Origin of the sequence: Mesorhizobium sp. M0768 (assembly GCF_040320195.1) — a bacterium.
Lineage (GTDB): Bacteria > Pseudomonadota > Alphaproteobacteria > Rhizobiales > Rhizobiaceae > Mesorhizobium.
This window is the reverse complement of the sequence record NZ_JAMYPD010000010.1, coordinates 113,820-168,814: the sequence shown is the minus strand read 5'-3', so window position 1 is coordinate 168,814 and position 54,995 is coordinate 113,820. Positions and strand designations below refer to the sequence as shown.

Here is a 54,995-nt window from a genome sequence, read left to right as displayed (position 1 = left end):
TGGCGAGCAGGAGATCGGCGCGCGCGTGTCGGTGCGGCCGGACGGGCGGTTCGAGGTGGCGCTGGATGCGCCCTATGACAGCGTCAATTCGCGGGATCTCCGCGCGGCGCCTCGCCTCGCCCGCTGGCCGGGCCACGTCACGGTCTTCGATGGCGCCATCGGCTACGGTTTTGCCGTGCCGGATCCGCTGGCCCGAGCCGACGAAGCCGCCGCCGCTTCCGTCAGCCTGCGCGCTCCAATGCCCGGCCTGGTCAAATTGGTGCGTGCAGGCAAAGGCGAGTCCGTGATCAAGGGCCAGCCGCTGCTGATCCTGGAGGCGATGAAGATGGAGCACACCATTGCCGCGCCCCATGACGGGGTTATCGCCGAGATTGCTGCCGAAGGCGCGCAGGTAACCGACGGCACCGTGCTGGTTCGCTTTGTCGAGGAACCTCAGTTGACTGCTGTTTCCCTATCCACGAAGTGATCTCGAACGCGTGACAAAGGCGCCGCCAAAAAAAATGTGGCCGGGTTTGACCCCCGGCCATGTTCGATTACAGCAGCGCGTCTTGCGGCGCCGCGGCCATCACGGTTGGATCGGCGCGTATTTGCCGTCATGCCACTGGTTGATGTCGTAGCTCGCGTTCTTGAGGTCGCCCTTCTCGTCGAAGGTGACCGAGCCGACAACCGTGCTGATCGGCTGGCCGTTCTTTAACGCTTCGGCGACTTTTGCCGGATCGTCGCTGCCGGCGCGTTTGATGCCTTCGGCGAAGGCCTGGATCACCGCATAGGAAAACAGCGTGAAGCCCTCAGGCACGAAGCCGCCGGCCTTGATCTTGGCGATGGCCTCCTTGGCTTCGGGCTTCGCCTGCGGATTCGATGGGAAGACGAACATGGTGCCTTCGCCGGCCGGACCGGCAACCTGCCAGAATTCCGGAGAAGCGATCGAGTCCGGCATGATCAACTGGAACTTGAGGTTCTGCTCCGCCGACTGGCGCAGGATCAGGCCGGCTTCGGGGTGATAGCCGCCGAAATAGACGACGTCGGCTTTCAGCTCCTTGAGCTTGGTAACAAGAGCGGAATAGTCCTTCTCGCCAGCGTTGATGCCCTCGTAGAGGATTTCATTGAGACCGTTCTGGTTCATCGTTGCCTTCACGGCATCGGCCACGCCCTGCCCATAGGCGCTCTTGTCGTGCAGGATGACGACTTTCTTGCCGGCATATTTCTTGGCGATCCAGGGACCGATGAAAGCGCCCTGCGCATCGTCGCGCGTGTAGAGGCGCATGATCGTCGGCCAGCCGGCTTTCGCCGCTGCATCGGTCAACACCGGGTTCGAGGAAGCCGGACTCATCATCAGCGCACCGGCTTCGGCGTAGACAGCGGAGGCCGGGATGCTGGAGCCCGAGCAGGCGTGGCCATCGATGAACTTGACACCGTTGGCGATGATGCGGTTGGCGACCGAAACCGCCTGCTTCGGATCGCACTGGTCATCCTCGATGTCGAGCTTGATCTGGCGGCCGTCGACGCCGCCCGCCGCGTTGATCGCGTCGGCGGCGGCTTGCGCGCCTTGCTTAAACTGATCGCCGATGTTGGCAAGCTGACCGGTCATCGGTCCGACCACCGAAAAGGTGATGTCATCGGCGAAGGCGACCGGCGCGGTCATCATCAGGCCAAATATGGCTGCGCTGAAAATACTGAATTTCTTCATGGTGACACAACTCCTCCACTCTCGCGCGACCATCCCGGCCGCGCCTCTTCCAGAATGGCGGGAGAATTTCATCCTTCACCGGAGCTGTCTAGACGCATCGTCGGCGCTCGATTGGGCCTGTAATGCGCTGTTCCAAAGACAAAGCCGCGCCAGCCTTGTTCCGGCCGGTCGCAGCTTTTCTCATCGAGTTCCCGAGGTATCCCCACCAGGATCCGCTCGCCTTCCCTGTTTGTACGGTTTATGGCGCGGCTCGTCCGCCGTGTTCTTGATCTTGTTGGCCCGGCTGTCTTGCGCGGCCTTGATTTTTCGGGCCCGGCCCTCTGCGCGGCCTTGACCCGAAGCGTCCCTGTCGTGAGGTCAGTACCCCTTGTGAGGTCGATGCCGGCGAATTCAGTGCATCGTCATCCATTCGCGAGCTTCGCGCAGCGCCTTGGCGATCTCGACCTTCGACATGGCGGCAGACAATTCGGAGCGCAGTTCCGCGGCGCGGGCCGAACCCTTGATCGCGGCGATGTTGAACCATTTGTGGGCGGCGACGACGTCGGTCTCGCAATCGCGGCCAGTCGCATACATCATGCCCAACTCGAAAAGAATATCGGCCTGGGCGGTTGCCCCCATGGCGCCGAAGCCGGCTTCAAGCATTTCAAAACGTGCCATTTCAAATCCCCTGTTCTGGCTCCCGAGAGCTGTCTCCGTATGTCCCTCGGTGTCCTTGATTACCGTCGGGGGCGGCCGCTCTTTCGATGCTTTCGAGAATGCCCCGGAGGCTTGAATCCGTCGTTAAATGGCGTGCTTAATTTGAGGAAAACAAAGCTAAAACAAGAGGTAAACACGAAAATTCGTTAAGGATACAAAGCCAGCAATCGCGCCGGTTTGCACAAGATTTGAAGAAAACTTGCGAGGCGCGGATCAAGACTCCGCTAACCACAGAAGACAAAGACGTGTGCGGCCCGTTTCATTTTTCGCCGGCGCGGCCGTTCGGGAGCGGGCAAAAACCCGCAACCCTTCCGTGGCGGCACCGCTTTTGTTTTTCCGGGAGCTGGACTAGCTTACGTTTGCGTAAGGGGCAGACACCCGGGACGGAGCCCGATTGGACTTACCTGAGGGAGGAAAGACATGTTTCGACAAGTGAGCCTGGCCCTCGCGGCCGCAATAATGATGACCGGCGCGGCATGGGCCGATCCGATCGAAGGCAATTGGAAAACGCAAGCCGGATCGACTGCCGCCATTTCGGGTGGCGGCGGGGCATTTTCGATTACGCTCAAATCCGGCAAATTTGCCGGCAAGAACATCGGTTCACTGAAGGTTGCCGGCGACAACAAATATGCCGGCACGATAACCGACCCGGAAACCGACAAGACCTATTCGGGCAAGGCTTCGCTTTCCGGCAGTTCTCTCAAGATGAGCGGCTGCGTGCTCGGCGGGCTGATCTGCAAGAGCCAGACCTGGCACAAGCTCTGATCGTGCCCTTCCTGCCGGGGTGAGCGGGGCCAGTCGGCCCGTTTTCATGTTATCGGTCTCGCAGCCATGGTGTCGCCATGGGTCGCTGCACTCACAGCGGACCCTCTCAGAGATCATCAACCATTTTTGAACCGCAGATGAACGCCGGGATCAGAGCCGGTTCAGCCGGGGCAAGGCATTGTCATGCGTGTTGAAGGAGACACCGCGCAGCTTGCCCGCCGCTTCACCATCGTCTGCCTGCTGATGAGTCTGTTCGGCATGTTGTTCGCCGTCCTTGTCGCCGAAGCCGGCCGGCCGTCCCGCTCCTGGGACGTCGCCAGTTCCTGCCGACTCGGTTGCTTGAACCATCTTCACCACTGAAACGACAAAGAGCTGAACCTTTAGAGAAAAGCAAAACGCCAATGAACCGCCTCGCCGCCAACACCCTCAAGACGCTTCGGCTGCTGCCGCGCGCGGCGCTCATCCTGACTGTTCTTTCGGTACCGGTACTGGCCGTGCCGACGATGCGCACCAATGCCGGCTCGACGATCGAGGCGCCTGCGTTGAGGAAGTCAGGCCTCGGCTTTGTGCTGCTGGTTAGCCTGCAGCGCGGCTAGCAGACCGAAAAACGCCGACAGCGCGTATTGAGGCCGCCTTACCCCCTCCCAACCGCGCGTCCAACTCTCTATATTGGGTCATGGAAAAGCGAATCTATCCCCAAGCCATTGAATCGGTGGTCACGCCGGAGCCGTTTGGCCGGCAGAGCTTCAACGACGCCAAGAAGGCGGTCGCCGCCCTACAGGTGCTTTACGACCGCAACACCAAGTTCCTGCGCGACTCATTTACCGCGCTCGCCGCGGGCGGCGACAACAACAAACGCTACCGGGCTTTCTATCCGGAGATCGGCGTCACCACGAGTTCCTTCACGCAAATCGACTCGCGGCAGGCCTATGGCCACATGCCGACGCCGGGGCATTTCTCAACCACCGTCACCCAGCCTGCTCTTTTCGAAAGCTACCTCACCGAACAGCTTCGGCTGATCATGCGCAACCACGGCGTTCCCGTCACGGTTTCGGAATCGACCACTCCCATCCCGCTGCATTTCGCCTTCCTCGAAGGCACGCATGTCGACGGGACTGCTGCCGAGCGCATCAAACGGCCGATCCGTGACCTGTTCGACGTGCCGGATCTCGACGGCACCGACGACCAGATCGCCAACGGCACGTTCGAAGTGGCATTGGGCGAGGCACGGCCGCTGGCGCCGTTCACCGCGCAACGCATCGACTATTCGCTGCACCGGATGTCGCATTATACGGCGACCAGTCCCCAGCATTTCCAGAACTTCGTGCTGTTCACCAACTACCAATTCTACATCGACGAATTCGTCGCCCGTGCACGCGAATTGATGGCCAATGGCGGTGATGGATATGTCGAGTTCGTCGAGCCGGGCAACATCGTGACCAAAGCAGGGGACGGCGCGCCCGGTGAGGGTGCTGCGCCGCCTCGCCTGCCGCAGATGCCGGCCTATCATCTGAAGAAGCCGAATCATGGCGGCATCACCATGGTCAATATCGGCGTTGGGCCTTCCAACGCCAAGACGATCACCGACCATATTGCGGTGCTCCGGCCGCATGCCTGGGTGATGCTCGGCCATTGCGCCGGCCTGCGCAACACGCAGGCGCTCGGGGATTATGTGCTGGCCCATGCCTATGTACGAGAAGACCATGTCCTCGACGACGATCTTCCGGTCTGGGTGCCGATCCCGCCGCTAGCCGAAATCCAGGTGGCTCTGCAGGAAGCGGTCGCCGAGGTCACCGGGCTTTCCGGATATGATCTCAAGCGCATCATGCGCACTGGCACCGTCGCCACTATCGACAACCGCAATTGGGAGCTGCGCGACCAGCGCGGGCCGGTCCAGCGGCTGTCGCAGTCGCGGGCGATCGCGCTCGACATGGAATCGGCGACGATCGCCGCCAACGGCTTCCGCTTCCGGGTGCCCTATGGCACGCTGCTTTGCGTATCCGACAAGCCGCTGCATGGCGAATTGAAGTTGCCGGGCATGGCGACCGAGTTCTACAAGCGGCAAGTAGCGCAGCACCTGACCATCGGCATCAGGGCGATGGAGAAGCTGGCTGAAATGCCGATGGACCGACTGCATTCGCGCAAACTCAGGAGCTTTTCGGAAACTGCCTTCCAGTAAATGCCGAATCGCATGTGTCGGTCCAGATCAGGACATTTCGTCATCTTGATTGAGCCGCACTTCTGCCGATAGACAAGGCGATGGCACGTGTTCGGGACATGACGGTTGCGCTGGCATTCGTCGCAATGCTTGCACTCTCGGCCGCGCTGGTGGCCGGGTTCTTCGGATCGCTGCATCCGGCCCTCGATTCCTTTGCTCATTTCCGCGTCCATTTTTCGGTGCTGATGGCGCTTTGCGCGCTGCCGCTGCTCGCCACCTCGTTTCGCCTGCAGGCCGCGGTCGCATTGCTGTTTGCGATAGCCTCCTTTGCCACCACGCAGAATGCCTTGCCGCTTTCGCGGCTATGGCAGGTGCAGGCCGCCTACGAAGCCAAACTCGGTGACGAGCCAGTCTACCGCCTGCTGCAGATGAACCTCAGGTTCAACAATCCAACGCCTGAGAAGGTGCTGTCGCTGATCGGCCGGACCCAGCCTGATGTTATCACCCTCGACGAGGTGTCCGAAACGTGGAAGGCAAAGCTTGGGCTGCTATCCGGCGGCTATCCCTACCGGATCCTCTGCCCATATCCCAATGGCGTGTTCGGCGTTGCGCTGCTGTCCAGACGACCGTTTGGCATAGGCACGGAGCCGCACTGCGACAGCCGCGGCGCGATGGCGATCGCCACCGTCGATTTCGGCGGAACCGACGTCGATGTCGCCGCCATCCACCTCACCTGGCCATGGCCGCACAACCAATCACGGCAGATTGGAGGGTTGTCTGACGAAATCGCCTCGCTTGGCCAGACGTCGATCCTGGCAGGCGACTGCAACGCAGCGCCATGGAGCGCCGCCGTCCGGCGCGTCGCATCGCTTGGCAAGCTGACTGTAATGCCGTCGGTCGGGCCGACCTGGCTCTACAGAAGGCTGCCGGATTTCCTGCGCTTCGCCGGACTGCCGATCGACCAGGTCTTCAGCAAGGGCGCCATTGTTATCCATTCGGCGTCGACCCTTGAGGACACCGGCTCAGACCATCTGCCGGTGCTGGTGGAGTTTTCGCTTCGGTCGGATGAACAAAAGCCGCTCGACGAGCACCAGACGGCGACCGCGCTTGCGGCGCTGCCTGGCGGGACGCGAAGCTGAAAATCCGCAGTCCAATCTCGACCTGGCTTATTACTGGCCCACAAAAGCGCGGATGAGGTGCTCGACAGGGCCGCCGTCGCGATGCTCGTGCGCATCGAAGGCGATCTGCTTTGCCTCGTATTCGGCATAGATGGCATTGATCCGGCGCTTTGCCTCGCGACGTGCCTCGAAACAGTGCGGGTCATCACCGACTGTCAGCCCTCGAACCGACTTTTCGGTGGCCCGCATCATCTGTCTGGCGATGCGGCCATGGGTCTCTTCATGGGCGCGAACGCCAGCGAAGAACCGCTTCCAGCGCTTCTGCAGCGCAGGCGACGTGGCTGAGACTAGTTTGGGATAGGTATAGAAGAGATTGAGCGTCCCGTTGGCCTGGCGCAGGCGGCAGACGCCGTTTTCCCGTTGGGCGTCGAAGGTCCAATCATCGACGCTGTAGCCGGTCTGCGCGATGGCGTGGGTCATGAAGCCGTGCTTCGGCCCACTGCGATCCATGGCCTCGATCAGGGCCGCGCCGGTGGTTCCGGCAATGTTGTAAGTTCGTGTCTTGACCAGCACCTTAGTGCCGGCCAAGGCTGCAGGGGCGCACAATGCCCCGATCGCCACAACGCTCGTCAGAACTTCCAGGCGCATTTTTCCTTCCTCCCTGTCGCCGCAGAAAGGAAACACAGGCAGGCGGTTTATTCAACAATCCTACGGTTGCGCTGCTCCTCATCTTGTTTAGTCCGGAGCAAACCTTGTGACTTACATGTTCTGGTAGACCGGGCCCTCGCCGCCCTGTGGCGGCACCCAATTTATGTTCTGGTTCGGGTCCTTGATATCGCAAGTCTTGCAGTGCACGCAGTTCTGCGCGTTGATGACGAAGCGCACATCCTTGGCCGCAGGATCGGCGGCGGCATTGCCATCCTTGTCGACCCATTCGTAGACGCTGGCCGGGCAGTAACGCGTCGAGGGTCCCGCATAGACGTCATGCTCAGAGCGCTTCTGCAGGTCCATGTCGGCGACGAGCAGATGCACCGGCTCGTTCTCCTCGTGGTTGGTGTTGGACAGGAACACCGACGACAGCCGGTCGAAGGTCAGCACCCCGTCCGGCTTCGGGTAGGCGATCTTCTGGTGCGCGGCGGCCGGTTCCAGCGTCGCATAGTCGGCCCTGCCGTGCTTCATCGTGCCGAAGGGCGAGAAGCCGAACAGCGTGTTCAGCCACATGTCGAGGCCGCCAAGGCCGACGCCGACAATGGTGCCGAAGCGCGACCATAGCGGCTTGACGTTGCGCACTTTCTTCAGGTCCTTGCCGATATCGGTGGCGCGCCAGGCGGCCTCGTAGGAGGCCAGCTCGTCATTGGTGCGGCCGGCGGCTATCGCATCACAGACATGCTCGGCCGCCAGCATTCCGGAGAGCACGGCATTGTGCGAGCCCTTGATGCGCGGCACGTTGACGAAGCCGGCTGCGCAGCCGATCAGCGCACCGCCAGGGAAGGACAGTTTCGGCACCGATTGCCAGCCGCCTTCGGTGATGGCGCGGGCACCATAGCCCAGCCGCTTGGCACCCTCGAAGGTGCCGCGGATCGCCGGATGGGTCTTGAAGCGCTGAAACTCGCCAAAGGGCGACAGATAGGGATTCTTGTAGTTCAGGTGAACGACGAAGCCGACTGCCACCTGGTTGTCCTCGAGATGGTAGAGGAAGGAGCCGCCGCCGGTCTTCAAATCGAGCGGCCAGCCGAAGGAATGCTGGACAAGGCCCGGCCGGTGGTTTTCCGGTTTGATCTGCCAGAGTTCCTTGAGGCCGATGCCGTATTTTCCGGGCTCACGACCGTCGGAAAGGTGGTATTTGGCGATCAGTTGCTTGGCCAGCGAGCCGCGCGCGCCCTCGCCGATCAAGACATATTTGCCCATCAGCGCCATGCCCGGCGCAAAGCCCGGACCGTGCGTGCCGTCCTTCTCGACGCCCATGTCGCCGGTGACGACGCCAGTGACCGCACCGGCCTCGTTGTAGAGCAGGCCGACCGCGGCAAAGCCCGGATAGATCTCGACGCCCAGCGCCTCGGCCTTGGTCGCCAGCCAGCGGCAGACATTGCCGAGCGAGACGATATAGTTGCCGTGATTGTTCATCAGCGGCGGCATCAGGATATTGGGCAGACGGAACGAACCGGCGGGGCCGAGAACCAGGAAATGGTCGTCGGTGACCGGTGTCCTGAAGGGATGACCCTCCTCTTCGCGCCAGCCGGGCAGCAGCCGGTCGATGCCGATCGGATCGACGACGGCGCCGGACAGGATGTGCGCGCCGACTTCGCCGCCCTTTTCCAGCACGACGACGGAAAGCTCGGGATTGACCTGCTTGAGACGGATCGCGGCGGCGAGGCCGGCCGGGCCGGCGCCGACGATGACCACGTCGAATTCCATGCTTTCGCGTTCGATATCGCTCATCGATCCCTCACTGGCTCGCTATTCCCGGCATCTTGCTGGCTCACGCGCTGCATAGCGCATCAAATAGCGACGGGAAACCGGCGCGGACGTGACAATACCGATTTCGTCAAAAAGTCGCGTCCTGCCGCACAGATTCGCGGTGACGAGCATCAATCTTCAATCCTATTCCGTTTGCACAGATATGTCGCACTGATGTTTTTAATTGTTCGACGGCTTGCTTATCGGCCATACTTCCCGCCATGCGCATATTCGGGCCGGCTGGCTTTTCATCGACGCGCTTTTTTTTCACGCCCGGCCGGTTTTGCCGTGCGGCGCTCTTGGCGCTTCTGCCACTGACGGCCCTCGATGCCCGTGCCGAGCAGCAACTGGTCTGGGCGACCGGCGCCTATTCCTTTTCCGACGAGCGCGGCGGTTTCCGCATCACCGGGGCTTCCGGCATCGGCACGAAAGAGGATCCGCTGGTCATCACCGAAGAGCTGAATTCAGCGACGCCGGTAACGCTGGCCATTCGCACGACAAGGCCGATCCAGCCGTTCGGCAAGGCGGGAGACTTCGCCAATGGTCTGATGTATATGCGCATCGACGTGCTCAACAATAGCGGCCAAGCCTGGGTCGAGTTCCAGTTCGAACTCCAGGAGATCCTCGACCAGCCGAGCGTGTTCGGCGACGGCCTGTCGTTCGACCAGCGCAACAAAACGCCCGAAAATATCTGGTCGAGCAGCTACGCCGATTTCGACCGCAATTTCGAACCGTATGACCGCCTGCTGTTCAAGAACGGCAAGATCGACCCGCTGAAGACCGCCAGCTTCTATTTCCTGATCACCGACTACACGCCGCGCTGGACGTTCTATCTGGTGCAGGATCCGCGCATACCGTCGAGCTGAACTTGCAAATTCAAGCTCCGCGGCCGAATGTGAAACCATGACTGCCGCCCCCCACACTAGCCGAGCCGATCTCGCCGAGCTGCTGGCCTTCTACGCCTGCGCCGGCGTCGACGAGGCACTTGAAGAACAGCCGGTAAACAGGTTTGCAGAAGCCAGGCCGCCGGAGCGGGTGCCTGCGGCGGCCGCTCTGCCGGCCGGTGAAAATGCATCGCCTCATCGCTCGACGAGCGTGTCGCGCGGCGAAATGGGCGAGAGACCGAATACGGCACCGGCAGTGCGAACGTCCCTGGCCATGTCAACGGTGCCCGACGAGGCGCAGGCGGCATTGGCGCGGCAACTGGCGAGATCGGCGGCAAACCTCGACGAGCTTCGCCAGCACATGGCGGCATTCAACGGCTGCAATCTTAAATTCACCGCCAAGAACCTGGTGTTCGCCGACGGCAATCCGACTGCCGCGGTGATGCTGGTCGGCGAAGCACCGGGCCGCGACGAGGACATAGAGGGCTTGCCGTTCGTCGGCCGCTCGGGCCGGCTGCTCGACCGCATGCTGGCCGCGATCGGCCTTGACCGGACATCTGCCTACATCGCCAACGTGATTCCCTGGCGGCCGCCGGGCAACCGCACGCCGACACCGCACGAGACCGAGATCTGCCGGCCGTTCATCGAGCGGCAGATCGAACTGGTCAATCCGAAGGTGCTGGTCAATCTCGGCGGCCCGTCGGCAAAGACCCTGCTCAACACCTCCGAAGGCATATTGCGGCTGCGCGGCAACTGGCGCGTCCACACGACCCCGTCTGGCGTCGCCATTCCCGCCATGCCGACCCTGCATCCGGCCTACTTGTTGAGAACGCCGGCGCACAAGAAGCTGGCGTGGCGGGATTTCCTCGAAGTGAAGGCGAAGTTGCGGGCACTTGGGTAACGGTGCAGAACGCGTCTTCCGTCCTCCCCTCGCGAGGAAGGAAGGGCGGCATCATGATCTCGCAGGTAATTGAAATGCGCCCACTGCCGGCCTAGTCATCTCGTTATGACAGCAGCCCAGATTTCCGCCGGCAGTCTCATTCGCGAATGGCGTACACGCCGGCGCATGAGCCAGCTCGACCTCGCCATGGAGGCCGAGATCTCGCAGCGGCATCTGAGTTTCGTTGAAAGCGGCCGCGCCGCACCCTCGCGTGACATGGTGCTGCATCTGGCGGAGCAGCTTTCGATCCCGCTCAGGCAGCGCAACCAGCTGCTGCTGGCCGCCGGCTTTGCCCCGAGCTTCAGCGAACGACCACTTGACGATGCCTCGATGGCACCGGCGATGGCGGCGGTCGAGACCGTGCTCAAGGCGCACGAGCCGTTCCCGGCGCTTGCCGTCGACCGGCATTGGAACCTGGTGTCGGCGAACGCCGCCATCGGCCCGTTCCTCGCCAATGTCGCCGACGCCTCCCTGCTGAAGCCGCCGGTCAACGTTTTGCGCCTCAGCCTGCATCCCGGCGGCATCGCGCCGCGCATCGTCAACCTTGCGGAATGGCGGACGCATCTTCTGGAGCGGCTGAAGCGGCAGAACGACGCTGCCGCCGATCCGGTTCTGGTCGAGCTCGAGCGCGAGCTTCGGGCCTATCTGTCCGGCCTTAAAAGCAGCCGGCCGGCGCCGGTCGAACCGAACGCGATTGTCTATCCGCTCAAGCTTGCCCATGGCGACGCGGTGCTGTCGTTCATCAGCACCATCACCGTGTTCGGCACGCCGCTCGACGTGACGCTGGCGGAGCTGGCGATCGAATCTTTTTTCCCCGCCGACGAGCAGACGCGGGCGGTGCTGATGCGGCTGGCGAAAGAGCGGACCGACGCAGCGGGCTGATCACCCTTCCGGCGCGACGGCCTTGCGGGTGCGGGTGCGTTCGAGACCCAGCTGGCGCTCGCGCCAGATGATGAAAATCCCCGCCGCAACCACGATCATGCCGCCGACCAGCATGTTGATCGTGGCGATATCGCCAAAGACCAGATAGCCGACGACGACGCCGAGGATCATCGAAGTGTATTCGAAAGGTGCTACGACGGAAGCCTCGGCATGGCGATAGGCCGAGGTCATCAGAATCTGGCCAAGCCCGCCGCAAAAACCCGCGGCAATCAGAAGCCCCGCCTGTGCTGGCGTCAGCGCCTGCCAGCCGAATGGCAGCGAAAGCAGCGCCATGACGCTCGCGGTTACCGAAAACCACAGCACGATGGTCGCCGTCCGCTCACTCTGGACGAGGTTGCGAACCAGGAGCATGGCGATGGCCGAGATCGCCGCGGCTATCAGGGCGGCGATGACGCCAAGCACCTCCTGATCGCCAAGGGCAGCGCCCGAACTGAGCAGCGTCAGTTCCGGCCACGAGATGATCAGCACCCCGACCAGGCCGACGGCAACCGCACTCCAGCGATAGATGCGGATGGCTTCGCCGAGGAAGATCGAACTGAACACCACGACCAGCAGCGGCTGCGCGTAGTTCAGTGTGATCGCCTCCGGCAGCGGCAGCCGCGTCAGCGCGAAGAAGCCGAGCCCCATGGCACAGACACCGACGACGCCGCGCGCAATGTGGTTGAGCGGGCGCTTTGTCGAAAAGGCGGTTCCGAGTTTTCCCTGGAAGGCGAGGAAGGCGATGATCGGAAAAATGGCAAAGAAGGAGCGGAAGAAGACGATCTGGCCCGCCGGGACGGTGCCTGCCGCCTTGATGCAGGACGACATGCCGACGAAGACCGCCACCGATACGATCTTGAGCAAGATCCCGGTCAGCGTGCTGTGCTCGCCGGCAAGGTCGCCAACTGCAAGCACTGGCAAATCCGGTCTGGCTGTCACGCCCCTCTTGCTTCCTCGATCGCCGCCCAGATGCACGCCGGCGTTGCCGGCATGTCGATATGCCTGATGCCGTAGGTGCGGTAGTGCGCGTCGGTCACCGCATTGAGCGCGGCAGGCGTCGACCCGATCGTACCCGCCTCCCGCGCGCCCTTGATGAAGGCCACATCCTCGCGACGCAACACAGAGGCGCTCGTTCCGAATTTCGGCGTGACGACGGTCATGGAAGCCTCGCGATGATGCTTGGGAAATGATCGCCTGAAATAGACGTCGCTGCAGTTTTGTCGAGGGAGCGTTTCGTGTAAAGAGCGCAGACTTCAAATTATTTGGACCAGCGGACCCGCCCGCCGCACCCGGATCGACAGGAAAAATCAAGGAATGCGCACAGATACCGGCCAGGTCTTCAAGCTCGAAGACTATCGCCCCAGTGATTATCTCATTCCGGAAACCAGCCTGACTTTCCGCCTTTCGCCTGAAGCAACGCATGTGACCGCCGTGCTGACGGTCGAACGCCGCGACGGGATTGCGGCGTCGGTGCCACTGGTGCTGGATGGCGACGGGCTGACGCTCCGCGGCATTGCCATCGACGGCCAGGAGCCGAGCCCTGCGGATTTTCTCGTCACGGCCGATCAACTGACAATCATCAGCCCTCCTGCGACAAGGCGCTTCCAGCTAAGAATTGAAACCGTGTTGGCGCCGGCGCAGAACGAAGCGCTGATGGGCCTCTATCGCTCGAGCGACGTCTATTGCACGCAATGCGAGGCCGAAGGCTTTCGCCGCATCACTTATTTCCTCGACCGTCCCGACATCCTGTCGGTCTATACGGTGCGTATCGAAGCTGAGCGCAATGAGGCGCCGCTGCTTTTGTCCAACGGCAACCCGGCCGATCGCGGCGAGCTTGCCGGCGGCTGGCACTATGCGGTCTGGCACGACCCCTTCCCCAAGCCGTCCTATTTGTTTGCGCTGGTGGCGGGCGACCTCGGCAAGATCTCGGACAGTTTTGTCACCCTGTCTGGCCGCAGGGTCGAGCTCGGAATCTATGTCGAACCGGGCAAGGAGAGGCTCGCCGGCTACGCCATGGACGCTTTGAAACGGTCGATGAAATGGGACGAGGAGGCATTCGGCCGCGAATACGACCTCGATGTCTTCAACATCGTCGCTGTATCCGACTTCAATATGGGAGCAATGGAGAACAAGGGTCTCAACATCTTCAACGACAAATATGTGCTGGCCGACCAGGAAACCGCGACCGACGCCGATTTCGCCAATATCGAGGCCATCATTGCCCATGAGTATTTCCACAATTGGACAGGTAACAGAATCACTTGCCGCGACTGGTTCCAGCTTTGCCTGAAGGAAGGCCTGACCGTTTTCCGCGACCACGAATTCTCCGCCGATCAGCGCTCGCGCGCCGTCAAGCGCATCGCCGAGGTTCGTACGCTGCGCGCCCATCAGTTTCCCGAGGACCAAGGGCCGCTGGCGCATCCGGTCCGGCCTCGCCGCTACCGCGAGATCAACAATTTCTATACGGCGACGGTCTACGAAAAAGGCTCGGAAGTCGTGCGCATGATCCATACCATCCTCGGCGCCGAGACGTTCCGCGCCGGCATGGACCTCTACTTCGAACGTCACGACGGCCAGGCGGCGACGATCGAAGACTTCATCAAAGTGTTCGAAGACGTCTCGGGTCGCGACCTGTCGCAGTTTTCGCTGTGGTATCATCAGGCCGGTACGCCGAACCTGACCGTCAGTTCGGCGTATAATCCGGCAGCGCGGGAATTCACGCTCGAAATCGAGCAGTCGGTGCCGCCAACGCCGTCGGAAAGCCGCAAGCGGCTGATGCACATTCCGCTTGCCTTCGGCCTGGTTGGCGCCGGTGGCGAGGCGATAGCCCACAGCGGCGCCGAAGGGGCGAACGTCGAGGACTGTGTCATCCATATCCGCAAACGCCGCCATGTCGTCAGGTTTTCCGGGATTGGCGAGCGTCCAGCCATGTCGCTCAACCGCGGCTTTTCGGCGCCGGTGACACTTTCGGTCGAGCAGCGGCCCGACGACCAGTTTTTTCTGGCTGGGCACGACAGCGACGCCTTCTCGCGCTGGCAGTCGTTCAACACGCTTTTGACCGATGCGCTGATTGCAGCCTTCCGCCAGATCCTGGACCACAGGCAACCCGAGTTCAGCGCCCGGCTGACCGGGCTTGCCGGCAAGACAGCCGGCGACGAAGCGCTCGAACCCGCCTATCGGGCACTGGCGCTGGCGCTGCCCGGCGAGGCCGATATCGCCCGCGACATCGGCAAGAACATCGACCCCGACGCCATTTTCGCGGCGCGCGAGGCGCTGGCGGTTGCGATCGCCGAGGCCAACCGCGAGATATTCTCCAAACTTTACGATCGGCTCGCCGACACTGGTCCGTTCAGCCCGGACGCGGCCAGTGCCGGGCGGCGGGCGCTGCGCAATGTCCTGCTGGACTATCTGTGCTTGCTGCCGGGAGGTGCGGAACTCGCCGCCGGGCACTTCCAATCGGCGACCAACATGACCGACCGGGCCGCGGCGTTGACCGTGCTTGCGCACCGTCACCATGGCTCACCGGAGGCGACCAAGGCGCTGGCCGATTTCGAGGCGAAATATGCAACCGATCCGCTGGTCATGGACAAATGGTTCCAGATCCAGGCCAGCGTGCCCGGCCCGCAAACCGTCGACGCGGTGCGCGCCTTGACAGGCCATCCTGCGTTCTCGATGGCCAACCCGAACCGGGTACGGGCACTCATCGGCACGTTTTCCAGCGCCAACCAGACCGGCTTCCATCGCGCCGACGGCCAAGGCTACCGGCTTTTCGTCGAAACGGTGCTGCAGGTCGAAAAACGCAACCCGCAGGTGGCCGCCAGGCTGGCGACGGCGCTCAGGTCGTGGCGCTCGCTCGAACCGGTGCGGCAGGCCAAGGCAAGGGAGGCGTTGCTTTCGATCGCCAATACCGAGAAGCTGTCGGCCGATTTGCGAGACATCGTCGAGCGCACCCTGGCGTAAGCGACCTCCCGTTCTCCCCTTGTGGGAAAAAGGGAAGACCACTCGAAAACCCCATTATTTTAGTCGATTTTTAATCTTTTTTCGCCGCGCCTCTGGACAAGGCGAATCACCTTTGATTCTTTAGTGACGATTCGGAAGTGCGGCGTTGCCGGATCGTCAAGCGGGACAGAAAATCGGGGAGTGCCATTTATGGCGAAGGCGGACGCGTGGGGCGCGCCCGGTGGGACGGCTTTTGGGCGGCGCGAGGCGCGAAGCGACGGTCTCGCGGGCAATACGCGGCTCATCGCCGAACCTGCCTACCGACGGCTGCTGGCAGCCGAGCCGCTGTTGCGGCGATCGATACCGGCCCTCATCATCATGTTTCTGTTGATCATCGCAGTACTGCGCTTTCTGTCACTGATGAACGAGCGCGACGAGATCGAGCGCGACGCCAAGGCGATCCTTGCGCTGGCCGCCGGCCAACTGGCCAGTTCGATCGCTGCCGATGCGACCATGGGTTCCACGCCAGGTGCGATCCAGGACCTGCTGGAGAGCACCGGTCGTCAGGGCGCGATGGGCCGAAGCCACGTACTGGCGATCACCGATAGCGCCTTCAAGATCATTGCCGTATCGCCGCAGTCGATGCACTGGGAGGGCCGGTCGCTCGATGGCGTCGTACAGGGCGGGCAGCCGCTGTTCATGTTCGGCGACCGCGCCGGGGTGATGGAGGTCAGCATCGGCGGACAGGACTGGTACGCGGCAGTGAGCCTGGCGAACGGCCGAAAGGGTGCCGCGGCAGCGTTCGTGCCGCGGGAGGCAGTTTTTGACGCCTGGCGCAAGACGGTGTCACTCAATGTCACGCTGTTCGTGCTGACGGCCGGTGTGCTGATCATCATCCTCTACGCCTATTTCGGCCAGGCGGCGCGCGCCCAGGCCGCCGATCGCATCTATCTCGAAGCCCACCAGCGCATCGACATGGCGCTGGTACGCGGCCGCTGCGGCCTGTGGGATTGGGACATGGTGCGCGGCAAGATGTACTGGTCGCGCTCGATGTACGACATGCTGGGCTACGAGCCTTGTGACACGATGCTGTCGTTCGGCGAAGTCGATGAAATCATTCATCCCGAGGACGGCGATTTGTTCGAACTCGCCAACAGGATCGTCGCACGCGAGATCGACCATATCGACCAGGTGTTCCGGATGCGCCATGCCGACGGGCAATGGGTTTGGATGCGCGCAAGAGCACACGTTATCGACCCGGAAGCGCCGGAGATCCAGCTGATCGGCATCGCCGTCGACGTCACCGAGCAGCGGCATCTGGCGCTGCGCTCCGAAGCGGCGGACCTGCGCCTGAGGACGGCCATCGAAAACATCAACGAATCTTTCGTGCTGTGGGATTCGTCCGAGTGCCTGATCATGTGCAATTCCAAATACCAGCAGGACAACGGCCTGTTGGATCGCGACGTGATGCCGGGCGCTCCGCGCGCCGTTCTGGAAGAACGCATGCTGGCCTTCGCCTCGGAGCGGCGGCTTGCCAACACCAACGGACCGCAGGGAGGCGTGACCTTCGAGCGCCAGCTTGCCGACGGCCGCTGGCTGCAGGTGAACGAGTTGCGGACAAGGGATGGCGGTACCGTCTCTGTCGGCTCCGACATCACCCAGATCAAGCTGCACCAGGAGAAGCTGGTCGACAGCGAGCGCCGGCTGATGGCGACAATCCATGACCTCAGCCTTGCCCGCCGCGCGGAAGAAGAACGGGCGCGTGAGCTCGTCGAACTCAATCGCAAATACATGAAGGAAACCGAGCGCGCCGAAGCGGCAAACCGGGCCAAATCCGAATTCCTGGCCAACATGTCGCATGAGTTGCGCACCCCGCTCAACGCGATCATCGGCTTCTCGGAACTGATGGAACGGCGGTTGTTCGGGCCGCTGGGTTCGCCGCGCTACGAAGAGTATGCCACCGACATCAACGGCAGCGGCAAATATCTTCTCGGTGTGATCAATGACATCCTCGACATGTCGAAGATCGAGGCCGGCCAGTTCGCCTTGGATCAGGAAGAAATCGATCTCTGCCCGCTCATCAGGGAGACGGTTCGCGTCGTTTCTCTGCAGGCGGCGGAAAAGTCGATCACCGTCGAAACCCGCATCGCCGATTCGCTGACGCTGTTCGCCGACCGCAGGGCGATCAAGCAGATCCTCATCAACCTTCTGTCCAATGCGGTGAAGTTCACCGGGCAAGGCGGCCACATCTCGGTCAGAGCCCGCAGCATTTCCAGCGCGCTGATCCTGACGATCGAGGACAATGGCTGCGGCATCCCGAAGGCGGCGCTGAGCAAGCTCGGGCGGCCATTCGAACAGGTGCAAAACCAGTTCTCCAAGAGCCATGCCGGCTCCGGCCTCGGCCTCGCCATCTCGCGCTCGCTGGCCGAACTTCAGGGTGGCGCCTTGAAGATCCGCTCGACCGAAGGCACCGGCACGATCGTCTCGGTACGCATCCCGATCAAGAAAGCCGCGCAGGCGGTCAAGGCGGCTGCCTGAATGACAAAATAAGTCTCCGGCGGCTCGCACCGCCGGAGCGTTATCAATTCTCACTGCATGCCGTCAGCGCCGTCATTGCCCTCGCCGTCCCATTGGCCGTGACCGCCGGGACCCTTCGGCAGTTCGTTCTTCTCGATTTTCCCGTCATTGTCACGGTCGAGCATGGCAAAGACCTTCTTCTGGCGGCTGGCGATGTCATCGGCGGTCAGCGTGCCGTCGCCCTTGGTGTCGTAACGGGCGATGATGCGCCTGGCCATCTGCTCGAAGCGTGCTTTCTCCAGCGCGTCGGCGAGCTGTGCCACGGTCAGCTTGCCGCCATTGTCGGCGACCATCTTCTTCAGCCGCGCGTTCATGGCGTCGGAGAACTGGTCGAAGGTGATCGTGCCGTCATTGTCCTTCATGACCTTGCCGAGGCGCATCATCATGCCGTCGCGCGGCCCGGCCACGGAGTGCTCGTCTGCATAGGCAGCGGTGCCGACGGCGCCGGCCAGGGCTGCGAAAACGAGTGCAAGTCTGGTTGTCTTTCTCATGGTCTTCTCCTGTTGCATCGTCACCCCCGATGCTAGAGCGGCGGACCTTCAATCCCCCGCTCCATCTCTTTGATTGAACATCGGAACCTCCCAAAGCAGGTCGCAATTTTGGGTCCGATGCTCTCGCCCGTACGGCTGGTTGCCGTCACGGTTGTTTCGCACGAAGCAGAAGGTCGAAATCCTTTCTGACCTTCTGCGACGTCTCCCCGAGATGCGCTTCAAGCACCCCGAAATCCGGCAGGTCGGTGATGGCCAGAAGCAGATCCGAAAGCCCTGGCGGAACGTCGTCGCGTTCGAACGCGCCGGTGAGGCAAAGCCGTATCATCTGGGTCAGCGCCAAATAGAGCGAATAGGCATCCACCAGTTCCTGCCTGACCTGCGCGCTGGCGAAATCCGGCGCCAGGCGCGACAGGACCTCAGCCGTGCCGGTGGCCCTGCGGCCTGCCTCGATCTTTCCGGTGATCAGCGCAACCTGGGCAATGAATTCGAGATCGATGAGGCCGCCCGGGATCAGCTTGATGTCCCAGGGATCGCGCGGCGGCTTCTCCTTGTCGACCATGGCGCGCATCTCGGATGCCTCGGCCATCACCTTGGCTGGATCGCGCGGCAGAGCGAGCACTGCGGCAACGTCCCCTTCGATCTCGCGGCAGAGTTCGGCATCGCCGCCGATCGTGCGGGCGCGCGCCAGCGCCATGTGCTCCCATGTCCAGGCGTCCTGGCGCTGATATTTCTTGAAGGCGTCGACATGGGTAGCCACCGGCCCCTTGTTGCCGGACGGCCGCAGGCGAAGGTCGAGCTCGTAGAGCACGCCCTCGGCGGTCGGCGCGGAAACGGCGGCGATCAGCCGCTGCGTCAGCCGGCTGTAGTAATGCGACGGGGCAAGCGGCTTGTCGCCGTCGGACTCCTCGGCATCGGCGTCGTGATCGTAGAGCAGGATGAGGTCGACGTCGGAGCCCGCCGTCAGTTCGCGGCTGCCGAGCTTGCCCATGCCGAGCAGCGCGACCCGGCCGCCGGCAATATGGCCATGACGCAAAGCGAATTCCGCCATCACCGCCTGCAATGCCGCCTCGATGGTCAGGTCGGCGAGATCGGAAAAAGCGCGGCCGGCGCGCGGCGGGTCGATCGACCCGGCAAGCAGCCTGACGCCGATCAGGAATTTTTGCTCCGAAGCAAAGATGCGCAGCCGGTCGAGCAAGTCTTCATAGGCTCTGTCGCCTTCGAGGAAGGCGGCAAGGCGCGCCGACAGATAGGCGCGGTTTGGCAGTTCGCTCAGCAGCGCCGGATCGAGCAGCCCATCGAAGACATGCGGCCGGCGCGTGATGATGGCGGCCAGCCGCGGTGCCGCGCCCATGATAGTCGCCATCAGCTTCAGCAAAGCCGGATTCGACTGCAGCAGCGAAAACAGCTGGATGCCGGCAGGCAGGCCGGCAAGGAATTCGTCGAAGCGGATCACTGCCTCGTCCGCCCGCCGCGTCTGACCGAAGGCTTGCAGCAGCGCCGGCGTCAGTTCGGTCAGCCGCTCGCGCGCCTCCGCCGACCGGGTGACGCGGTAGCGGCCGAAGTGCCAGCCGCGGATAACCCGGCAGATGTCGCTCGGCCGCTGGAAGCCGAGCCGCTGCAAGGTCTGCAAGGTATCGGGATCGTCGACGTCCCCGGTAAAGACCAGATTGCCGATGCCGGCCGAAAGCTCCGGCGCGGTTTCGAACAGCGCTGCATAGTGACGCTCGACCTGGTGCAGCGCCGCGCGGAACGTTTCGGCAAAGCCTGCCGCATCGGCAAAGCCCAGCATGCGGGCGACGCGCTCCAGCCCCTCTTCGTCCTCCGGCAGGATATGCGTCTGCTGGTCGGCAACCATCTGGATGGCATGTTCGACGCGGCGCAGGAACCAGTATTGCCTGGTGAGCGCATCGCGCGCGTCGGCGGTGATCCAGCCGCGCGCGGCGAGGTCGCCGAGCATCGGCACGGTCTCGCGGCCGCGCAGTTCGGGAAAGCGGCCGCCAGCGATAAGCTGCTGGGTCTGGACGAAGAACTCGATCTCGCGGATGCCGCCGCGACCGAGCTTGACATTGTGGCCTTTGACCGCGACCTCGCCATGGCCTTTGTGGGCATGGATCTGGCGCTTGATCGAATGGACGTCGGCAATCGCCGCATAGTCCATGTATTTGCGCCAGATATAGGGCTGCAGTTCCTTCAGGAACGCGGCGCCGGCGGCAAGATCGCCAGCCACCGGGCGGGCCTTGATCATGGCGGCGCGCTCCCAGTTCTGGCCGCGCGCCTCATAGTAGCGCAGCGCCGCCTCGACCGGGATCGCCAGCGGCGTCGAGCCGGGGTCGGGACGAAGCCTGAGATCGGTGCGGAAGACGTAACCGTGCTCGGTGCGGTCCTGGAGGATACGAACAAGCCGGCGGGTCAGGCGCGAAAACAGCTCTGTGGCATCGAGCGGATCGACGACGGCAGGCGCATCGGGGTCGAAGAAGACGACGAGGTCGATGTCGGAGGAGAAGTTCAGCTCATGCGCGCCGAGCTTGCCCATGCCGAGCAGAATCCAGCCCGAGCGTCGCGCCGGATTTTTGGCATCCGGCAATCGGAGCTTGCCTTGCTCATGCGCGTCGCGGAGCAGGAAATCGACAGCCGCACGCGTGCAGGCGTCGGCAAGGTCGCTCAGTCGCCGCACCGTCAGCGAGGTCTCGGCCTCGCCGGCGAGATCGGCCAAGGCGATCAGGAAATGCGCCTCCGCCTTACATTGGCGCAGCTCCATCATCAGGCTGCTTTCGGAGACGGCCTCTACGCGTGCTGCCGTGTCGACCGCGGCGCCGATCGATGACAGCCGCGCCTCGACGCTCCCGTCGAAAAGCGCATCGAGTATCCGTGGCCGGCGGCGCGCGGTATCGCGCAGGAACGGCGACAGGTCGAACACGGCGGCGAGGAAATCCTGGACGACCCCCTTGCCGGCGAGAGATTTCGCCAGTCGCGGCAGTTCCTTTTGCCGCGCGGCGTCGGCGATCTCCGACAATTCCTGCCTGGCGCGGCTTGCATCCAGCGGAACGAGCTCTACCGCCGGCTTCAACAGCCAGTCCGTTTCGAGGCGTCGCACTGCCATCCTCGCAACCATCAGCGATCCTCCCGCCCGGGAAAACTCATGACGACCGACAATCCGGGATTGCCGGGCAGAAGCTCAAGCCGTCCATTGTGGAATGTCATGATCGCCTTGGCGAGACTCAAGCCAAGGCCGGATCCCGGCTGCGAGCGGCTCTTTTCCAGCCGCACGAAACGCTCGGTCACCCTGGCGCGGTCAACATCGTCGGAAATGCCCTGGCCGTTGTCGGAGACGGCGAGTCTGATCTCGCTACCGACACGCTCCAGCGTCACGCGAACCATAGGCCTGGAGGTCGAGTCGGTCGAATATTTGATCGCGTTGTCGACGATGTTGGACAGCGCCTGGCCAATCAGCTCGCGATTGCCGTTGACGACGAAGGAACCTTGCACCGAAGTTTCGAGCGTCACGCCCGCCTCCTCCGCTACCGGCTCGTAGAGTTCGACGACGTCGTGCACGGCAGCGGCCAGATCAACCCTCGTGGTGCTTTCCGAGGAATAGCCGGCTTCCAGTCGCGAGATCATCAGGATGGCGTTGAAGGTCTTTATCAGCTGATCGGATTCGGCGATCGTTCCTTCCAGCGCCTGCCGGTAGTCGCTGGTGTTGTGCTTGCCGGAAAGCGTCGCCTCGGCGCGATTGCGCAGCCTGGTGAGCGGCGTTTTCAGGTCGTGGGCGATGTTGTCGGAGACCTGCTTCAGGCCCTCGTTCAGCGTGGCGATCCTGGCCAGCATGGAATTGAGGTTTTCCGACAGCCGGTCGAACTCGTCGCCGGCGCCGGTGACCGGCAGCCGGCCGGAAAGATCGCCGCCCATGATGCGGCGGCTCGCCTCCGACACGCTGTCGATGCGCTTCAGCGCCGCGCGCCCGACGAAGAACCAGATCAGCAGCCCGCCGACGCCCATCATGCCGAGCGCCAGCATCAGAGCGCGGCGAATGACGGCGCGGAAGCGCTCCGGCTCGCCGAGGTCGCGGCCGACCAGCATGATCATCTGGTTGGGCAGGCGCAGCACCAGGGCAATGGCGTTATGGCCCTTCTCGCCTTCGGCCTGTACTTCGCTCTGGGCGGGCTCGTTCGGGTCGGAGACCGGGTTGCGCTGCCGCTCGAGTTCGCCCTCGCCGAAGCGGCGGTAGGAGAACGGCTCGGTGGTCCAGCCCTCGGCCTCGATCACGCCCGGCTCCAGGCTCTGCACGTTGCCGGTCAGGATCTGGCCGTTGGCATCGGCGATCAGATAGAGATTGGCGCCGGGCTGGCGGGAGCGCTGCTCGACGACGCGGACCAGCAGCGGGAGGCCGCCGCGCTGATAGGCGCGGGCGAGGCCGAGCACCTCGTCGTTGATCGTGTCCTGGGTCTGGCCGGTCAGCATGCGCGCCGACAGCGAGGTCATGTAGAACACGAGCAGCACCGCGCAGATGGCGAACAGCAGGAAGTAGAGCGCCGAAAGCCGCGCTGCCGTCGTCTTCATGATGGCCGGCACGGAAAGAGCCATGGGGTTCTAGCCGCTTTTCAGCATATAGCCGGCGCCGCGAACCGTGTGCAGGATCGGCTTGTCGAAGCCCTTCTCGATCTTGCCCCGCAGCCGCGAGATATGAACGTCGATGACATTGGTCTGCGGATCGAAATGGTAGTCCCAGACATTCTCGAGCAGCATGGTGCGGGTCACCACCTGGCCGGCATGGCGCATCAGATATTCGAGCAGGCGGAACTCGCGCGGCTGCAGCGTTATCTCGCGCCCGGCGCGCCGGACCGAGTGCGACAGTCGGTCGAGTTCGAGATCACCGACCCGGTAGACGGTTTCGGCTTCCCTGGCGCTGGCGCGGCGGTTCAGCACCTCGACGCGGGCGAGCAGTTCGGAAAAGGCGTAGGGTTTGGTCAGATAGTCGTCGCCGCCGGCGCGCAGACCGGTGACCCGGTCGTCGACTTCGCCGAGCGCCGACAGGATCAGCACGGGCGTCGTATTGCCCCGGGACCTGAGCCCGGCAATGACGGACAGGCCGTCGCGGCGCGGCATCATGCGATCAACGACCATGACGTCATAGTCGCCGGAATCAGCGAGCGCGAAGCCGGTTTCGCCGTCGCCGGCGACATGGGCGGTATGGCCGGCCTCGGCGAACGCCTTCTGCAGGTAGTCGGCTGCCTCGCGATCGTCTTCTATGACGAGAATCTTCATAGAACCGTTATACGCGATTTCGCTGGAAGATTGAGTGGCCGGCATATGCATCGTGGCCTTCTCCATGGCGTATCGCGAACAAAGTGATTCAGGGATACGCGGTAAGTCTTTGTTTTAGCATGTCGTAGCCTAAAACCGCCTCACGCCTTGAGCGGCATGTTCGAGCGGCAGCGGGCGATGGGAGGCCCGCTGCCGCTGGGGCGGAACACGATGGATGACGAACGTATTCAGGCCCCGTGCTTTCCCGTGCGGCGGCTCGGGGGTGTTGAAAACCGCCGCACCGGAAAAGTCGACCACTAGAGCGCCGCGCGTCCTCTTGGACGCGCAAAGGACGCTCTAGCACCTTGAATCGGCGCATGAGCCTTTCCGAAAACGGAATACGTGTTCGGGGTCATGCGCTCAGCCCTTGGCGACAGGCAGTGCGACGAAGCGGTTGCTGTCGTCGCGGGTGATCTGCATCAGCACCGCCTTGCGGCCGGACTTCATCGCGTCGGCCATCGCCTTGTCGACGTCGCCGGCGCCGTTCACTTCCGCCGAATTGACGGAGGTGATGACGTCGCCGGGCTGGATGCCGCGATCGGCGGCATCGCTGTCAGGGTCGACATCGGTCACCACAAGGCCCTTGCCATTGTCAGACTTGGTGACGGTCAGGCCGAGATCGGCGAGCGTGTCGGTCTTCGGGGCGGGGGCAGGCTGCTGGTCGGCCGAGGCCTGCTTGTCGCTCGACGGCAGCTTGCCGAGATCGACCTTGACCGCCTCGCTCTTGCCGTTGCGCCACACCGTGACATCGACAGATTTGCCGGGCGGGTAAGCGCCGATCAGGCGGGCGAGTTCCTTCGGCGAAGCAACATCCTTGCCGTCCACCTGGGTGATCACGTCACCGGCGGTGATGCCGGCCTTCTTGCCGGGACCGCTGTCCTGCGCGCTGGCAACGAGCGCGCCCTTGCCGGATCCAAGGCCAAGCGATTCGGCGATTTCGGGCGTGACCGGCTGGATTTCGACGCCGAGCCAGCCGCGCTGCACGGTGCCGTTCTTCATCAGATCCTGCACGACCTGCTTGGCGGTCGAAGCGGGAATGTCGAAGGCAATGCCGACGCTGCCGCCCGACGGCGAGAAGATCGCGGTGTTGATGCCGACAACCTGGCCGTTGAGGTTAAAGGTCGGGCCGCCCGAATTGCCGCGGTTCACCGAGGCGTCGATCTGGATGAAGTCGTCATAGGGACCGGCGCCGATATCGCGGCCGCGGGCCGAAACGATGCCTGCGGTAACCGTGCCGCCGAGGCCGAACGGATTGCCGACAGCCACCACCCAGTCGCCGACGCGAACCTTGGAATCGTCGGCGAAGTCGACATAGGTGAACTTGTTGCCGTCATCGACCTTGAGCACGGCAAGATCGGTGCGCGGATCGGTGCCGATCAGCTTGGCGTCGAGTTCCTTGCCGTCATTGGTCACCACGGTGAAGGCGGTGCCCTCCTCGACGACATGGTTGTTGGTGACGAGATAGCCGTCATCGGAGATGAAGAAACCGGACCCTTGCGCCACCGGCCGCGGCTGGTCGTTGTTGCGGTCGCGGTGTCCAAATCGGCGCATTCCGTTCGGGCCCTGATCGCCGCCTTGATCGCCAAAGCCGCGGAATTCGCGGAAGAACCGGCGCAGCTGCGGGTTGTCGGGAAGATTGCCTAAGCCGTCCTCGTCGTCCATCTGGCCGGAACCGTCATCGGCCGTCGACTGGATCTTGGCCTTGACGCGCACGCTGACGACCGCCGGCGAAACGCGCTCGACCACATCGGCGAAGCTCGGGACCTGCGGTGCCTCGACACGCACGGCGTCGGCCAGCACCGGGGCTGTCCCGGTGGCAACAGCACCAAAGCCGATCGCGCCGGCAATGGCCAGGGATGCGGCTGCGGCCAGCAGGCGTTTGCGGGTGCGTAGATATGAATTGGGGGCAACATTCATGGTTCTCGTATCCTCTTTTCAAGGGACGCCCCTTGATTGGCATCCTCGACAAAGGAAATAGAGAGCCGCACATTACGGCGCCATTTCCGGTACATGAAACTTTCGTAATGTATCGATCAATCGCGGCGGAGCATCTTGTCCAGCGCCGCCTGTTCCTCGGCAGTTAATGCAGCGGTCACCGTCGAACGGCGCGAGCGGGCGGCCAGCAGGATGAATGTCCCGCCAACGAGCAGCAGAAGAACTGGCGTCCCCCAGAGCAAAACATTGCGCAGATTGAAGCGTGGCTTCAGCAGCACGAATTCGCCGTAGCGCGAAACGACATAGTCCATCACCTGCCGGTCGGTATCGCCGGCGACCAGGCGCTGGCGCACAAGGATGCGCAGGTCGCGGGCGAGGTCGGCATCGGACTCGTCGATCGACTGGTTCTGGCAGACCATGCAGCGCAGGCCTTCCGACAATGCGCGCGCCCTCGCCTCGAGTGCCGGGTCGGCCAGCACCTCGTCGGGCTTGACGGCCTGCGTGGCGCCGGCGAACAACAGCGCCAGCAGCAGGACCAGCGAGGCCAGCGTGGCCCTTTTCATTGCGGGCTCGCCGATGGCACGCCGGCCGCAGCCTTGCGGCGCGACGGTGCGCCGACGCGCAGGCGGCGGTCGAGCAGCGACATCGCCGCGCCCGCCATCATCACCATTCCGCCGCCCCAGATCAGCGTCACCAGCGGCTTCCACCACAGACGAACGACCACAGAGCCATCGCTGCCCTCGTCGCCAAGCGAAAGATAGAGCTGGCTGAAGCCGATCGTCCTGATGCCGGATTCGGTCGTGGTCATCTGGCGCACCGGATATGAGCGCTTGGCCGAGGTGATCTCGCCTGCGACGCTGCCGTCGGCGCCAAGCAGGGCGAAGCGGCCGCGATCCTCACTGTAGTTAGGCCCCTGGGCCGGGTAGAGCCCCTCGAAGCGCAGCTTGTGGCCGGACAGTTCGACGGTCTCGCCGGCATGCATCGACAGGATTTTTTCGGTGCCGAAGCAAAGCGTGCCGACAATGCCGAGCGTTGTCAGCCCGAGGCCGAGATGCGCAAGCGCTATGCCGAAGACCGAGCGCGGCAGGCCGGCGAAGCGCCTGAGCATGGTGGCGGGCGCGACGGTGCCGAAGCCGGATTTGACGGCGAGATCGGTGAGCGCGCCGCAGATCAGCCAGAAGGCAAGGCCGACACCGAGTGCCGCCAACACCGAAGCGCCATCGATGAACAGGGCCGTCACCAGCACGGCGAGCAGCGCCGCCGCGAAAGCCGCCATCAGACGCTGGGCGACCGCGAAAATGTCACCGCGCTTCCAGGCGAGGAGCGGCCCGAACGGCACGACGACCAAGAGCGGCACCATCAGCGGGCCGAATGTCAGGTTGAAGAAGGGCGCGCCGACCGAAATCTTGTCGGCAGACAGGGCTTCGACCACGAGCGGGTAGAGCGTGCCGACCAGCACGGTGGCGGTGGCGGTGGTCAGGAACAGATTGTTCAGGACCAGCGCGCCTTCGCGCGAGATCGGGTGAAACAGGCCGCCGGCCGTCAGCCGGGAGGCGCGCAAGGCAAACAGCGCCAGCGAGCCGCCGATGAACAGCGTCAGGATGCAGAGGATGAACACGCCACGCGTCGGATCGGTGGCGAATGCGTGCACCGAGGTCAGCACGCCGGAGCGCACCAGGAAGGTGCCGAGCAGCGACAGTGAGAAGGTCAGGATCGCCAGAAGCAGCGTCCAGATCTTCAGCGCCGAGCGCTTTTCCATGACGATCGCCGAATGCAGCAGCGCCGTGCCCGCCAGCCACGGCATGAAGGATGCGTTCTCGACCGGATCCCAGAACCAGAAGCCGCCCCAGCCGAGCTCGTAATAGGCCCAGTAGGAGCCCATGGCGATGCCGCCGGTGAGGAACATCCAGGCAACCAATGTCCACGGCCTTACCCAGCGCGCCCACGAAGCGTCAATGCGGCCCTCGATGAGGGCAGCGACAGAGAAGGAAAAGCAGATCGAGAAACCGACATAGCCGAGATAAAGCAGCGGCGGATGGATGGCGAGGCCGAGGTCCTGCAGGATCGGGTTGAGATCGCGGCCCTCGATAGGCGCCGGATTGAGCCTGACGAACGGGTTCGACGTCGTCAGGATGAACAGGAAGAAAGTGGCGCCGATCGCTCCCTGCACGGCAAGCACATTGGCCCGGAGCGTCGCCGGAAGATTGCCGCCGAAGACGGCGACGAGCGCGCCGAAGAAGGTCAGGATCAGCACCCAGAGCAGCATCGAACCTTCGTGATTGCCCCAGGTTCCGGTGATCTTGTAGATCAGCGGCTGCAGCGAATGCGAGTTCTCCCAGACGCTCTCAACCGAGAAGTCGGAGCCGGCGTAGGCGGTTGCCAGCGCCACGAAAGACAGCGCCGTCAAGGCAAAGCCGGTCAGCGCGGCCGGTGCGCCGACGGCCATCATCTTGTGGTTGCCGGTGCGCGCACCGAACAGCGGCACCATCGTCTGCACCAGGGCCAGCGCAAACGCCAGGACCAGGGCGAAATGTCCGGTTTCAACCATTGTCACCGCACCCGCTAGTCACTCTTGCTCTCCTGCCATACGCCCTTGGCCTTGAGGCCGTCGGCCACTTCCTTGGGCATATAGGTCTCGTCATGCTTGGCCAGCACGCTGTCGGCGACAAAGATTCCGTCAGGGCCAAACGAGCCTTCGGTGATCACGCCCTGCCCTTCCCGGAAGAGGTCGGGAAGAATGCCGGTATAGGTGACCTTGACGTTCTTCTGGTTGTCGGTCACCGAAAAGGCGACGGTGGCGCCTTGGCCACGCTCGACCGTGCCTTTTTCGACGAGACCGCCGAGCCTGATGCGCTGGCCCGGCTGAAGGCTGGCGGTGGCCAGATCGGCCGGCATGTAGAAATAGGAGGCCTTCTGGCCAAGCGCGTAGAAGGTCAGCCCGGTGGCAACACCGAGAAACCCCAGCCCCGCTGCGATCACCGACAGTCGTTTCTGCTTGCGCGTCATCGTCTACTCCGTCGCCGTCACGCCAAGCGAGGCGGCAAAGGCGGCGAATTTCCTGGCCTGGTCACTGTCCGCGCCAAAGACGGCGATACCGCGATTGAGCGCGTCACGCGCCTGATCTGTCTTGCCCAGTACGGCATAGGAACGAACGAGCTGCATCCACCCTTCCTCGTCGCGCGGATTTTGCCGAAGCCTTTCGTCGAGGCCGGCAACCATGGTGCTGATCATGGCTTGCCGGTCCTGCGGCGACATCGAGGAGGCAGCATCGATATCCTCGGCGGTCGGCCCTTTGGCGGGCGCCTCCGAAGCGACGCTGCGGGCGGCGGATTCGGCCAGCGCCTGCTCGACGGCACCGCGCCACGGCGAGCCCTGCGGCAAGGCGGCAAGCATTTTTTGCCAGGCCGCCGTGGCTTCAGCTATGCGGCCTTCCTGTGCCATGCCCATGGCGAAATAGAACGCGGCCTTCGGATTGGCCGGATCGAGCTTCAACGCCGCCTCGAAAGCCGCCTGCGCTTCGGCGGAGACAATGCCGCCGGCCGCATTGGCGATCGCCTCGCCAAGACCCGCCTGGCGGGCGGCGCTGTCGCCGTCGAGGCGGATGGCGTTGCGATAGGCGGTCACCGCATCGGCGTATCGCTGCATGCGCAGATAGACCGGCGCCAGCACGTCCCAGCCGCGGCCATCGGATGGGTTGGCCGCCAGGTGCGCCTCGGCGCGGGCTATCAGCTCGTCGACCGAGCTGTCGGCGGGGTTCTTGGCCAGGCGTTCGCTGAGCGGCTGCGACGGCAGGTCGGGTGAGCCGAGCTGGCCATAGAGGCCCCAGCTGACCAGCGGAACCAGCAGCACGGCCGCCGTCGCCACCAGCCTTGTCGACCGCGACGGCTGCGTCGCCGTCTCGTCGGCGTGGCCGGCATTGCTCAGGCGAAGGATGCGGCGGGCGATTTCGGCGCGTGCCTCTTCGGCCTCCATTGGCCGGATCAGGCCACGCGCCATATCGCGGTCAAGCTCGGCCAGCTGGTCGCGATAGACTTCAAGGTCGTGATCGCCGGCAGCGGACGCGTTCTTCGATCCGCCGGCCAACGGCAGCAGCACCGCCAAGCTTGCGCCCAGCGTCAGGAGTGCGGCTATGACCCAAAACAGCATGGCTCTTCCAATAGAACGAGACCCTTGCCCTGCCAACACAAGCGTGCTGCGACGCTTTGGCGGGGCCGCTCCGATCGATAATGCATGTCGCGCAAAAGTGTGCAGCGGTTTTGCGATAACGACCATGCATCAAAACAAGAACCTATAGCGCGTCGCATGACGCCGGTCGAACGCGACGCGCTTTAGTGCCGGACCGGTATCGGCGGATCGACGGCCGGGCGTCTTTGTTTTTGCGCAATTCCGGACGGAAAACCGTTTCACACTTTTCCTGGAATTGCGCTACGTCAGCGGCGTCCAGCTGCCGTCGGCATTGCGACAGGCGGTTCCGCGCGCGGTGGCGCCGGCGGTGCCGGTAAACACCGTATGGGTGTATTGCCGGCAGTCCTGCGAGCCGACGCGATAGGGCTGGGCGGCGACCACTTCGCCGCGATGGGCCGAACTGTCGCTCTTCCAAGCCACTTTCTGGCCGCTCGCCGTGTATTCAAGCGCCTTGTATTCCGCCTCGAGCGCGCTGCGCTTCTCGGTCTCGCTCAGGCCGGCGCCGATAGAACCGCCGACGAGGCCGCCGCCCATGGCGGAGATGATCGTCATCGCCACCTTGGCGCCGCTGGGGGGCGTCGCGGCCGGCGTCACCGTAACGGCCGGGCCCTTGCCGAGCGTCGTGCAGCCGGAGACGGCGAGCAGGGCGGAAACGAGCGCGACGCGAATCTTCATGCCAATACCGGCTTTCTTGAGCTGGACCGCCGCGCTGTCAGCAGCTGGCGCGGCCATAATGTCGATGTTTGTCGGAAATTTGGCCGCAGCCAGCCACCTGGAAAAGCAATCTGGAAAAGCATTACTGAAGGCTCCGCAATCGAACCATCGCCTTCAATCCACCCATGATGGATCGTTCCAGCGCCAGAGAGCCTCCATACTCGTTGACAAGGTCGGCGACAATGGCAAGTCCGAGCCCGCTGCCCGGTTTTGTCTCGTCGAGCCGCCGGCCGCGCTGCAACACCTCGCGCGCCTTGTCGTCGGGAATGCCGGGGCCGTCATCCTCGATGCTGATCTCGAACAGGTTGGCTGCGCCTTCCGTGCCAGCGCCACCTTTGCTGGAGATTGGCTTGACCGAAACGGCGACCGCGCTCCTTGCCCATTTCATCGCATTGTCGAGCAGATTGCCGAGCAGCTCCTCCAGGTCCTCGCGTTCGCCGGCAAAGACGATGTCAGTGGCCGGCAGCGACAGCGACAGCGCCGTCTGCGGGTTGAGCTTTTGCAGCACCCGAACCATGCGCTGGACCAGCGGCGCCACCGGCGTACGGTAGACGACGCTGTCGCGCTGCGCGGCGACGCGGGCACGTTGCAGATAATGGTCCACTTGCTTTTGCATGGAAGCGGCCTGCTCGGCGATCAGCTGGCCCTTGGCGCCACCCAGCGCCCGTCCCTCGTTGAGCAGCACGGCAAGCGGCGTCTTCAGCGAGTGCGCGAGGTTGCCGACCTGCGTGCGCGACCGCTCGACGATACGCCTGTTGTTCTCGATCAGCGCATTGGTCTCGTTGGCGAGCGGCTCTATCTCGGCCGGGAAACGGCCGTCTAGGCGCTGCGCGGTTCCTTCGCGCACCATGGCAAGCGCATTCCTGACCCGGCGCAGCGGCTGCAGGCCGAGCAGGATGGCAATCGCATTGATGGCGATCATGCCGACGCCGAACAGCGACAGATAGGTCAAAAGGCGCCGCTGGAAGGTGGCGATTTCCTGCTCGAGCTCGGTCTGGTTGCCCATGACGCGGAAGCGCGCGGCGCGGTTTTTCGCATCGAGCACGAACTCGCTCTCGAACACCTCCAACTGCTCGCCTTCGATGCCGTCCGCTGAATAGCTGCGCTGGAAGCTGGCATTGAAGGGCACCTCGGCAACGCTTGGCGACGGGATCGCCTTGGTCATCGACGACGAATGGAGATCGCCGTGCACGCCTTCCGAGGCAGGCTCGACCGACCAGTACCAGCCGGAATTCGGTTCCGAGAACCTCAAATCACCAAGGTCGGGGGCGCCGGTCAATTGGCCGCTTTCAGAAACGCCGACCGAGCCGATCAGGTTGAACAGATGCGCCGAAAGCAGGCTGTCGAAACCGCGCTCGCTGGCCTGGCGATAGAGCGTGGTGATCAAGGTGAAGATGACGACCAGAGTGAGGATCGCCCAGACGGTGGAAAAGGCGATGACGCGAAACGCCACCGAACGCGGCCATGACCGCAGCGACGGCGTGTTCGAGACGGCGGGTTTTGTAGGCAGCGGTTCCGCGTTACGCCTCCGGCTTACGCATGCGGTAGCCCATGCCGCGAACAGTTTCGATCATGTCGATGCCCATCTTCTTGCGAAGCCGTCCGACAAAGACCTCGATCGTGTTGGAATCGCGGTCGAAATCCTGGTCGTAGAGATGCTCGACCAGCTCGGTCCGGGACACCACCTCGCCCATGTGGTGCATCAAATAGGCAAGCAAGCGGAATTCGTGCGAGGTCAGCTTCAGCGGCACGCCGTCGACGTCGGCCTTGGAGGCCTTGGTGTCGAGGCGGAGCGGCCCGCAGGTCAGTTCGGACGAAGCGTGCCCGGCAGCACGCCGGATCAAGGCCCGCACCCTGGCCAGGATTTCCTCGATGTGGAAGGGTTTGGTGACGTAGTCGTCGGCGCCGGCGTCGATGCCGGCAACCTTGTCGCTCCAGCGGTCGCGTGCCGTCAGGATCAGCACCGGCATCTTGCGGCCGCCGCGCCGCCAGCGTTCGACCACGCTGATGCCGTCCATCTGCGGCAGGCCGATGTCGAGCACCACGGCATCGTAGGGCTCGGTGTCGCCGAGAAAGTGCCCTTCCTCGCCGTCGAAAGCGCGGTCGACGACATAGCCGGCATCGACCAGCGCGTCGCCGATCTGCCGGTTGAGATCCTTGTCATCTTCGACGACGAGTACGCGCATGCGGAAGGCCTGTTGAAGCTGTTCAGATATAGGCCGATTCCGGCAGACTGGGAAACGGCACGGTTCAGTTCAGCGGAACGACGATCTCCGAGCGACGCGGACGCTGCCCTTCCTTGCCCGGAACCAGCACGACGATGACGCAGACCGGCTGGCCGCCGCGTGTCGACTGCGAGGCCTTGGCCAAGGTGCCGCCATTCTGCTCGGCCACCTGCTGGCCGATCGCATAGCAGTCGGAGGCGGCGAGGACGACCGGTTGGGGCTGCTCGGGCACGACAACGGGGATCGCCATCGCCTGCGACGCAAGCAGACCGGCGGCTGACAGCGCCAGTGCCGCGGTCCGGAAGTGGGAGCGAAGGGTTTTCATGGTCAGCGTTCTAACGCGCCGGTGCTGAACGTGATATGAACGGTGAACGCTCGAATGCATGCCCGCCACACCCCTGAAGCGCGAGATTACCGGATTGCCATTTCGCCGCCCATCCCGCGAAATTGCCAAGTTTAACCTAGCCCTCCGATCCTTCGCCGACAACCGGGCATCGTTTGGCAGTGAAAGGCAATCGCTTCAGGTTTGCCCCGACTTCGACAATCGATCCGGCAACCGAAGGCAGATTCAGGCGAACCGACCGGAAATAAAAACCCGCCTCTGCGGCGGGTCGCTGGCGCCATCAGCACCATAGCCGAATTAGTAGCATAGCTGCTGGCACAAAGCAAGAACAAAATTGCCGGATTGTAAAAAATGCCCGGTGGTCAGCCCTCGTCCTTGATCACGGCGCGGAAGCGCAGCAGCCCGTGATGGGCCGAAAGGTCCTCGTCGTAGCGGGCTTCGGCGAATTCGAGCTTGAGGTAGGCGCGGCGATGTTCGCCGAGCGAGAGAGCCGTATCGCGCAGGCGGGTGCTAACAAGGTCCATGATGTCATTGGTTTCCTTGCTGGCCTCTGATTTCGACCAGACATGCAACGTCAGCAACTGTTCTGCGTCGTTCTCCATTCCCGTTGCCCAATCGTAGACGCTGGTGCGGCCGAAGGTCATGTGGGGGAACGCAACATTTTCCGGCGCACGGTCGAACAATCGTGCGTCGCCCAGTGCCGCCGATAAATCGGGATCGTCATTCACTGCCTCGAATATGGCCTTCTGCAATTCGACGGCCGGCGCGGTCATCGTCTTTCCCTTCGTCCGTCGCGTCGACCTCCCGGCTGCGTAGCTGCGTTGCATGAAGGCATCCCGCCAAAGCGCGAATCAGCGCGTCTCATGCGGATTATGAACCTTCATGATCTCGGCAATAAGCCCTGCTCCTGGAATGCGCGACGCCCCGGCCGTCCGCGCCACGGACCCTTGAGGGTGATGCCAACCTGCGCGAAGTCATTTGGCATGCAGGAGTTCGAAAAAAGGATGCTATGACGATGTCTGGTTTCCAGACATTCGAGGTCGTTTTTCGTGCGCGAGCCGTCGCTGCTGCCTGTCTTCGGAAAGCTTGGGGCCAAGGCGCCGCCGGTCGCGATTGCGGCGTCGACCATGTCGATGACCGTCAAGAGTCTGGTCAACCACACTCGGGAGGTGCTCTCGGCGTACGGTAGCCTGGCCCTGAAGCTGTCCGTCGTTTTGTGGACGGTGCTTGTCGTGGCGGCAGTATTCTTCATCGCCCAGGCCTGATCGAGCGACATTCATTGATTGGGCGGAAACGAAAGGACCCAAGATGGCAAAGCGCTACGCGCTCCGTATGGAACATCCTCACAGCTGGACCGTCTTCGACGTCTTCACCGGCCAGCCGGTCGAGCTCAAGCAGCAACTCACGGCCAGTTTGAACACGCGCGATGCGGACGCGATGGTCGACCGGCTGAACGGTCGCGACGTCAAGCGGCGAGCGAAGGCGGACCGGAAGCCCTGAGAAAGCGTCTTGTGGACGGATCGCGACGGACTAGCGAAAATCGGCCGCAGTCAGCACATATATGCTCCTGCGGGTGCGGGCATAGGCATTCCTGGCGACATCGTGGATCGAGTTGGAAGCCGTGTCGAAGGCTGCCAGGTAGGTAGCTTCTGAGGCCGCCGTTCCCGGCTGCATCTTGGAGATGGCATCGGTTGCGACAGAGAAGGAAATCTGGAACATCCCGTCATGGCCGACGAAGCGGATGCGTTTGCTTGCCTCGTCGTAGCTGCGGCTGGGATTGGGAAATGTCAGGCTCATGATTTCGCCTCCGTCGATGCAGATACGGCCTTCTTGACTGCCCGTGACGCCCGCTTCTTCTTTGGTGCGACCGGATTCAGAGCTTCCGCCGCGCGGTCCGCCTCTTCCTTGGCCAGTCGCAATTCCCTCAGCCTTGCCGTTTTGATGCTCCTCGCCTTGGCTTCCGAGAGATATTCGGCAGTTGCTTTGTTCCGCTCCGCCGTCTTCTTTTGATTTTCCATGAAGCGGGCCTGAGCTTTTTCCATGATGTTCTGATTGCCTTCGGCCATCGGTAAAATCTCCCTTGCAGCGAAAGTCGTGAATGTGAATTCACCATAAAATAGGTGTTCAAAGATAGAAATTCAATTTCATTAATATTCGGCAAGGCCCGAACACCATGGGATAACCAGGCAAGATAATACGTTCAATATTTCATGTGCCCTATGAATATTTTTTGGCGCTCCTATCAATCGAGTGCCAGGGCGCCTATAGAGAGGGGCGGCCGCCTAAGCTGGCCCCAGAAAGAGTCCCCATGAAATTCCGGCCACTCCACGATCGCGTCGTCATTCGGCGCGCCGAAAGCGACACCAAATCCAAGGGCGGCATCATCATCCCCGACAATGCCAAAGAAAAACCGCAGGAAGGCGAAGTGATCGCTGTCGGGCCGGGCGCGCGGGACGAAAGCGGCGCGCTGATCCCGCTCGACGTCAAGGCCGGCGACCTCATTCTGTTCGGCAAATGGTCCGGCACCGAGGTCAAGATAGACGGCGAGGACCTTCTGATCATGAAGGAGGCCGATATCATGGGCATCATCGAAAAAAGCGAGACGGGCATCATCGACAAGACCGTGGCTGCCAAGAAGGCCGCCTGATTGGAAGGCCGCGCGCCCTCCCGCGCGCGCGCAAAGGACGCTCCGAGCTTTGATTCAGGCGCTGCAAGCGCCTTGCCACGACAACCGAACTGGAAAAGATCATGTCTGCCAAGGAAATCAAATTCTCCACCGACGCGCGTGACCGCATGCTGCGCGGCGTCGAAATCCTCAACAACGCCGTCAAGGTGACGCTCGGCCCCAAAGGCCGCAACGTCATTATCGACAAGGCCTACGGCGCGCCGCGCGTCACCAAGGACGGGGTGGCCGTGGCAAAGGAAATCGAGCTTTCCGACAAGTTCGAAAACATGGGCGCGCAGATGGTGCGCGAAGTGGCCTCGAAGACCAACGACCTTGCCGGCGACGGCACCACCACCGCCACGGTGCTTGCCGCTTCCATCCTGCGCGAGGGCGCCAAATTCGTTGCCGCCGGCATGAACCCGATGGACCTCAAGCGCGGCATCGATCTTGCCGTCAGCGCCGTCGTCCAGGAAATTCAGGCGCGCGCAAAGAAGGTCAAGTCCTCAGGTGAAATCGCGCAGGTCGGCACCATTGCCGCCAATGGCGACACCAGCGTAGGCGCCATGATCGCCAAGGCGATGGACAAGGTCGGCAATGACGGCGTCATCACCGTCGAGGAGGCCAAGACCGCCGAAACGGAGCTCGAAGTCGTCGAAGGCATGCAGTTCGACCGCGGCTATCTCTCGCCCTATTTCGTCACCAATGCCGAGAAGATGCGTGCCGAGCTGGAAGACCCTTACGTCCTCATCCACGAAAAGAAGCTCGGCAATCTGCAGGCACTGCTGCCAATCCTCGAAGCCGTGGTGCAAAGCGGCAGGCCGCTGCTGATCATCTCCGAGGACGTCGAGGGCGAAGCGCTGGCAACGCTGGTCGTCAACAAGCTGCGCGGCGGCCTCAAGGTAGCGGCCGTCAAGGCGCCTGGCTTCGGTGACCGCCGCAAGGCGATGCTGGAAGACATCGCCGTGCTCACCGCCGGACAGATGATTTCCGAGGATCTCGGCATCAAGCTGGAGAACATCACCATAGACATGCTCGGCCGCGCCAAGCGCGTGCTGATCGAGAAGGACACCACCACGATCATCGACGGCGCCGGCGAGAAGACCACCATCCAGGCGCGCGTCCAGCAGATCAAGGGGCAGATCGAGGAAACCACGTCCGACTATGACAAGGAGAAGCTGCAGGAACGTCTCGCCAAGCTGGCGGGCGGCGTTGCAGTCATCCGCGTCGGCGGCGCCACCGAATCCGAGGTCAAGGAAAAGAAGGACCGCATCGACGATGCGCTGAACGCCACGCGCGCGGCCGTTGAAGAAGGCATCGTTCCGGGCGGCGGTGTCGCGTTGCTGCGCGCCAAGGCTGTGCTGAACGGGATGACCGGAGCCAATGCCGATGTGACAGCGGGCATTTCGATCGTGTCGAGAGCGCTCGAAGCGCCGATCCGGCAGATCGCCGAGAATTCCGGCGTCGAAGGTTCGATCGTCGTCGGCAAGCTCGCCGAGGGCAAGGATCACAATCAGGGCTTCGATGCCCAGAACGAGGTCTATGTCGACATGATCAAGGCCGGCATCGTCGACCCGGCGAAGGTGGTACGGACGGCGCTGCAGGACGCGGGCTCCATTGCGGCGCTTCTGATCACGGCGGAAGCCATGATCACCGACGTTCCGGCGAAGGAAGCCGCTGCTTCGCCCGGCGGCATCGGCTATTGACCAGCCACTGCCGGAAACAAGCCTGAAAGACAGCCGCCGGGGTATCTTCCCCGGCGCGCACCATCGGCAAGGAGATCGATCAATGATCGCATTCGTCCCGAAGCCAAAGGCAGCGGCGAAAATCGAAGTGGCCGAGGAAAGCCGCTTCGATCGCATTCGCAGGCTTGCCGACAAGCACAGGAAAGCCAACGCCGGCATGATAGGCCGCGACCCGAAAAAGATCGCGGACAAGCGTCCCATGTGACGACTGCCAATGCTCGGCACCTCGCGCAAGCGCGGAACCTTCATCGCCCTTGTAGGCAGCGCCAAAATGGACGAATAGTCATAGCGGCGCGCCGCCGTGAAATTGCCGGCATGCGGTTTCTCAGTTGGCGGCATCGCCGCAGCCGGATCCTGGAATGGCCAGTCCTTTGGAACCACGCAAGAGAAGAGGTCCGATCGCCGCAAGGCTGCTGGCGGTGGATGCGTGGATTGATTCCTCGGTCTACGAAATCGGCTTCAGGGCGCGCCAGTTCTGGGAAGCGGCGACCATCTTCTCGCGGCGTTTCCGTGTCGACGGCTGGCGCCGCGGCCTGATCGAACTGTTGAGTGAAGGCTTTACGCTCGGTGCCGGCGGCATCGTCGTCCTTTTGGCGCTGGCCTTGCCGGCCTTCCAGATAACCGCCGGCGACTGGCGCACGCAAGGCGACTTCGCCGTCACCTTCCTCGACCGCTACGGCAACGAGATCGGCCAGCGCGGCATCATCCAGCGCGATTCGGTGCCGGTCGACGAGATGCCCGACCATGTCATCAAGGCGGTGCTGGCGACCGAAGACCGCCGTTTCTTCGACCATTACGGCATCGATGTGCTCGGCCTGTCGCGCGCCATATTCGAGAATGTGCGGGCAAATTCCGTCGTCCAGGGCGGCTCGAGCATCACCCAGCAGCTGGCCAAGAACCTGTTCCTGACCAATGAGCGGACATTCGAGCGCAAGATCAAGGAAGCCTTCCTGTCGCTGTGGCTCGAAGCCAATCTGTCGAAGAAGGAAATCCTGCAACTTTACCTCGACCGCGCCTATATGGGCGGCGGCACCTTCGGCATCGAGGCGGCAGCCGATTTCTATTTCGGCAAGAGCGTCAAGGACCTGAACCTTGCCGAGGCGGCGATGCTGGCCGGCCTGTTCAAGGCGCCGACCAAATATGCGCCGCACATAAACCTGCCCGCCGCCCGGGCGCGGGCCAACGTGGTGCTGTCCAATCTGGTCGATTCCGGCTTCATGACCGAAGGCCAGGTGCTGCAGGCAAGATTGCACCCGGCCGAAATCGTCGACCGCGGCGAGCAGAAGAGCCCCGACTACTACCTCGACTGGGCCTTCGACGAGGTCAAGAAGATCGCCGCCAAGGGCGGCCCGCACTCGCTTGTCGCCCACACCACCTTCGACGCCAACATCCAGAAGGCGGCCGAAGAATCGATGGAGTTCCACCTCCGCCAGTTCGGCAAGGAATACAACGTCACCGAGGGCGCCATCGTCGTCATCGAGACCAATGGCGCGGTCAGGGCGATCGTCGGCGGCCGCGACTACGGCGCCAGCCAGTTCAACCGCGCCACCAAAGCGCTTCGCCAGACCGGCTCCTCGTTCAAGCCCTATGTCTACGCGACGGCGATGGAGCATGGCTTCACGCCGGATTCGGTGGTTTCCGGCGGGCCCATCTCCTGGGGCAGCTGGTCGCCCCACAATTACAATGGCGGGTCGGCCGGCAACGTCACGCTGATCACGGCGATGGCCAAATCGATCAACACGGTGCCGGTGCGGCTGGCCAAGGATTATCTCGGCATCAAGCCGATCAAGGCCATGGCCGAGGCGATGGGCGTCGAGTCGCCGCTGGAATCACACAAGACCATGGTGCTCGGCACGTCGGGCATGACCGTGATGGACCAGGCGACGGGTTACAGCGTATTTGCCCAGAACGGCCTTGCCGGAACCCGGCACGGCGTCAGCCAACTCTTCACCCGTACCGGCGAGGTGGTCTACGACTTCGCCAAGGATGCGCCGCCGCCGCATCGGGTGCTGTCGGAGAAGGCGCTCAAATACATGAACACCATGCTGGCGGCGGTGCCGGTGATCGGCACTGCCCGGCGCGCGGCCCTTCCAAACATCGTCGTCGCCGGCAAGACCGGCACGACCCAGTCCTACCGCGATGCCTGGTTTGTCGGCTTTACCGGCAACTACACGGCCGCCGTCTGGCTCGGCAATGACGACTTCACCGCGACCAACAAGATGACCGGCGGCACGCTGCCGGCCATGGTGTGGCAGCGCCTGATGGTCTATGCGCACCAGAATATCGACCTCAGACCGATCCCCGGCCTCGATCACCCCTTCGTCGATGCCGAAATTGCCGCCAAGGCCGAGGAAGCGGAAAAGAAGAACGCCGAACAGGCAGCTGCCGATGCCGCCGCCGAGCGTCCGCCGGTGCTGTCCAGCCGGACCACCCAGACCCTGAAGGAACTGACCAAGCTGTTCCAGGCGGCACCCGTGCTCGACGCGCCCGCTGCACCGGAAACCCTCTCGGCGCTGTGACGCCCAATTGCGCGGGGCCGCTTGCCACAAGGCCCTGCGCCGCGATATCCCCGAGCGGCAATCTTTCAGTCCCGGCCTTCGGTTCCCTGCCTCCTCATGCTCAAGAACGCCTTCCTGACACTGCTTTCGCTTGCCATCGCCGTCGTCGGCGGTGGCGGCAGCGTCTGGTATGCACTGAAGCTGCAGGATGGCGTCGGCGCCATCAGGATCGGCCAATGGACCGCCTTTCCCGACATCGGCACGCCGACGGCAGATCCCTATTCGAAGGCCCGCGTGGCTCGCGAAGGCGTGCTGGCGCTCGGACAGGCGGAAGGACTGTCCTTCATAGCCGAGCGCGATTCCGGCGGCGAACAGCTCCGGCGGCAATGTGCCTACAAGATTGCGGGCGGCTTTCCCACCGCCCGGTTCTGGACGCTTTATGCCGCCGACCAGTCGCTTGCCGTGGTCGAGACCGGCAAGCCGAGGCCGGCTGCGCTGCAGTCCTATCAAGTGCTGCGCCAGGCCGACAATGCGGTGGTCATTTCCGTCGGCAGCCGCCCTGCGCCCGGCAACTGGCTGCTGACCAGCGGCGCCGGCAAGATGTACTTGGTGCTTACGTTCTACGACACGCCGATCGCCAGCAGCACCGGTCTCTCGGACGTCACGCTGCCGCAGATCCAGAAGGTCGGCTGCAATGCGTAGCCTGCTGCATGCAGTGCTGCTCGGCCTGCTCGGCGCCGGCATCGTGCACATCATCGTGCTGCTGCTCGTCCCCGAGTTCTCCGAACGCGACGCCTGGTCGCGATTGGCCATGGCTTCGGATCTCTACAAGACGACCAGGCTCGACGCGGAAGCCGGCGGCGCGCCGGTGGTGAAATCGGTCGATCCGCTATTTTATGCAGCGGCATGCCGCTTCGACCTTGCCGAGGGGATGGTGCGGGTCAAGGCGCCGGGCAAGGTGCCGTTCTGGTCGATATCGGTCTATGACCGCGGCGGCCACAACATCTACTCGTTCAACGACCACAGCGCGACCGCAGGCATGCTCGACACCGTTGTGCTGACGCCGGCCCAGATGATCGAGGTCCGCAAGGATCTTCCCGAGGAACTGCAAGGGGCCATCTTCGTCGAGGCGCCGATAGAGGAAGGCGTATTCGTCATCCGTTCGTTCGTGCCCGACGACAGCTGGAAGCCGATCGTCTCGCGGTTTCTCGAACAGAGTTCCTGCGAACTGCAGGATTTTTAAGCCGGTTCCGATGCTCAGTGATGCGGTACCGGCAATGTTCCCGAAGGTCCCGGCTTGTCAGGGCCGGCCGGCCGCGTTTCGCCGGTCTGCGGCCGCTGTTCGTAGCGGACCCCGGGAAAGATGATCACTGCCGCCGGCGCGGTTTGTTGTGCTCGATTGGTTGCCGCCGTTCGCGGCACGAAAGACAGTACCATGCCCATGGTTCGCGTATTCCTCTCGGTTGCCCCGGAGCACAACGCAACGCCTCCATAGTCGATTAAGAAGGCAGTAGGTTAACGGAGCGCTAACGGATCGCCGCTAAATTGATCTTTGTTCTTGGGAAACGCGAAACCGGTTCAGCCCGGCAGAGCGCTGTCCAGATCGTGTCGAGTGTCGGGCGTATCCTTCGTGTCAGCTTCGGATTTCAGGCAAATCGCAGCAGGAGCTGAATCGGGAAAGGCCGAAAGGCTGTTTCGCGCCGCGGTATCGGCGTTCTGCTCGCTCACCCGGCCTTCGCGCCGGGAAATCGCGCAGCTCGAAGACCTGACGCTGCCGCTGTTCGAGAATGTCTCGGTCGAATCGCGCCGCTACGTCGCGGCAGCCCTTTCCGAATGCGAATATGCACCCGCCGCGCTGGTGCGGCGGCTTTGCCAGGAGCGGGTCGACATCGCCGCTCCGCTGCTCATCCGCTCGCGCGCCCTCAGCGACGTCGACCTGATCGCGCTGATCGGACGTCACGGCCTGCCGCATGCCCGTGCCATTGCCCGCCGCAAGGATCTCAATCAGACGATCGCGGATCTCATCAAAGTGCTCGAAAGGCCGACGCTGGTGCGGTCGCAGCAGCAGCCGGAAACAACCGCCAAAGCCGCGTCCGAAAACGCCGAAGTGGTTGCGGGCGAGGTCAACAGGCAAGAGGCTTCCGATGCCGCTGAAACTGTACGCCGCCGGTTGCGATCCATGATGCGCGCCGAGAGCGGCGCTTCCATCAGTCCGTTCGTCGAGCCACAAACCTATGTCAATCTGCGCGAGACCGCGCTGACCGGCAATGCGGCATTCTTCCAGACAGCGCTCGCCGATGCGCTCGAAGTCGATTTTTCAACGGCGCGGACGCTCACCGCGAGCCACAATTACACACCGCTGCTGGCCGCCTTGCGGGCGCTCGACCTCAGCGAAGACAAGGCGTTCCTGATCACGGCCGCCATCTATCCGACCGAGTTTCCGCACCCGCAGGCGATCCGCATCTTCCTCGACCGCTACCGCCTGCTGCACCGCGACGCGGCGTTGGACAGGCTCCGCGGCTGGAAGGCCGAGACCGTGTCGAAAATCGTTCGCAAGCCTGGGCGCGTCGCCGCAAATGCCGACCTGCGCAAGCCGAACAGCGCCGATATGACCGCCACCCCAAAGGCGCGTCGCGTCTGAAGCGCTTGCCGTTAAGACGCCTTGACCGAGATAAGCTCCTCGACGGGAATGGCGCCCGCCTCGATCTCGACCACCCAGATATCCGGATCGAATCTCTTCTCGCGCTCCAGCCGCGCGTCGAAGATGGCGGCATCGTCGCCTTCGCCAAGCAGGCTGAAAAAACGGTCGTCCGGCCTGGCTGAATCGTAACTCGTCTGCGGCGCCGGCCCGAACAGCGCCATCTCCCCTTGCCTGCCCCGCGCCAGCACGAAAACCGCGCCGGCTTCCGTCGCGCCGCGCTTGACCACGGCGGCAAAGCCGCCGGCGCTGAAAACCCGGCGCAACAGCGCCGACACCCACAGATCGGTGGTTACCCGCATGGAGTATTCCTGGACATGCGGCGGTCCTTACAGCATTGGCCGGAAAACCGTAACCGGTCTTTGCCGAGCGACCGGCGAGCGGCCGTCACGACCCTCAGTTGGTCAGGCCGATCTCGCGCATCTTGACGTAGACGATCTCGTCGGGCTCGCCGGTCTCCGGCAAGCCGAACAGCGCTTGGAATTCCTTGATCGCGGCCTTGGTGCGCGCGCCGACGACGCCATCCAATTGCATGTCGTCATTGCCGAACGCTTTCAGTCCGGCCTGGATCTTGACGATGCGGGGATCCGGCGCCGTCGCATTTGCCGGTGCGGACACCGGAATGGCGGCCGGAGCAGCGGCCGTTTCGACCGGCCGCGGCACCGGATGCGGTACCACGGCCGCGGTCTTTGGCGTGGCGCCCAGTTGATCCAGCAGGACGCTGTCGATCTCGCCGGAGGCATTCAATCCGACCTTCTGCTGATAGGCCTGGATGGCCTTGCGCGTATTCGGTCCGGGAATGCCGTCGACAGTGCCGGAATAGAAATCGAGATCCTTCAATATGCCCTGGACCTGCTCGACGACCGGGTCGCTCTTGATCGGCGCAGCGGCCGGTCGCACGATATTGATGGTGGTTTCGGGCTCGTCGCTGTCCGCCCGGGAAAAGCGCTCGATACTCCTCGTGGCGAAAAACGCGCCGGCATGCGGAAAAGGCTGGTACCAAAGCGCGTTCGCCGAGACGTAGAACAGCGTCACCAGGAACGCGGTGGAGCCGCCGACCACAACAGGATTGCGCGAGATCAGGCTGCCCAGCGCCATCGCTCCGTGCTCGAAGGCATTGCCGCGGCGTTTGACCGCCTTAGGCTGTTTTGCGGAGCGACCCATTGCTCTCCCCTTTGCCACCGTCCGCCTTGGCTTTGACTGCGGACATCGGCACCACGCCGGCCTTCTCCGCCGAGCGGCCCGTCGGGCCGTTCACGGGAAGGCTGATCGTCACCGTGGTGCCCTCGCCCGGCATGCTTTCGATCGACATGGTGCCCTCGTGCAGCGCCACCAGCCCCTTCACCAGCGAAAGCCCGAGCCCGGTGCCTTCGAAACGGCGGGTATAGTCGTTCTGGATCTGCATGAACGGCTTGCCGAGATTGGCGAAATCTTCCTCGGCGATGCCGATGCCGGTGTCCCGGACCCAGAAATGCAGCCGCGAGCCGATGCGCTTGGCGCCGATGACAACATTGCCGCCTTCGGGCGTGAACTTGATCGCGTTAGAGACGAGATTGATCAGGATCTGCTGCACGGCACGACGGTCGGCATTTATTTCGCCTGCGTCCGGCGCGATCTGGGCCTGCAGATCGATGGCCTTTGCCTCGGCTTGCAGGCGCATCATCGATTGGCACATCTCGACCGCTTCGCGGAAGCGGAACGGTTCCGGCTCGGTCGCGTAAGCGCCCGATTCGATCCGCGATACGTCGAGTATCGAGGTGACGACGGCAAGCAGGTGCTGGCCAGAATCCCTGACCAGCCCGACATATTCCTTCTGGCGCGGATCCTTGAAGCTGCCGAACATCTCGTGCAGCAGCATGTCGGAAAAGCCGATGATGGCATTGAGCGGGGTGCGCAACTCATGGCTGACGACGGCAAGGAAGCGTCCTTTCGCCACCTCGGCGGAGGCAGCCGCCTCATTGGCAGCGGCAAGCTCCTGGCGCCGTCCGGCCAGTTCGTCGTTCTCGCGCAGAAGAAGCGTGAAGACAGTCTCCTGCCCCGGCGCGCGCATCATCTCGAGCGAGAACGGCCGGTAATTGTCGGCCGTCACGCCGCTGCTCTGCGGCAACCTTACGCGAAGGTCGAGCCGGGTCGACAGGTCGCCATCGCGCATATCGGCCAGCGCACTGAGATACGGGACGCGGTCGGACAGATGGATGCGATCGAAAAGTCCGGTGCCGAAAAGCAGCTCCGGCGGCAGCCGCAGCATAGTGCGTGCCTTAGCCGAGACGTCCAGAACCTCGCCATGCGCCGCGATTCGCAGCACGACGGCGTCGATGAGGTCTTCGAGCCGGTGGCTGCCGGCCGGATCGAGCTGTGCGTTGGCGGCGCCGCGAAGCGGAGCGATACGCGGAATGAGCGTGAGTGCCCAGGCCAGTGGTACCAGCCAGTGCCATGCGGCGATTTCGGTCTGGTGGTCGAGCGGCAAGACGGAACCGGCTAAAGGCTGCAGCAAGACTGCGACAAAGGCCGATATGGCGCCCCAGATCACGGCACGGCGCGACTGGCCGATCCACCACGCTTCAAACGGCAGCGCCACCGCGAGCAAGGCAACCGGCGAGGCCACACCGCCGGCGGCAGCGATAAGGGCACCGAGGGCAACGCTGCCGACGACCAAGGCGAGTTGGCCGGCCAGGGCCATCTTGCCCGATGCCGCCACCAGCAGGGCGGCGAACCAGCAAAGGCCGAACGCCGCAAAGATCGCAGCCACAGTCACGGCCGCGCCCATTCCCGACGTCACCAGCGTCACCGCTGCACCCGCGCTGAAGAAAGGCGCCGCCAGCATGACGCCAATGAACCGGCTGTGGCGGCGACGATCGCTCTGGCCGAGCACGGACGGATGAACCATCCGTTCGCAACCGGCGGCTATCGCGCCCGGCAACTCGGCGTATCTGGCCTTGATCGCACTCAACTCAACGCACCCGGTCGTGAACGGCCCTGCTTTGCAGGCGGCTTTTGTCGATCCGAAACTCGCATCCAGCGTTTAAGGAATGGATAAGGCTGGGCTGATCGTCCCCCGGCAGGCTGCAAATATCGGGATACCGGCGGGGAAAAACCGGGGCAATTGCCGCCATAGTAAACGGAGCGTTATCCGCACGCCCGCGCCTGACGTTGCGGCCGATGGCATCAAACTGTCGCCGATTAAGAAAATGATCATGAAAAACAAACGGTTGGATGGTTATCATTTGCTGAATGAAATCTGAACCATTCGAGGCAAATGAACTTCAAACCGCTTCGTTTCGAATCTGCCTAAAATTTGAGGAAAACTGTTGCTTTCGGGACAAGCCGTCCTTTGCGCGTCTGTGTCAGTATCGCGGTACAGGTCGTGCGGTTCGGAGGCATGACCGTCATAAAGGACAGACAGATGGGCTTTCTGATAAGAGCTGCTTTCTGGTTTTCGCTGGTGCTTCTGGCGCTACCGCTGGGTGTCGGCGCCGATGATGCGGGCCGCGAAAGCGTCGGACCGCTCCAGGCGCTGTTTGCGGCGCGCGAAGCCGTCGGCGATATCGCCGGCATCTGCGAGCGCAAGCCGGACGTGTGCGAGACCGGCAAATCGGCAATGCACACCATCACCGCCCGGGCCCGGGAGACCGTCAAGATCGCGGCTGCCATGCTGGACGACAAGGCCGCTGAACCCGATACAGTGACGACTACCGGCAGCGTGCCGGGGGAAATCGTCTTGCCGGCGAAAGTCGATCTGCCGGCGAAACTGCACTTGCCGGCGAAGAACTGAGACTGTTTCGGCCGAATTCATCGCCAGACCGCAAGGCTCCCCATGCCCGGCGCCTGCGGCGTTTCTCCTCTTTTTCCGTGACGTGGCAGCGCCGGATGACTATATCCGGGGGCATGACGACGACGATCCAGACCATCCGCGACGACTTTTCCCTGCTCGACGAGTGGGAAGACCGCTATCGCTATGTGATTGAACTGGGTGAAGCGCTGCCGCCGTTTCCGGATGAGCAACGCATACCGGCAAACAAGGTGCCCGGCTGCGTCAGCCAGGTCTGGTTGACCACCGAACAGGGCGGGGGTGCCGACCCCGTTATCACCTTCAAGGGCGATTCCGACGCCCATATCGTGCGCGGCCTGGTCGCCATCATGCTGGCGCTGTTTTCGGGACGGCCGGCCAGCGAAATCCAGAGGACCGACGCCGAGGCAACGCTAAAGGCACTCGGGCTTGACGAGCACCTGTCGCCGCAGCGCGCCAATGGCCTTCGCTCGATGGTCAAGCGCATCAAGCGTGACGCCGAGGCAGCGCTGAAGCAGACCGCCTGACGCACGGCAGGTGCCGGCGGCATGAAGAACTGGCGGCCCAAGCTTGGTCTCCCCCCAATGCGAAAACGGCGCCCGCAGGCGCCGTTTGAGTATCAAACCGGAAGAGCCCCTTGTCAGCGTCCCTTGCGCTTGCGGCCGAGACCCATCTTCTTGGCGAGCTGCGAACGGGCGGCCGCGTAATTGGGCGCAACCATCGGATAGCTCGGGTCCAGGTTCCACTTTTCGCGATACTGGTCGGGCGTCAGATCATAGTGGGTCATCAAGTGACGCTTGAGCGACTTGAACTTCTTGCCGTCTTCGAGACAGATGATGTAGTCGTCATGCACCGACCGCTTCGGATTTACCGCCGGCTTCTGCTTGTCGGCAGGCGGCTGCTCGGCGGCCCCGCCGACGCGCCCGAGAGCGGCGTGGACATCGGCGATAAGGTTCGGCAGTTCGCCGACCGGTACGGGATTGTTGCTGACATAGGCGGCCACCACGTCGGCGGTGAGCTCGATCAGCGCGTCACTGTTTCTGGAAGGTGTTTCGGTAATATCCATGGCGTTCAGGTCCCAACGAGAATTGTTTCTGTCTACGCCCTATTTTTGGCAAGCAGGGCATCGCGCGAACTTGTGCAGGAAAAAGCCTCCGCGATTCGCGTCGCGCCATCTTAATGAGCCTGAGCGCCAAGTAAGTCAATTCGCGTCTTGCGGTCTATTCAGCGATACAAGTCAAATATTCCTCATTCAGCTTCACTCTTTCGTGCAAAGTGTAACTTTGCCGTTTTTTCTGGTCAGACCAGCATCGACTGACGCGGCGGCAAGCAGCAATTACACAAACGGCAGCAGGTAAATAGAGTTCGATGCTTGACCCTGCCGGCGGCATTACAGCCAGGGTGATCGGCGGATTCAGTAAAATCATAGGTTGCGAAGCGTTACTGTTGCTCGCGAGCCGTCGCCGGAGCGGTGCGCTGTGTCATTGAAAGGGGGTAATGTATTTCCGTAGACCCAGCCATATCGGCCACTTGCAAAGCCGCGAAGGCAGTTGCATGAGATTGACCGGCACTGGCAGGGTCATCGCAGCGACGGCGAGAACCGCGGCAGTCCGAGAAGAAATATTCGTTATCCGCTCCTCCAGCCCGTCCTCTCGAGCCACCACGACGATAGATCATAGCCCTTGAACCCGCGCTGCTCGGCGTGTTCATTCGCCATTCAAGTAGCTTCCACAGCGAGACGCAATGACCAGAACCCCAGTGTTTCCGACCGCCACGCCGCAGCCGGAGAAGCGGCCGATCTTCGACACGCATCACGGCATAACGCGGACGGACGATTATGCCTGGCTGAGGGCCGCCAATTGGCAAGAGATGTTCAGGGATCCGTCCCTGCTCGACGGCCAAATCCGCGCCCACCTCGAAGCCGAGAATGCTTACCAGGCGGCGCTGATGGCCGATACCGTCCAACTGCAGAAGCAGCTTTTCGCGGAAATGAAGGGACGCATCAAGGAAGACGATTCTTCCGTGCCGATGAAGGACGGACCTTACGCCTACGGCTCCTCCTTCAAGCTTGGCGGCCAGCAGCCGCGTTATTTCCGCACGGCGCGTGACGGCGGCGACAAGCAGATATTGCTCGACGGCGATGCCGAGGCCGAGGGCAAGCCCTATTTCCGCCTGGGCGGCGTCGATCATTCGCACGACCACAGCAAGCTGCTCTGGGCCTTCGACGACAAGGGTTCCGAATTCTACACGCTGCGCGTCCGCGATCTGGCCGGCGGCAACGATCTGGCGGACAGGGTCCCGGACACCGGCGGCGGCGGTGTGTGGGATGCCGGCAATGACGGTTTTTTCTACACCCGCCTCGACCCCAACCACCGTCCTTCCAAAGTGCTGTTCCATGCGCTTGGCGACGGTCCTGATAACGACCGGCTGATCTACGAGGAGACCGATCCCGGCTTTTTTATGGATGTCGGCGGCACGCGCTCCAACGAGTGGATCATGATCGGCATCAACGACCATGAGACCTCGGAATACCGTATCATGAGCGCCAACGATCCGTTCGCAGAGCCGAAGCTGGTTGCGGCGCGCCAGACCGGCCTGCAGTACGAACTCGAGGAAGGCGGCGACATCTTCTTCATCCTCACCAATGCCGACGGCGCCAAGGACTTCAAGATCATGACGGCGCCGGCCCATGATCCGGTGCGCGCCAATTGGCAGGAACTGGTGCCGCACAAAGCGGGCCGGCTGATCCTTTCGGTCATCGGCTTCAAGGACCACATGGTCCGGCTCGAGCGCAAGGAAGGCCTACCGCGCATCGTCGTGCGCGACCGCAAGAGCGGCGAGGAGCACCTGATCTCCTTCGACGAGGAAGCCTTCTCGCTCGGCCTGTCCGGCTCCTACGAATACGATACCGAGATCATGCGCTTTTCCTATTCGTCGATGACGACCCCGGCGCAGGTCTTCGATTACAACATGCGCACCCGCGAGCGGGTGCTGCTCAAGACCCAGGAAGTGCCGTCCGGCCACGACCCGGAGCACTACGTCACGCGCCGGCTGATGGCACCTGCCGCCGACGGCGAACTGGTGCCGATCTCGCTCCTCCATCACCGCGACACACCGCTCGACGGGTCCGCCCCTTGCCTGCTTTACGGCTACGGCTCGTATGGCATCACCGTGCCGGCCGCGTTCAACACCAATCTGTTTTCGCTGGTCGACCGCGGCTTTGTCTACGCGATAGCCCATGTTCGCGGCGGCAAGGACAAGGGCTATGGCTGGTACGACGACGGCAAGCGGGTGAACAAGATGAACACGTTCACCGATTTTGTCGCTGCCGCCCACCACCTCGTCGCCGAACGCTATACGCAGCATGACCGCATCGTTGCGCAAGGCGGTTCGGCCGGCGGCATGCTGATGGGCGCGGTCGCCAACATGGCGCCGCAATGCTTCGGCGGAATCGTCGCCGAGGTTCCCTTCGTCGACGTGCTCTCCACCATGCTCGACGCCAGCTTGCCGCTGACGCCGCCGGAATGGCCGGAATGGGGCAATCCGATCGCGTCGGCGGAGGATTACCGGACCATCACCGCCTACTCGCCCTACGACAATGTCGCCGCACTCGACTATCCGCCGATCCTGGCACTGGCCGGCCTGACCGACCCGCGCGTCACCTATTGGGAGCCGGCCAAATGGGTGGCGCGGCTGCGCGACCGCAAGACGGGTGAAAATCCGGTGCTGTTCAAGATCAACCTGGATTCAGGCCATGCCGGCGCCTCCGGCCGGTTTTCAAGACTGGAGGAAATCGCCTTCACCTACGCCTTCGCGCTCAAGGTGACAGGCAAGGCCGAGCTTGCGGCGTGAACATCGGCGGATGAGCGGTCATTGCCTTCCGTTCCGCGACGTGGCTTCATTGGCGGTGAGAGTTGCGGAGCCCACCAATGATCGATCTCGCCACGTTGATAGCTTATGTCGCGGTTGTGCTTGGCTTTGTCTTCATCCCGGGTCCGGCCACCCTTCTGACCGTGGCGCGGGCTACTAGTTCCGGAACCAGGGTTGGCATCGCGACCGGCGCGGGGATCGCGGCCGGCGACGTGGTTCACACCTTCATGGCGATCGTCGGCATTTCGGCGATCATTGCCACGTCGGCGGCGCTTTTCAGCATCGTGAAGTACATCGGCGCAGCCTACCTCATTTATCTCGGCATTCGCGCGATCATCGAGAAAACGCCGGCCTATCCGGCCGCCGGCGCACTCGCGATCCCCGCTGCCAAAGCATTTCGGCAGGCTGTTTTGACCGAGGTTCTCAATCCCAAGACCGCACTTTTCTTCCTCGCATTTCTTCCGCAGTTCGTGCGGCCTGAAAACGGATCGGTGATGCTTCGACTGGCGATATTGGGCGTCATCTTTGTTCTGTTGGGCCTCGTCAGCACGGTGGTTTTCGCCGTGGGTGCGGGCGGCCTCGGTGCATTCCTGCGCCGAAACCCGACGGTGCTGAGATGGCAAGGCAAGGCTGTCGGCGGTATCTATTGCGCCTTAGGCATCCGGCTGGCGCTGCAACAGCGCTAGGGTCTCGACAGGCGACGAGCCGTACGAGGCTTCGGATAATGGGCAGGCACAGCTGATTTTCCGCTCGCAATTGCAAAGGCCGCGCGCTACCCAGTGCGCGGCCTTTTCACAGCCGCGCCAACACACAATCACCCAAGGATCTGCCATGTTGCTCGTCGATGTCTATCTCGACAAATCGCCCATCCAGGGCATCGGCGTCTTTGCCAAGAACCACATTGCCCGCGGCACGCTGGTCTGGAAGCTCGACCCGAAATACGACCGGCGCATCGAGGTAGCGGCCTACGAGCGGGAAACCGGGCCGGTCAGAACCTATCTCGACCGCTACGCCTATCCGGACCGGCGCGACCCGAACTACATCGTCTTCGAAGCCGACGATGCGCGCTACATGAACCATGCCGACAGCCCGAATTGCGACGTCTCGCAGCCGGAGGAGACCTATGCCTTGCGCGACATTGCGCCCGGCGAGGAAATGACCTGCGACTACAATCACTTCTTCGAAACCGGCTTCGACTTTCTCGGCGACCGCTGACGCAACGGCCGTCAGCTCGACGGCTTCTTGCGCGCCGGATAGCCGTTGGGGTGCGGCGGCACGGCTTTCAGGTAGGCGGCGATCGCCGCGCGGTCGTCCGGGGTCAGCACGGCCATGTTCCGCTGCACGTCGACCATTGCGCCGCCGACCGCATCGAAATCCGGCGTGAAGCCGGTTTCGAGATAGTTGGCGATGTCGGCCTCGGACCAGTCCGCGATGCCGCCCTCGCCCGACGTGATGTTCGGCACGATGCCGCTGCCTTCGGCCGCGGCCGCACCTGCCAGCCATTGGCTCTTCCTGGTGCCGCCGGCAAGATCCCGCGGCGTGTGGCATTCGCCGCAATGGCCGGGGCCTTCGACCAGATAGCGGCCTGTCACCACCGGATCCGGTGTGCCGTCGGGAAAGGAAACGACCGGCTGGTCACTCAAATAGAGCAGCTTCCACAAGCCAAGACCGCGTCGGACATTGAAGGGAAATGCCAGCGAATTGGCGGGCGGCTTGCCGGCGACCGCGGGTAACGTCTTCAGGAATGCATAGAGATCGGCAATGTCGGCCGGCTTCATGCGCGCGTAGGAAGTATAGGGAAATGCCGGATAGAGATGCTCGCCCGACGGCGACACGCCCTTCAGCATGGCGTTGGCAAGATCCTCGACCGACCAGGCGCCGATGCCGTCCCTGGTATCCTGCGATATGTTCGGCGGCACGAAGGTGCCGAATGGCGTCTTGAGTTCAAGGCCGCCCGCCAACTGAAGACGGGCGTCGCCTTGCGAGCCAGGCTTGGCATGACAGGATGTGCAGCCGCCGGCGTAGAAGATGCGCTTGCCCCTGGCGGCGTCGCCAGGACCAAGCTCAGCCAGCGTTGCGGCATCGAGCCTGACCGGAGCCGACAGGAACCAGCCGGCAATCGCGGCCGCGCCGCCCAGAACGAGGGCGGCGCCGACAAATTTCTTCAGCAAGCGCATTGCCCGCTATCAGCCTTTTTTTACCCGGTAGTTTTGATGGCAGTTGCCGCAGCCGCCGCCAATGGTGTTGAACTGCGCCTTCAACGCGTCGGCATCCGCAGGTGCTGCGGCGACCGCCGCCTTGACGTCGGCGAGGTACTTGCCTTCAGCCGTCTTGAAGCCGGCCATGTCCTGCCAGATTTTTGGGGACGCCGTGGTGTCGCCGGTGTCGCTGCCGGCCGGGAAAAGCGTGTCGACGCCGGCATGGAATTTCTCGGCATTGACCTGCAGTGCCTGCAACGCCGTCAGCACCGAAGCTGCGTCGTAGGGCGTCTCGCCCTTGACCACTTTCGACAAGCCGGCGGCGATCTTGCCACGTTCCTTCATCAGGGCCTGCCGGTCGGCTACCGGGTCGGCAAATGCCGCCGAACCAGCGAAGGCGAGCATCGAGATGGCGAGGATAAGCTTTCTCATTCACTTGGCTCCATGTTGAAGGCAGTTCAGGATGCGGTCCCACCCCGATGACAAACGGCAAGGATGGCTTAAAAATTCCGACGCTTCGCCTCACGCTTGCGTGAAATTTTTGCAGCTGTCGTTCTGATGCTGAAAAAGAAAAGCCCCGGTTCTGCCGGGGCTTTCTGGAACGGATCAGGCCTTTTCGTAGAGTTCGAGCACATAGTCCCAGTTGATGAGACTGTCGACGAAGGCTTCGAGATATTTCGGCCGGGCGTTGCGATAATCGATGTAATAGGAATGTTCCCAGACATCGACGCCGAGGATCGGCGTCGCGCCATGGACGAGCGGGTTCTCGCCATTCGGCGTCTTCGAGATCGCCAGCTTGCCGTCCTTGACCGAGACCCAGGCCCAGCCCGATCCGAACTGGGTGGTGCCGGCGGCGGTGAAGTCGGCTTTGAACTTGTCGTAGCCACCAAGGTCGCTGTCGACCGCCTTTTGCAATGCGCCGGGCAGCTTGTTGCCGCCGCCGCCCTTCTTCATCCATTTCCAGAAATGGATGTGATTGTAGTGCTGGGCGGCATTGTTGAAGAGGCCCGCATTCTTGCCGAAGGACTGTTTGACGGCCTCTTCGACCGACAAATCGCCCATGCCCGCCTCGGCGGCCAGCTTGTTGCCGTTGTCGACATAGGCCTTGTGGTGCTTGTCGTGATGATATTCCAGCGTTTCCTTGGACATATAAGGCTGCAAAGCCTCGTAATCATAGGGCAAGGCGGGCAATTCAAAAGCCATCGGTCGTACTCCCTCGTGGAAAAATCCGGTGTCGATACCGGACTAACATAGGACTGGATTGGTCTGGAACAACTCCGGAAACGAAGCGCCGGCCGCTTTTTAGCGGGTCAGCCGGGCGAAGTCGAATGCGCCCATTCCCAATAGAGTTTGCGCGCCTTCTTGGCCACCGGTCCGGGCTGCAGATTGCGATCCTCGATACGGGTGACCGGCACGACTTTCGAGTGGTTTCCGGTCGAGAAGATTTCGTCCGCCTCCAGGAAGTCGCGGATCGACAGCGTCTTTTCCGTCGTCGTGAAGCCGTATTCGCCTAGCAGGGCCATGGTGCGCGCGCGGGTAATGCCGGACAGGAAGGTGCCGTTCGGCGCCGGCGTCAGGACATGGCCGTCCTTGACCAGGAAAATATTCGAGGTCCCGGTCTCGGCGACATTGCCCAGCATGTCGAGCACGAGCGCATTGTCGAAGCCGCGCATCTTGGCTTCTAGGATGGCCCGGCCGTTGTTGGGATAAAGGCAGCCGGCCTTGGCGTTGGTCGGCATGGTTTCGATGGTCGGGCGCCGGAACGGCGACACCGTCACCGAAAAACCCGCCGGCGAGATCATCGGCGATTCATAGAGGCAAAGGCAAAAACGCGTCGAGGCCGGGTCGGCCGGCACGCCCATATAGCCGCCATGCTCGGCCCAATACATCGGCCTGATGTAGACTGCCGTCTTGCCGTCGAACTTCTTCAGCCCGTCCCAGGTCAGCCCGACGATCTTGTCGGTGCTCATCGTCGGCTTCAGGCCGAGCGCGATCGCCGAGGCGTTTACCCGCGCTGCATGGCGATCGAGATCGGGGGCGACGCCCTCGAACCAGCGGGCGCCGTCGAACACGCTGGTGCCGAGCCACATGGCGTGGCTGCGCGGCCCTAGAATGGCAACGTTGCCCTCGTACCAGTCTCCGTCAACGAAGGTCCATGTCGCGGATTGCGCCGCAGTCGCCAGTGTCATTGCCAGGTTCCG

General features: G+C 62.9%; 58 protein-coding genes (1 of these 58 only partly in view). 25 read left to right on the top strand and 33 right to left on the bottom strand.

Annotation, left to right across the window (positions count from 1 at the left end):
• Nucleotides 1–466 carry the final stretch of an acetyl/propionyl/methylcrotonyl-CoA carboxylase subunit alpha gene (locus tag NKI08_RS15955; RefSeq protein WP_352566152.1) on the top strand. The gene continues 1,523 nt to the left of window position 1, outside the view, so the window shows 466 of its 1,989 coding nt (coding positions 1,524–1,989); the start codon falls outside the window, past its left edge; it ends in the stop codon at nt 464–466.
• Nucleotides 467–565: 99 nt separating this feature from the next.
• Here the strand turns inward: NKI08_RS15955 and NKI08_RS15950 are convergent, their stop codons facing one another.
• On the bottom strand, nt 566–1,687 hold the full coding sequence (locus NKI08_RS15950) for a branched-chain amino acid ABC transporter substrate-binding protein (protein ID WP_352471026.1): 1,122 nt from the start codon (nt 1,685–1,687) through the stop codon (nt 566–568).
• A gap of 390 nt (nt 1,688–2,077) precedes the next feature.
• Nucleotides 2,078–2,344, bottom strand: a complete 267-nt coding sequence (locus NKI08_RS15945; RefSeq protein WP_010915070.1) for an SEL1-like repeat protein — start codon at nt 2,342–2,344, stop codon at nt 2,078–2,080.
• Nucleotides 2,345–2,803: 459 nt separating this feature from the next.
• On the opposite strand from NKI08_RS15945, the gene NKI08_RS15940 reads away from it, so the two are divergent.
• A complete protein-coding gene (locus NKI08_RS15940; RefSeq protein ID WP_023677801.1) occupies nt 2,804–3,148 on the top strand; it encodes a DUF2147 domain-containing protein in 345 nt (114 codons plus the stop codon).
• Nucleotides 3,149–3,298: 150 nt separating this feature from the next.
• On the opposite strand, the gene NKI08_RS15935 is transcribed toward NKI08_RS15940, so the two are convergent.
• Nucleotides 3,299–3,550: a hypothetical protein gene (locus NKI08_RS15935; protein WP_352770765.1), complete on the bottom strand. Its 252-nt coding sequence runs from the start codon at nt 3,548–3,550 to the stop codon at nt 3,299–3,301.
• On the opposite strand from NKI08_RS15935, the gene NKI08_RS15930 reads away from it, so the two are divergent.
• The 3 genes from NKI08_RS15930 (at nt 3,550) to NKI08_RS15920 (ending at nt 6,445) form a co-directional block, all read left to right on the top strand.
• Complete coding sequence (locus tag NKI08_RS15930) at nt 3,550–3,744, top strand: hypothetical protein (RefSeq protein ID WP_352454349.1); 195 nt, start codon at nt 3,550–3,552, stop codon at nt 3,742–3,744. The genes NKI08_RS15935 and NKI08_RS15930 overlap by 1 nt on opposite strands.
• An 80-nt stretch (nt 3,745–3,824) precedes the next feature.
• Nucleotides 3,825–5,327 carry an AMP nucleosidase gene (locus NKI08_RS15925; protein WP_352540756.1) on the top strand — a complete coding sequence of 501 codons (1,503 nt, stop codon included), beginning with the start codon at nt 3,825–3,827 and terminating at the stop codon, nt 5,325–5,327.
• Between the two features lie 80 nt (nt 5,328–5,407).
• A complete protein-coding gene (locus NKI08_RS15920; RefSeq protein ID WP_352770712.1) occupies nt 5,408–6,445 on the top strand; it encodes an endonuclease/exonuclease/phosphatase family protein in 1,038 nt (345 codons plus the stop codon).
• Between the two features lie 30 nt (nt 6,446–6,475).
• Here the strand turns inward: NKI08_RS15920 and NKI08_RS15915 are convergent, their stop codons facing one another.
• The 3 genes from NKI08_RS15915 to NKI08_RS15905 all read right to left on the bottom strand — a co-directional run bounded on the left by NKI08_RS15915 (nt 6,476) and on the right by NKI08_RS15905 (nt 9,152).
• A complete protein-coding gene (locus NKI08_RS15915) occupies nt 6,476–7,072 on the bottom strand; it encodes a DUF922 domain-containing protein (RefSeq protein ID WP_352770709.1) in 597 nt (198 codons plus the stop codon).
• Nucleotides 7,073–7,183: 111 nt separating this feature from the next.
• Nucleotides 7,184–8,863 carry an electron transfer flavoprotein-ubiquinone oxidoreductase gene (locus NKI08_RS15910; protein ID WP_352770707.1) on the bottom strand — a complete coding sequence of 560 codons (1,680 nt, stop codon included), beginning with the start codon at nt 8,861–8,863 and terminating at the stop codon, nt 7,184–7,186.
• A 106-nt stretch (nt 8,864–8,969) separates the two neighbouring features.
• On the bottom strand, nt 8,970–9,152 hold the full coding sequence (locus NKI08_RS15905) for a hypothetical protein (protein ID WP_198023574.1): 183 nt from the start codon (nt 9,150–9,152) through the stop codon (nt 8,970–8,972).
• On the opposite strand from NKI08_RS15905, the gene NKI08_RS15900 reads away from it, so the two are divergent.
• From NKI08_RS15900 to NKI08_RS15890, 3 genes are all read left to right on the top strand, one after another.
• A complete protein-coding gene (locus tag NKI08_RS15900) occupies nt 9,103–9,747 on the top strand; it encodes a hypothetical protein (protein ID WP_023677808.1) in 645 nt (214 codons plus the stop codon). The genes NKI08_RS15905 and NKI08_RS15900 overlap by 50 nt on opposite strands.
• Before the next feature lie 37 nt (nt 9,748–9,784).
• The gene (locus NKI08_RS15895; RefSeq protein WP_352770704.1) at nt 9,785–10,666 is read left to right on the top strand and encodes a uracil-DNA glycosylase; all 882 of its coding nucleotides are present in this window, start codon (nt 9,785–9,787) and stop codon (nt 10,664–10,666) included.
• Between the two features lie 105 nt (nt 10,667–10,771).
• Entirely contained in the window at nt 10,772–11,587 is an 816-nt protein-coding gene (locus NKI08_RS15890) for a helix-turn-helix domain-containing protein (protein WP_352770701.1), read from the top strand.
• On the opposite strand, the gene NKI08_RS15885 is transcribed toward NKI08_RS15890, so the two are convergent.
• Both NKI08_RS15885 and NKI08_RS15880 read right to left on the bottom strand, forming a co-directional pair.
• Complete coding sequence (locus NKI08_RS15885) at nt 11,588–12,565, bottom strand: DMT family transporter (RefSeq protein WP_502897762.1); 978 nt, start codon at nt 12,563–12,565, stop codon at nt 11,588–11,590.
• The gene (locus tag NKI08_RS15880; protein WP_352616908.1) at nt 12,562–12,786 is read right to left on the bottom strand and encodes a hypothetical protein; all 225 of its coding nucleotides are present in this window, start codon (nt 12,784–12,786) and stop codon (nt 12,562–12,564) included. Before NKI08_RS15880 ends, NKI08_RS15885 begins: the two co-directional genes overlap by 4 nt.
• Before the next feature lie 154 nt (nt 12,787–12,940).
• Between NKI08_RS15880 and pepN the strand changes: the two genes are divergently transcribed.
• Nucleotides 12,941–15,586, top strand: a complete 2,646-nt coding sequence (gene pepN / locus NKI08_RS15875; protein WP_352770698.1) for an aminopeptidase N — start codon at nt 12,941–12,943, stop codon at nt 15,584–15,586.
• 189 nt (nt 15,587–15,775) lie between these two features.
• Nucleotides 15,776–18,103 (top strand): PAS domain-containing sensor histidine kinase, encoded by a 2,328-nt coding sequence (locus NKI08_RS15870; protein WP_352770695.1) that lies wholly within the window; start codon nt 15,776–15,778, stop codon nt 18,101–18,103.
• 50 nt (nt 18,104–18,153) lie between these two features.
• Here NKI08_RS15870 and NKI08_RS15865 read toward each other — a convergent pair whose 3' ends face one another.
• The 14 genes from NKI08_RS15865 to NKI08_RS15800 all read right to left on the bottom strand — a co-directional run bounded on the left by NKI08_RS15865 (nt 18,154) and on the right by NKI08_RS15800 (nt 34,109).
• Complete coding sequence (locus NKI08_RS15865; RefSeq protein ID WP_352770692.1) at nt 18,154–18,633, bottom strand: EF-hand domain-containing protein; 480 nt, start codon at nt 18,631–18,633, stop codon at nt 18,154–18,156.
• Nucleotides 18,634–18,778: 145 nt separating this feature from the next.
• Entirely contained in the window at nt 18,779–21,745 is a 2,967-nt protein-coding gene (locus NKI08_RS15860; RefSeq protein ID WP_352770688.1) for a bifunctional [glutamine synthetase] adenylyltransferase/[glutamine synthetase]-adenylyl-L-tyrosine phosphorylase, read from the bottom strand.
• On the bottom strand, nt 21,745–23,214 hold the full coding sequence (locus NKI08_RS15855; protein ID WP_352770685.1) for a sensor histidine kinase: 1,470 nt from the start codon (nt 23,212–23,214) through the stop codon (nt 21,745–21,747). Before NKI08_RS15855 ends, NKI08_RS15860 begins: the two co-directional genes overlap by 1 nt.
• A gap of 6 nt (nt 23,215–23,220) precedes the next feature.
• Complete coding sequence (locus NKI08_RS15850) at nt 23,221–23,895, bottom strand: response regulator transcription factor (protein WP_254819962.1); 675 nt, start codon at nt 23,893–23,895, stop codon at nt 23,221–23,223.
• A gap of 399 nt (nt 23,896–24,294) precedes the next feature.
• Nucleotides 24,295–25,851 carry a Do family serine endopeptidase gene (locus NKI08_RS15845; RefSeq protein WP_352770683.1) on the bottom strand — a complete coding sequence of 519 codons (1,557 nt, stop codon included), beginning with the start codon at nt 25,849–25,851 and terminating at the stop codon, nt 24,295–24,297.
• Between the two features lie 116 nt (nt 25,852–25,967).
• The gene (locus tag NKI08_RS15840; RefSeq protein ID WP_352770680.1) at nt 25,968–26,432 is read right to left on the bottom strand and encodes a cytochrome c-type biogenesis protein; all 465 of its coding nucleotides are present in this window, start codon (nt 26,430–26,432) and stop codon (nt 25,968–25,970) included.
• The gene (locus NKI08_RS15835) at nt 26,429–28,417 is read right to left on the bottom strand and encodes a heme lyase CcmF/NrfE family subunit (protein WP_352770678.1); all 1,989 of its coding nucleotides are present in this window, start codon (nt 28,415–28,417) and stop codon (nt 26,429–26,431) included. Before NKI08_RS15835 ends, NKI08_RS15840 begins: the two co-directional genes overlap by 4 nt.
• Before the next feature lie 14 nt (nt 28,418–28,431).
• A complete protein-coding gene (gene ccmE / locus NKI08_RS15830) occupies nt 28,432–28,875 on the bottom strand; it encodes a cytochrome c maturation protein CcmE (protein WP_352770675.1) in 444 nt (147 codons plus the stop codon).
• Between the two features lie 3 nt (nt 28,876–28,878).
• Nucleotides 28,879–30,015: a c-type cytochrome biogenesis protein CcmI gene (gene ccmI / locus NKI08_RS15825; protein WP_352770673.1), complete on the bottom strand. Its 1,137-nt coding sequence runs from the start codon at nt 30,013–30,015 to the stop codon at nt 28,879–28,881.
• A gap of 279 nt (nt 30,016–30,294) precedes the next feature.
• Entirely contained in the window at nt 30,295–30,729 is a 435-nt protein-coding gene (locus tag NKI08_RS15820) for an RT0821/Lpp0805 family surface protein (RefSeq protein WP_352770670.1), read from the bottom strand.
• Between the two features lie 121 nt (nt 30,730–30,850).
• Nucleotides 30,851–32,278, bottom strand: coding sequence for an ATP-binding protein (locus tag NKI08_RS15815; protein ID WP_352471109.1), 1,428 nt, complete (start codon nt 32,276–32,278; stop codon nt 30,851–30,853).
• Between the two features lie 10 nt (nt 32,279–32,288).
• Nucleotides 32,289–32,954 carry a response regulator transcription factor gene (locus NKI08_RS15810; RefSeq protein ID WP_023718390.1) on the bottom strand — a complete coding sequence of 222 codons (666 nt, stop codon included), beginning with the start codon at nt 32,952–32,954 and terminating at the stop codon, nt 32,289–32,291.
• Nucleotides 32,955–33,018: 64 nt separating this feature from the next.
• A complete protein-coding gene (locus NKI08_RS15805; protein ID WP_352471009.1) occupies nt 33,019–33,318 on the bottom strand; it encodes a hypothetical protein in 300 nt (99 codons plus the stop codon).
• Between the two features lie 380 nt (nt 33,319–33,698).
• The gene (locus NKI08_RS15800; protein WP_352471008.1) at nt 33,699–34,109 is read right to left on the bottom strand and encodes a DUF3168 domain-containing protein; all 411 of its coding nucleotides are present in this window, start codon (nt 34,107–34,109) and stop codon (nt 33,699–33,701) included.
• Between the two features lie 276 nt (nt 34,110–34,385).
• On the opposite strand from NKI08_RS15800, the gene NKI08_RS15795 reads away from it, so the two are divergent.
• Both NKI08_RS15795 and NKI08_RS15790 read left to right on the top strand, forming a co-directional pair.
• Entirely contained in the window at nt 34,386–34,601 is a 216-nt protein-coding gene (locus NKI08_RS15795) for a hypothetical protein (protein WP_352471007.1), read from the top strand.
• Between the two features lie 43 nt (nt 34,602–34,644).
• Complete coding sequence (locus NKI08_RS15790; protein WP_352501784.1) at nt 34,645–34,836, top strand: hypothetical protein; 192 nt, start codon at nt 34,645–34,647, stop codon at nt 34,834–34,836.
• A 30-nt stretch (nt 34,837–34,866) separates the two neighbouring features.
• Here NKI08_RS15790 and NKI08_RS15785 read toward each other — a convergent pair whose 3' ends face one another.
• Nucleotides 34,867–35,133, bottom strand: a complete 267-nt coding sequence (locus tag NKI08_RS15785) for a DUF1488 family protein (RefSeq protein WP_254819951.1) — start codon at nt 35,131–35,133, stop codon at nt 34,867–34,869.
• Nucleotides 35,130–35,402 (bottom strand): hypothetical protein, encoded by a 273-nt coding sequence (locus NKI08_RS15780; protein WP_352471005.1) that lies wholly within the window; start codon nt 35,400–35,402, stop codon nt 35,130–35,132. Before NKI08_RS15780 ends, NKI08_RS15785 begins: the two co-directional genes overlap by 4 nt.
• A gap of 242 nt (nt 35,403–35,644) precedes the next feature.
• Between NKI08_RS15780 and NKI08_RS15775 the strand changes: the two genes are divergently transcribed.
• From NKI08_RS15775 to NKI08_RS15750, 6 genes are all read left to right on the top strand, one after another.
• A complete protein-coding gene (locus NKI08_RS15775; protein ID WP_352471004.1) occupies nt 35,645–35,983 on the top strand; it encodes a co-chaperone GroES in 339 nt (112 codons plus the stop codon).
• Between the two features lie 101 nt (nt 35,984–36,084).
• Nucleotides 36,085–37,704 carry a chaperonin GroEL gene (gene groL, locus NKI08_RS15770; RefSeq protein ID WP_352770665.1) on the top strand — a complete coding sequence of 540 codons (1,620 nt, stop codon included), beginning with the start codon at nt 36,085–36,087 and terminating at the stop codon, nt 37,702–37,704.
• A gap of 82 nt (nt 37,705–37,786) precedes the next feature.
• Nucleotides 37,787–37,948, top strand: coding sequence for a hypothetical protein (locus NKI08_RS15765; protein WP_352501782.1), 162 nt, complete (start codon nt 37,787–37,789; stop codon nt 37,946–37,948).
• A gap of 154 nt (nt 37,949–38,102) precedes the next feature.
• The gene (locus NKI08_RS15760) at nt 38,103–40,262 is read left to right on the top strand and encodes a transglycosylase domain-containing protein (protein ID WP_352770661.1); all 2,160 of its coding nucleotides are present in this window, start codon (nt 38,103–38,105) and stop codon (nt 40,260–40,262) included.
• Between the two features lie 96 nt (nt 40,263–40,358).
• A complete protein-coding gene (locus tag NKI08_RS15755) occupies nt 40,359–40,943 on the top strand; it encodes a DUF1214 domain-containing protein (protein ID WP_352770659.1) in 585 nt (194 codons plus the stop codon).
• Entirely contained in the window at nt 40,936–41,484 is a 549-nt protein-coding gene (locus NKI08_RS15750) for a DUF1254 domain-containing protein (protein WP_352770656.1), read from the top strand. Before NKI08_RS15755 ends, NKI08_RS15750 begins: the two co-directional genes overlap by 8 nt.
• A 14-nt stretch (nt 41,485–41,498) precedes the next feature.
• On the opposite strand, the gene NKI08_RS15745 is transcribed toward NKI08_RS15750, so the two are convergent.
• The gene (locus tag NKI08_RS15745) at nt 41,499–41,684 is read right to left on the bottom strand and encodes a hypothetical protein (protein ID WP_352540743.1); all 186 of its coding nucleotides are present in this window, start codon (nt 41,682–41,684) and stop codon (nt 41,499–41,501) included.
• A gap of 187 nt (nt 41,685–41,871) precedes the next feature.
• On the opposite strand from NKI08_RS15745, the gene NKI08_RS15740 reads away from it, so the two are divergent.
• Nucleotides 41,872–42,882, top strand: a complete 1,011-nt coding sequence (locus NKI08_RS15740) for a DUF2336 domain-containing protein (protein WP_352770653.1) — start codon at nt 41,872–41,874, stop codon at nt 42,880–42,882.
• 11 nt (nt 42,883–42,893) lie between these two features.
• Here the strand turns inward: NKI08_RS15740 and NKI08_RS15735 are convergent, their stop codons facing one another.
• The 3 genes from NKI08_RS15735 to NKI08_RS15725 form a co-directional block, all read right to left on the bottom strand.
• On the bottom strand, nt 42,894–43,241 hold the full coding sequence (locus NKI08_RS15735) for a DUF1491 family protein (RefSeq protein WP_352449052.1): 348 nt from the start codon (nt 43,239–43,241) through the stop codon (nt 42,894–42,896).
• Nucleotides 43,242–43,335: 94 nt separating this feature from the next.
• Nucleotides 43,336–44,103, bottom strand: coding sequence for a peptidoglycan-binding domain-containing protein (locus tag NKI08_RS15730; RefSeq protein ID WP_352770650.1), 768 nt, complete (start codon nt 44,101–44,103; stop codon nt 43,336–43,338).
• Nucleotides 44,078–45,826: a sensor histidine kinase gene (locus NKI08_RS15725; protein WP_352770756.1), complete on the bottom strand. Its 1,749-nt coding sequence runs from the start codon at nt 45,824–45,826 to the stop codon at nt 44,078–44,080. Before NKI08_RS15725 ends, NKI08_RS15730 begins: the two co-directional genes overlap by 26 nt.
• Before the next feature lie 142 nt (nt 45,827–45,968).
• Between NKI08_RS15725 and NKI08_RS15720 the strand changes: the two genes are divergently transcribed.
• The 3 genes from NKI08_RS15720 (at nt 45,969) to NKI08_RS15710 (ending at nt 47,253) form a co-directional block, all read left to right on the top strand.
• A complete protein-coding gene (locus NKI08_RS15720; protein WP_352770647.1) occupies nt 45,969–46,181 on the top strand; it encodes a hypothetical protein in 213 nt (70 codons plus the stop codon).
• Nucleotides 46,182–46,342: 161 nt separating this feature from the next.
• The gene (locus NKI08_RS15715; protein ID WP_352770753.1) at nt 46,343–46,711 is read left to right on the top strand and encodes a DUF5330 domain-containing protein; all 369 of its coding nucleotides are present in this window, start codon (nt 46,343–46,345) and stop codon (nt 46,709–46,711) included.
• 113 nt (nt 46,712–46,824) lie between these two features.
• Nucleotides 46,825–47,253 carry a SufE family protein gene (locus tag NKI08_RS15710; RefSeq protein WP_352471107.1) on the top strand — a complete coding sequence of 143 codons (429 nt, stop codon included), beginning with the start codon at nt 46,825–46,827 and terminating at the stop codon, nt 47,251–47,253.
• Between the two features lie 113 nt (nt 47,254–47,366).
• Here NKI08_RS15710 and NKI08_RS15705 read toward each other — a convergent pair whose 3' ends face one another.
• On the bottom strand, nt 47,367–47,792 hold the full coding sequence (locus NKI08_RS15705) for a Ros/MucR family transcriptional regulator (RefSeq protein WP_023677844.1): 426 nt from the start codon (nt 47,790–47,792) through the stop codon (nt 47,367–47,369).
• Nucleotides 47,793–48,469: 677 nt separating this feature from the next.
• Here NKI08_RS15705 and NKI08_RS15700 point away from each other — a divergent pair.
• From NKI08_RS15700 to NKI08_RS15690, 3 genes are all read left to right on the top strand, one after another.
• A complete protein-coding gene (locus NKI08_RS15700) occupies nt 48,470–50,578 on the top strand; it encodes a S9 family peptidase (protein ID WP_352770644.1) in 2,109 nt (702 codons plus the stop codon).
• 77 nt (nt 50,579–50,655) lie between these two features.
• Nucleotides 50,656–51,282: a LysE family translocator gene (locus NKI08_RS15695; protein WP_352770641.1), complete on the top strand. Its 627-nt coding sequence runs from the start codon at nt 50,656–50,658 to the stop codon at nt 51,280–51,282.
• A gap of 145 nt (nt 51,283–51,427) precedes the next feature.
• Nucleotides 51,428–51,811, top strand: a complete 384-nt coding sequence (locus NKI08_RS15690; RefSeq protein WP_352449057.1) for an SET domain-containing protein — start codon at nt 51,428–51,430, stop codon at nt 51,809–51,811.
• 11 nt (nt 51,812–51,822) lie between these two features.
• Here NKI08_RS15690 and NKI08_RS15685 read toward each other — a convergent pair whose 3' ends face one another.
• From NKI08_RS15685 to NKI08_RS15670, 4 genes are all read right to left on the bottom strand, one after another.
• Nucleotides 51,823–52,773, bottom strand: coding sequence for a cytochrome c (locus NKI08_RS15685; protein ID WP_352770638.1), 951 nt, complete (start codon nt 52,771–52,773; stop codon nt 51,823–51,825).
• Between the two features lie 9 nt (nt 52,774–52,782).
• Entirely contained in the window at nt 52,783–53,226 is a 444-nt protein-coding gene (locus tag NKI08_RS15680; RefSeq protein WP_352449059.1) for a c-type cytochrome, read from the bottom strand.
• A gap of 174 nt (nt 53,227–53,400) precedes the next feature.
• Nucleotides 53,401–53,997: a superoxide dismutase gene (locus NKI08_RS15675; protein ID WP_352770634.1), complete on the bottom strand. Its 597-nt coding sequence runs from the start codon at nt 53,995–53,997 to the stop codon at nt 53,401–53,403.
• Nucleotides 53,998–54,104: 107 nt separating this feature from the next.
• Nucleotides 54,105–54,983, bottom strand: coding sequence for a branched-chain amino acid aminotransferase (locus NKI08_RS15670; protein WP_352770631.1), 879 nt, complete (start codon nt 54,981–54,983; stop codon nt 54,105–54,107).
• Between the last annotated feature and the right edge of the window lie 12 nt (nt 54,984–54,995).

Coding starts and splice junctions, on each gene's coding strand:
- NKI08_RS15950 (WP_352471026.1), bottom strand. CDS start 1,687: ATGAAGAAATTCAGTATTTTCAGCGCAGCCATATTTGGCCTGATGATG.
- NKI08_RS15945 (WP_010915070.1), bottom strand. CDS start 2,344: ATGGCACGTTTTGAAATGCTTGAAGCCGGCTTCGGCGCCATGGGGGCA.
- NKI08_RS15940 (WP_023677801.1), top strand. CDS start 2,804: ATGTTTCGACAAGTGAGCCTGGCCCTCGCGGCCGCAATAATGATGACC.
- NKI08_RS15930 (WP_352454349.1), top strand. CDS start 3,550: ATGAACCGCCTCGCCGCCAACACCCTCAAGACGCTTCGGCTGCTGCCG.
- NKI08_RS15925 (WP_352540756.1), top strand. CDS start 3,825: ATGGAAAAGCGAATCTATCCCCAAGCCATTGAATCGGTGGTCACGCCG.
- NKI08_RS15920 (WP_352770712.1), top strand. CDS start 5,408: ATGGCACGTGTTCGGGACATGACGGTTGCGCTGGCATTCGTCGCAATG.
- NKI08_RS15915 (WP_352770709.1), bottom strand. CDS start 7,072: ATGCGCCTGGAAGTTCTGACGAGCGTTGTGGCGATCGGGGCATTGTGC.
- NKI08_RS15910 (WP_352770707.1), bottom strand. CDS start 8,863: ATGAGCGATATCGAACGCGAAAGCATGGAATTCGACGTGGTCATCGTC.
- NKI08_RS15900 (WP_023677808.1), top strand. CDS start 9,103: ATGCGCATATTCGGGCCGGCTGGCTTTTCATCGACGCGCTTTTTTTTC.
- NKI08_RS15895 (WP_352770704.1), top strand. CDS start 9,785: ATGACTGCCGCCCCCCACACTAGCCGAGCCGATCTCGCCGAGCTGCTG.
- NKI08_RS15890 (WP_352770701.1), top strand. CDS start 10,772: ATGACAGCAGCCCAGATTTCCGCCGGCAGTCTCATTCGCGAATGGCGT.
- NKI08_RS15880 (WP_352616908.1), bottom strand. CDS start 12,786: ATGACCGTCGTCACGCCGAAATTCGGAACGAGCGCCTCTGTGTTGCGT.
- pepN (WP_352770698.1), top strand. CDS start 12,941: ATGCGCACAGATACCGGCCAGGTCTTCAAGCTCGAAGACTATCGCCCC.
- NKI08_RS15870 (WP_352770695.1), top strand. CDS start 15,776: ATGGCGAAGGCGGACGCGTGGGGCGCGCCCGGTGGGACGGCTTTTGGG.
- NKI08_RS15865 (WP_352770692.1), bottom strand. CDS start 18,633: ATGAGAAAGACAACCAGACTTGCACTCGTTTTCGCAGCCCTGGCCGGC.
- NKI08_RS15860 (WP_352770688.1), bottom strand. CDS start 21,745: ATGGTTGCGAGGATGGCAGTGCGACGCCTCGAAACGGACTGGCTGTTG.
- NKI08_RS15855 (WP_352770685.1), bottom strand. CDS start 23,214: ATGGCTCTTTCCGTGCCGGCCATCATGAAGACGACGGCAGCGCGGCTT.
- NKI08_RS15850 (WP_254819962.1), bottom strand. CDS start 23,895: ATGAAGATTCTCGTCATAGAAGACGATCGCGAGGCAGCCGACTACCTG.
- NKI08_RS15845 (WP_352770683.1), bottom strand. CDS start 25,851: ATGAATGTTGCCCCCAATTCATATCTACGCACCCGCAAACGCCTGCTG.
- NKI08_RS15840 (WP_352770680.1), bottom strand. CDS start 26,432: ATGAAAAGGGCCACGCTGGCCTCGCTGGTCCTGCTGCTGGCGCTGTTG.
- NKI08_RS15835 (WP_352770678.1), bottom strand. CDS start 28,417: ATGGTTGAAACCGGACATTTCGCCCTGGTCCTGGCGTTTGCGCTGGCC.
- ccmE (WP_352770675.1), bottom strand. CDS start 28,875: ATGACGCGCAAGCAGAAACGACTGTCGGTGATCGCAGCGGGGCTGGGG.
- ccmI (WP_352770673.1), bottom strand. CDS start 30,015: ATGCTGTTTTGGGTCATAGCCGCACTCCTGACGCTGGGCGCAAGCTTG.
- NKI08_RS15820 (WP_352770670.1), bottom strand. CDS start 30,729: ATGAAGATTCGCGTCGCGCTCGTTTCCGCCCTGCTCGCCGTCTCCGGC.
- NKI08_RS15810 (WP_023718390.1), bottom strand. CDS start 32,954: ATGCGCGTACTCGTCGTCGAAGATGACAAGGATCTCAACCGGCAGATC.
- NKI08_RS15805 (WP_352471009.1), bottom strand. CDS start 33,318: ATGAAAACCCTTCGCTCCCACTTCCGGACCGCGGCACTGGCGCTGTCA.
- NKI08_RS15800 (WP_352471008.1), bottom strand. CDS start 34,109: ATGACCGCGCCGGCCGTCGAATTGCAGAAGGCCATATTCGAGGCAGTG.
- NKI08_RS15790 (WP_352501784.1), top strand. CDS start 34,645: ATGGCAAAGCGCTACGCGCTCCGTATGGAACATCCTCACAGCTGGACC.
- NKI08_RS15785 (WP_254819951.1), bottom strand. CDS start 35,133: ATGAGCCTGACATTTCCCAATCCCAGCCGCAGCTACGACGAGGCAAGC.
- NKI08_RS15780 (WP_352471005.1), bottom strand. CDS start 35,402: ATGGCCGAAGGCAATCAGAACATCATGGAAAAAGCTCAGGCCCGCTTC.
- NKI08_RS15775 (WP_352471004.1), top strand. CDS start 35,645: ATGAAATTCCGGCCACTCCACGATCGCGTCGTCATTCGGCGCGCCGAA.
- groL (WP_352770665.1), top strand. CDS start 36,085: ATGTCTGCCAAGGAAATCAAATTCTCCACCGACGCGCGTGACCGCATG.
- NKI08_RS15765 (WP_352501782.1), top strand. CDS start 37,787: ATGATCGCATTCGTCCCGAAGCCAAAGGCAGCGGCGAAAATCGAAGTG.
- NKI08_RS15760 (WP_352770661.1), top strand. CDS start 38,103: ATGGCCAGTCCTTTGGAACCACGCAAGAGAAGAGGTCCGATCGCCGCA.
- NKI08_RS15755 (WP_352770659.1), top strand. CDS start 40,359: ATGCTCAAGAACGCCTTCCTGACACTGCTTTCGCTTGCCATCGCCGTC.
- NKI08_RS15750 (WP_352770656.1), top strand. CDS start 40,936: ATGCGTAGCCTGCTGCATGCAGTGCTGCTCGGCCTGCTCGGCGCCGGC.
- NKI08_RS15745 (WP_352540743.1), bottom strand. CDS start 41,684: ATGGGCATGGTACTGTCTTTCGTGCCGCGAACGGCGGCAACCAATCGA.
- NKI08_RS15735 (WP_352449052.1), bottom strand. CDS start 43,241: ATGCGGGTAACCACCGATCTGTGGGTGTCGGCGCTGTTGCGCCGGGTT.
- NKI08_RS15730 (WP_352770650.1), bottom strand. CDS start 44,103: ATGGGTCGCTCCGCAAAACAGCCTAAGGCGGTCAAACGCCGCGGCAAT.
- NKI08_RS15725 (WP_352770756.1), bottom strand. CDS start 45,826: ATGGTTCATCCGTCCGTGCTCGGCCAGAGCGATCGTCGCCGCCACAGC.
- NKI08_RS15720 (WP_352770647.1), top strand. CDS start 45,969: ATGGATAAGGCTGGGCTGATCGTCCCCCGGCAGGCTGCAAATATCGGG.
- NKI08_RS15715 (WP_352770753.1), top strand. CDS start 46,343: ATGGGCTTTCTGATAAGAGCTGCTTTCTGGTTTTCGCTGGTGCTTCTG.
- NKI08_RS15710 (WP_352471107.1), top strand. CDS start 46,825: ATGACGACGACGATCCAGACCATCCGCGACGACTTTTCCCTGCTCGAC.
- NKI08_RS15705 (WP_023677844.1), bottom strand. CDS start 47,792: ATGGATATTACCGAAACACCTTCCAGAAACAGTGACGCGCTGATCGAG.
- NKI08_RS15700 (WP_352770644.1), top strand. CDS start 48,470: ATGACCAGAACCCCAGTGTTTCCGACCGCCACGCCGCAGCCGGAGAAG.
- NKI08_RS15695 (WP_352770641.1), top strand. CDS start 50,656: ATGATCGATCTCGCCACGTTGATAGCTTATGTCGCGGTTGTGCTTGGC.
- NKI08_RS15690 (WP_352449057.1), top strand. CDS start 51,428: ATGTTGCTCGTCGATGTCTATCTCGACAAATCGCCCATCCAGGGCATC.
- NKI08_RS15685 (WP_352770638.1), bottom strand. CDS start 52,773: ATGCGCTTGCTGAAGAAATTTGTCGGCGCCGCCCTCGTTCTGGGCGGC.
- NKI08_RS15680 (WP_352449059.1), bottom strand. CDS start 53,226: ATGAGAAAGCTTATCCTCGCCATCTCGATGCTCGCCTTCGCTGGTTCG.
- NKI08_RS15675 (WP_352770634.1), bottom strand. CDS start 53,997: ATGGCTTTTGAATTGCCCGCCTTGCCCTATGATTACGAGGCTTTGCAG.
- NKI08_RS15670 (WP_352770631.1), bottom strand. CDS start 54,983: ATGACACTGGCGACTGCGGCGCAATCCGCGACATGGACCTTCGTTGAC.